The 44,689-nt window shown below is 54.4% G+C and carries 37 protein-coding genes, 1 tRNA gene and 1 pseudogene (1 of these 39 cut by a window edge); 19 read left to right on the forward strand and 20 right to left on the reverse strand.

Annotation, left to right across the window (positions count from 1 at the left end; translation table 11 throughout):
- Positions 1–1,073, forward strand: the 3' portion of a protein-coding gene (locus GOW98_RS06130) for a Ppx/GppA phosphatase family protein (protein ID WP_170330177.1). Its footprint begins 40 nt before the window's first position; only the last 1,073 of its 1,113 coding nucleotides appear in the window; the start codon falls outside the window, past its left edge; it ends in the stop codon at positions 1,071–1,073.
- Entirely contained in the window at positions 1,073–1,789 is a 717-nt protein-coding gene (locus GOW98_RS06135) for an RlmE family RNA methyltransferase (protein ID WP_170330178.1), read from the forward strand. The genes GOW98_RS06130 and GOW98_RS06135 overlap by 1 nt, the downstream gene beginning before the upstream one ends.
- Before the next feature lies 1 nt (position 1,790).
- Here GOW98_RS06135 and GOW98_RS06140 read toward each other — a convergent pair whose 3' ends face one another.
- The 3 genes from GOW98_RS06140 to GOW98_RS06150 all read right to left on the reverse strand — a co-directional run bounded on the left by GOW98_RS06140 (position 1,791) and on the right by GOW98_RS06150 (position 4,837).
- Entirely contained in the window at positions 1,791–1,979 is a 189-nt protein-coding gene (locus GOW98_RS06140; protein WP_170330179.1) for a hypothetical protein, read from the reverse strand.
- A 96-nt stretch (positions 1,980–2,075) separates the two neighbouring features.
- Positions 2,076–3,974, reverse strand: coding sequence for a multiheme c-type cytochrome (locus GOW98_RS06145; protein ID WP_170330180.1), 1,899 nt, complete (start codon positions 3,972–3,974; stop codon positions 2,076–2,078).
- On the reverse strand, positions 3,971–4,837 hold the full coding sequence (locus tag GOW98_RS06150; RefSeq protein WP_170330181.1) for a YihY/virulence factor BrkB family protein: 867 nt from the start codon (positions 4,835–4,837) through the stop codon (positions 3,971–3,973). The genes GOW98_RS06145 and GOW98_RS06150 overlap by 4 nt, the downstream gene beginning before the upstream one ends.
- 150 nt (positions 4,838–4,987) lie before the next feature.
- Between GOW98_RS06150 and GOW98_RS06155 the strand changes: the two genes are divergently transcribed.
- The 5 genes from GOW98_RS06155 (at position 4,988) to GOW98_RS06175 (ending at position 9,722) form a co-directional block, all read left to right on the forward strand.
- On the forward strand, positions 4,988–6,073 hold the full coding sequence (locus GOW98_RS06155; protein ID WP_170330182.1) for an AI-2E family transporter: 1,086 nt from the start codon (positions 4,988–4,990) through the stop codon (positions 6,071–6,073).
- Positions 6,074–6,076: 3 nt separating this feature from the next.
- Positions 6,077–7,186, forward strand: a complete 1,110-nt coding sequence (locus tag GOW98_RS06160) for an acetoin utilization protein AcuC (RefSeq protein ID WP_170330183.1) — start codon at positions 6,077–6,079, stop codon at positions 7,184–7,186.
- Between the two features lie 117 nt (positions 7,187–7,303).
- Complete coding sequence (locus GOW98_RS06165; protein ID WP_170330184.1) at positions 7,304–8,281, forward strand: AAA family ATPase; 978 nt, start codon at positions 7,304–7,306, stop codon at positions 8,279–8,281.
- Between the two features lie 20 nt (positions 8,282–8,301).
- A complete protein-coding gene (locus GOW98_RS06170; RefSeq protein ID WP_170330185.1) occupies positions 8,302–9,249 on the forward strand; it encodes a DUF58 domain-containing protein in 948 nt (315 codons plus the stop codon).
- The gene (locus tag GOW98_RS06175; RefSeq protein WP_170330186.1) at positions 9,246–9,722 is read left to right on the forward strand and encodes a DUF4381 domain-containing protein; all 477 of its coding nucleotides are present in this window, start codon (positions 9,246–9,248) and stop codon (positions 9,720–9,722) included. Before GOW98_RS06170 ends, GOW98_RS06175 begins: the two co-directional genes overlap by 4 nt.
- Here the strand turns inward: GOW98_RS06175 and GOW98_RS25685 are convergent.
- Complete coding sequence (locus tag GOW98_RS25685) at positions 9,715–9,882, reverse strand: hypothetical protein (protein WP_254437912.1); 168 nt, start codon at positions 9,880–9,882, stop codon at positions 9,715–9,717. The genes GOW98_RS06175 and GOW98_RS25685 overlap by 8 nt on opposite strands.
- Before the next feature lie 13 nt (positions 9,883–9,895).
- On the opposite strand from GOW98_RS25685, the gene GOW98_RS06180 reads away from it, so the two are divergent.
- The 3 genes from GOW98_RS06180 (at position 9,896) to GOW98_RS06190 (ending at position 13,433) form a co-directional block, all read left to right on the forward strand.
- Positions 9,896–10,702: a VWA domain-containing protein gene (locus GOW98_RS06180; protein ID WP_367646809.1), complete on the forward strand. Its 807-nt coding sequence runs from the start codon at positions 9,896–9,898 to the stop codon at positions 10,700–10,702.
- Positions 10,699–12,204, forward strand: coding sequence for a VWA domain-containing protein (locus tag GOW98_RS06185; RefSeq protein ID WP_170330188.1), 1,506 nt, complete (start codon positions 10,699–10,701; stop codon positions 12,202–12,204). The genes GOW98_RS06180 and GOW98_RS06185 overlap by 4 nt, the downstream gene beginning before the upstream one ends.
- A 104-nt stretch (positions 12,205–12,308) precedes the next feature.
- Positions 12,309–13,433: a hypothetical protein gene (locus GOW98_RS06190; protein WP_367646810.1), complete on the forward strand. Its 1,125-nt coding sequence runs from the start codon at positions 12,309–12,311 to the stop codon at positions 13,431–13,433.
- Between the two features lie 3 nt (positions 13,434–13,436).
- Here the strand turns inward: GOW98_RS06190 and GOW98_RS06195 are convergent, their stop codons facing one another.
- Positions 13,437–14,096, reverse strand: coding sequence for a Crp/Fnr family transcriptional regulator (locus GOW98_RS06195; protein ID WP_254437913.1), 660 nt, complete (start codon positions 14,094–14,096; stop codon positions 13,437–13,439).
- A 220-nt stretch (positions 14,097–14,316) separates the two neighbouring features.
- Here GOW98_RS06195 and GOW98_RS06200 point away from each other — a divergent pair, with 220 nt between their 5' ends.
- The 3 genes from GOW98_RS06200 (at position 14,317) to cls (ending at position 18,404) form a co-directional block, all read left to right on the forward strand.
- Positions 14,317–15,927 carry an arylsulfatase gene (locus tag GOW98_RS06200; RefSeq protein WP_217359387.1) on the forward strand — a complete coding sequence of 537 codons (1,611 nt, stop codon included), beginning with the start codon at positions 14,317–14,319 and terminating at the stop codon, positions 15,925–15,927.
- A 66-nt stretch (positions 15,928–15,993) separates the two neighbouring features.
- Positions 15,994–16,968, forward strand: coding sequence for an HAD family hydrolase (locus GOW98_RS06205; RefSeq protein WP_170330191.1), 975 nt, complete (start codon positions 15,994–15,996; stop codon positions 16,966–16,968).
- 23 nt (positions 16,969–16,991) lie between these two features.
- Positions 16,992–18,404: a cardiolipin synthase gene (gene cls, locus GOW98_RS06210; RefSeq protein WP_170330192.1), complete on the forward strand. Its 1,413-nt coding sequence runs from the start codon at positions 16,992–16,994 to the stop codon at positions 18,402–18,404.
- Here the strand turns inward: cls and GOW98_RS06215 are convergent.
- A complete protein-coding gene (locus tag GOW98_RS06215; protein WP_170330193.1) occupies positions 18,401–18,835 on the reverse strand; it encodes a two pore domain potassium channel family protein in 435 nt (144 codons plus the stop codon). The two genes, cls and GOW98_RS06215, sit on opposite strands and share 4 nt — an antisense overlap.
- Positions 18,836–18,993: 158 nt before the next feature.
- Between GOW98_RS06215 and GOW98_RS06220 the strand changes: the two genes are divergently transcribed.
- Genes GOW98_RS06220 through GOW98_RS06230 form a run of 3 tightly spaced genes read left to right on the forward strand, consistent with a single transcriptional unit; the run spans position 18,994 to position 23,082 of the window.
- Entirely contained in the window at positions 18,994–19,641 is a 648-nt protein-coding gene (locus GOW98_RS06220; RefSeq protein ID WP_170330194.1) for an ABC transporter ATP-binding protein, read from the forward strand.
- Positions 19,638–22,052: an ABC transporter permease gene (locus tag GOW98_RS06225; RefSeq protein WP_170330195.1), complete on the forward strand. Its 2,415-nt coding sequence runs from the start codon at positions 19,638–19,640 to the stop codon at positions 22,050–22,052. The genes GOW98_RS06220 and GOW98_RS06225 overlap by 4 nt, the downstream gene beginning before the upstream one ends.
- Positions 22,042–23,082, forward strand: coding sequence for a lipocalin-like domain-containing protein (locus tag GOW98_RS06230; protein ID WP_170330196.1), 1,041 nt, complete (start codon positions 22,042–22,044; stop codon positions 23,080–23,082). Before GOW98_RS06225 ends, GOW98_RS06230 begins: the two co-directional genes overlap by 11 nt.
- 2 nt (positions 23,083–23,084) lie before the next feature.
- Here the strand turns inward: GOW98_RS06230 and GOW98_RS06235 are convergent, their stop codons facing one another.
- The 3 genes from GOW98_RS06235 to GOW98_RS06245 form a co-directional block, all read right to left on the reverse strand.
- A complete protein-coding gene (locus tag GOW98_RS06235; RefSeq protein WP_170330197.1) occupies positions 23,085–23,516 on the reverse strand; it encodes a universal stress protein in 432 nt (143 codons plus the stop codon).
- Complete coding sequence (locus GOW98_RS06240) at positions 23,513–26,125, reverse strand: TRAP transporter permease (RefSeq protein ID WP_170330198.1); 2,613 nt, start codon at positions 26,123–26,125, stop codon at positions 23,513–23,515. The genes GOW98_RS06235 and GOW98_RS06240 overlap by 4 nt, the downstream gene beginning before the upstream one ends.
- Positions 26,126–26,229: 104 nt before the next feature.
- Positions 26,230–27,198 (reverse strand): TAXI family TRAP transporter solute-binding subunit, encoded by a 969-nt coding sequence (locus GOW98_RS06245; RefSeq protein WP_170330199.1) that lies wholly within the window; start codon positions 27,196–27,198, stop codon positions 26,230–26,232.
- Positions 27,199–27,605: 407 nt separating this feature from the next.
- Here GOW98_RS06245 and GOW98_RS06250 point away from each other — a divergent pair, with 407 nt between their 5' ends.
- On the forward strand, positions 27,606–29,099 hold the full coding sequence (locus GOW98_RS06250; protein ID WP_170330200.1) for a BCCT family transporter: 1,494 nt from the start codon (positions 27,606–27,608) through the stop codon (positions 29,097–29,099).
- A 120-nt stretch (positions 29,100–29,219) separates the two neighbouring features.
- On the opposite strand, the gene GOW98_RS06255 is transcribed toward GOW98_RS06250, so the two are convergent.
- The 7 genes from GOW98_RS06255 to GOW98_RS06285 form a co-directional block, all read right to left on the reverse strand.
- Positions 29,220–29,341: transfer RNA gene (locus tag GOW98_RS06255), tRNA-OTHER, on the reverse strand.
- Between the two features lie 440 nt (positions 29,342–29,781).
- Positions 29,782–30,711, reverse strand: coding sequence for a hypothetical protein (locus tag GOW98_RS06260; RefSeq protein ID WP_170330201.1), 930 nt, complete (start codon positions 30,709–30,711; stop codon positions 29,782–29,784).
- Between the two features lie 714 nt (positions 30,712–31,425).
- On the reverse strand, positions 31,426–32,853 hold the full coding sequence (locus GOW98_RS26185; protein WP_170330202.1) for a pentapeptide repeat-containing protein: 1,428 nt from the start codon (positions 32,851–32,853) through the stop codon (positions 31,426–31,428).
- A 145-nt stretch (positions 32,854–32,998) separates the two neighbouring features.
- The gene (locus GOW98_RS06270; RefSeq protein ID WP_170330203.1) at positions 32,999–33,241 is read right to left on the reverse strand and encodes a hypothetical protein; all 243 of its coding nucleotides are present in this window, start codon (positions 33,239–33,241) and stop codon (positions 32,999–33,001) included.
- Entirely contained in the window at positions 33,234–34,001 is a 768-nt protein-coding gene (locus tag GOW98_RS06275; protein ID WP_170330204.1) for a hypothetical protein, read from the reverse strand. The genes GOW98_RS06270 and GOW98_RS06275 overlap by 8 nt, the downstream gene beginning before the upstream one ends.
- Positions 34,001–34,507: a hypothetical protein gene (locus GOW98_RS25560; protein WP_217359389.1), complete on the reverse strand. Its 507-nt coding sequence runs from the start codon at positions 34,505–34,507 to the stop codon at positions 34,001–34,003. Before GOW98_RS25560 ends, GOW98_RS06275 begins: the two co-directional genes overlap by 1 nt.
- A 379-nt stretch (positions 34,508–34,886) precedes the next feature.
- A complete protein-coding gene (locus tag GOW98_RS06285; RefSeq protein WP_170330206.1) occupies positions 34,887–35,174 on the reverse strand; it encodes a hypothetical protein in 288 nt (95 codons plus the stop codon).
- Positions 35,175–37,248: 2,074 nt separating this feature from the next.
- Here GOW98_RS06285 and GOW98_RS06290 point away from each other — a divergent pair.
- Positions 37,249–38,958, forward strand: coding sequence for an ATP-dependent nuclease (locus GOW98_RS06290; RefSeq protein ID WP_170330207.1), 1,710 nt, complete (start codon positions 37,249–37,251; stop codon positions 38,956–38,958).
- 464 nt (positions 38,959–39,422) lie between these two features.
- On the opposite strand, the gene GOW98_RS06295 is transcribed toward GOW98_RS06290, so the two are convergent.
- A complete protein-coding gene (locus GOW98_RS06295) occupies positions 39,423–41,534 on the reverse strand; it encodes a P-loop NTPase fold protein (protein WP_170330208.1) in 2,112 nt (703 codons plus the stop codon).
- Positions 41,535–42,542: 1,008 nt separating this feature from the next.
- Here GOW98_RS06295 and GOW98_RS06300 point away from each other — a divergent pair.
- The gene (locus GOW98_RS06300; protein ID WP_170330209.1) at positions 42,543–42,941 is read left to right on the forward strand and encodes a MarR family winged helix-turn-helix transcriptional regulator; all 399 of its coding nucleotides are present in this window, start codon (positions 42,543–42,545) and stop codon (positions 42,939–42,941) included.
- Positions 42,942–43,004: 63 nt separating this feature from the next.
- Here GOW98_RS06300 and GOW98_RS06305 read toward each other — a convergent pair whose 3' ends face one another.
- From GOW98_RS06305 to GOW98_RS26190, 3 genes and pseudogenes are all read right to left on the reverse strand, one after another.
- Entirely contained in the window at positions 43,005–43,262 is a 258-nt protein-coding gene (locus GOW98_RS06305; RefSeq protein ID WP_170330210.1) for a hypothetical protein, read from the reverse strand.
- 42 nt (positions 43,263–43,304) lie between these two features.
- A complete protein-coding gene (locus tag GOW98_RS06310) occupies positions 43,305–44,051 on the reverse strand; it encodes a tyrosine-type recombinase/integrase (protein WP_170330211.1) in 747 nt (248 codons plus the stop codon).
- A 351-nt stretch (positions 44,052–44,402) separates the two neighbouring features.
- Positions 44,403–44,573, reverse strand: a pseudogene (locus GOW98_RS26190) (DUF6538 domain-containing protein); the annotation flags it as partial.
- Positions 44,574–44,689: the final 116 nt, after the last annotated feature.

Consider the following 44,689-nt stretch of genomic DNA (forward strand, 5'->3'; position numbering starts at 1 on the left):
AGGCGGTCGAAAGCCCCGCGCCGGCAAGACCCGATCCAGATGCGTTGTATGCGGCGCTGGATCTGGGAACAAATAGCTGTCGCATGTTGATAGCCCAGCCCAAGGGCAGCGGGTTCCATGTGGTTGATAGCTTCTCCAAATCCGTGCAATTGGGCGCGGGTCTGGAACGGACCGGACGGCTGTCCCGGTCCTCGATGGCGCGTACCATCCAAGCTTTGCGCATCTGCCAGCAAAAGTTGAAACGCAACAGGGTCAGACGGATGCGGCTGGTCGCTACCGAAGCCTGTCGTCGCGCGAAAAACTCACGCGATTTCATCCGGCAAGTGAAACGGGAAACCGGCCTGACATTGGAGATCATCCAACCCGAGGAAGAGGCGCGTCTGGCCGTGATCTCGTGCGCGCCACTTGTCTCGACCAAAACGGAACAGTTGTTGGTTGTTGATATCGGCGGTGGCTCGACCGAGTTGGTGTGGATCGACATCTCGTCCGTACCACGCCGCGACCGTCCTGCTGCGATCATGCGCCTGCACAACGGATTTCACACCACTGACAGTCCTTTTCCAGCGGCCAAGGTGGTGGACTGGATCAGTGTGCCGCTGGGCGTCGCGACCTTGCGCGACCAGTTCCACGATGTCGAGGACGACTCGGCTCGCTTTGCGCTGATGAGCTGGTTTTTTGAAGAGAACCTCGCTGATTTTGCCCCATACAAAGACGAACAGGCCCGCGAAGGGTTCCAGATCGTCGGCACCAGCGGCACTGTGACGACGGTGGCGGCCTCGCATCTGGGGCTGAAGCGTTATGACCGGACCAAGGTGGACGGTCTGCGCATGACCAGTGATCAGATTGACAAAGTCATACGAGGATATTTAGAACTCGGCCCACTGGGGCGACGGCGCGATCCGCGGATTGGTGATGACCGGCAGGCCCTGATTATGTCCGGCTCAGCCATATTGCAGGCATTGCTCCGCTGCTGGCCCACCGACCGCCTTTCAGTGGCGGACCGGGGGCTGCGCGAAGGACTGCTTTATGCGCAGATGAGCGCGGATGGCGTATTGGAAGACGGACCATTCTGATGGCGAAGACACCTAGTGGCAAAAACAACTCAGGCCGTGGACAGCGCGACCTGAAGGTCAAGGTCAAGACGGCGCGCGGACGCAAGCTCAGTTCGACCCGCTGGCTCGAGCGGCAATTGAACGACCCATATGTGAAACGCGCGCAGGCAGAAGGGTATCGCGGACGCGCGGCGTATAAAATCTTGGAACTTGACGATAAGTTTCGCTTCCTCGTTCCCGGTGCGCGCGTGGTCGATCTGGGCTGCGCGCCCGGCGGTTGGTGTCAGGTTGCGGTCAAACGCGTCAATGCGCTGGGCGAAAAGTCCGGCAAACGGATCGGCACCGTTCTGGGTGTCGATCTGCAAGAGGTCGAACCCGTTGCCGGTGCGAAAACGCACGTTTTGGACTTCATGGAAGACGACGCCGACCAGAAGGTCAAAGACTGGCTGGGCGGAAAAGCCGATGTGGTGATGTCAGACATGGCGGCAGCCTCCTCTGGGCATAAACAGACCGATCACCTGCGCATCATGGCCCTGTGTGAAACGGCGGCCTATTTTGCCTTTGACGTGTTGGAAGAAGGCGGCACGTTTGTCGCCAAGGTTCTGGCCGGGGGCGCCGAGGGCGATCTACAGAAGCTGTTAAAGCAAAAGTTCGAAAAGGTGGCCAACGTAAAACCGCCTGCGTCCCGTTCCGACAGTTCCGAGAAATTCGTGGTCGCCACTGGCTTTCGCGGCTGACTTAGTCGTCCAACCAGTTCCGGTCTCCAGTCAGAAACTGTTCGCGCAATGACGCGGCGGCGGTGCGTTGTAGCAAAAGCGCCTCGCCGTGATTGACGTATTCTGGCTTTCTGGCCTGCAAATCCGCAATTCTCTGCCCCACCGAAAGTGGGTTTTGCAACTGCGATGTATGGACCGGTTTATCCGTCATGGGTCACCTATGGGCGCGGCGGGAAATCTGCCTTACCCATGGTTAACGCCTAAATTTGCCGGGATCGTGACCTAAACCGGGCCAAGCGGTGCCGGTTCACGGGGCCAGCTGCGCCTTGATTTGCAGCAGTCCCGGGTCGTCCGGCAGAACCTCCAAACCCTCTTGCAGCACGTCCCGCGCGGCATCCGCGCCGCGGTTGATCTGCGCCAGTTGCACCAGCATGGGCCAGGCCTCAGCCCGTTGCGGATCCAGCGTGACGACCTCTCGAAAGGCCCGTTCGGCCGCCGGGGCGTTGCGGAAGGTCAGAGCCATACCGCCCAGAACAAGGTGGGTCTCGGGAAAGTCCAAACGGTTCGCGATCGCGCCCTGCCATTCTTCCATGCTCTGTGCCACCTGCACCTGCTGCTCCGGGGTAAGGGCTTCGCCGGGGATGTTCAGGAACTCTTTGGCGGCTGAGATGCGCACGTTAAGCAATGGGTCGGACAGCAGAGGTTCGAGCCGCTGAACTTGATCCGGCAAGGCGGACTGGCGTTGTAAAACCACCGCATTCGCGCGCACCAGCGGGTCAGTGTCAGACAACAAGGGGGCCGTTTGTTCCGCCAAATCTGCCGAACCGAAAGGTTGTAGCAGATAAGCTGCAGTGGCGCGGACGATGCCCAGTTGGGCAGGGTCTGTCGCAATCCCAAGCAACGCCTCCGGCCCATCAGCTCGCCCGTCCAGGGCCGCCTGAAACGCGGTCCCATAGTGCGGCATACGGTGGGGTGAGGCGGGAAACCAACCCTCGATCTGTTGAGCGGCCCATGCTTGGTCCTTAGTCTGGTGGCAATCGGTGCACGCATCTTGGCCCAGACCCAGATCGGGGCGTGGAACGCGAAAGCTGTGATCGCGCCGACGGTCGACACCCATATAGACGCGCTCGATCATGTGGCAGGATTTGCACTGCGCGCCCGCAGTGTCTTCCGGATGGTGATGATGCTCGGGTGTGTCGTATTCCTTCGCCGTCAAGGTCGGAAAGTCAGGATTGCCCGCCGGTGAGTGGCATTGCGTACACACACCGTTTCCATCGGCCTTCAGTTCAGCACTGTGTGGGTCATGACAGTTCATGCACCCGACGCCCTGCGCGTACATTTTGGATTGCAGGAACGAGCCGTAGACGTAGACCTCATCCAAAATTTGACCATCTGGGTGATAAAGACCGGGACGCAGCACCGCCAGATTATAGGCATCGTGATAAGGCGTTCCAGGGATCGGGTTGCCGTCGCCGTGCGCCTCTCGTCGGGAATGGCATCCCGCGCATTGTTGGATTTCAACCTCGGTCCGGCCCTTGCCCCAATTCACGGTGAAACCGAATTCGCTCAGATCGGCGGCGAGCGTCTGGCCCTGCGTCCAGTCGATATGAGCCGATCCAGGGCCGTGGCAGGCCTCGCACCCGACCCCGATCTCAGACTGTGTCGAGGCATAGCTGCGGGTCTGTGCGTCATAGTTTTTTTCAAACCCGGTCGCGTGACATTCCGCGCAGCGGGCGTTCCAGTTCTTGTAGGGGCCGGTCCAGTGCAGCCCGTCATCCGGGGGCAAATCCTGATCGGGATAAAGGTGGAACCAGCGCCGGTTATCGGTATCCCAGACGACGTCGAAACTTTGCAATCGGCCCGGTTCGGTTTCGAACAGGTATTGCTGTAGGGGCTCGATCCCCACAACCGAATGCACACCGTATTCAGTGGTGACGCCGTCCTTTTCGGTCACGTTGGCCCGCAGACCCTCGCCGGCCACGCTGAACTCGACCGCAATGCCATCATGGTCAAACCGGGTTCCGTCAAAATCCGCGACGACATGCCCACCCTCAGCCCCGGTCCAGGCCAAGGCGTGATGAGAGGTCGCCCATGCCTCGGCCTCGGTGGTGTGGCAATCTACGCATTGATCTGAGCCCACATAGTCCGGCGTTTGGGCACATGCGAAACCCGGCAGAAGCAGCCAGAGGAAAAGCGCCGTCCTCACGCGTCCGGCCCGTCGGGATCGTTCTGCAGGTCCATCAGCGCTCCGTTATATTCGGCCCCCAGGATCAGGATTGCCGCGCAGAGATACAGAAAGATCAGCGCGGCCATGGCACCTGCAAGCCCGGCATAGGTGGCGCTGTACGAGGCGAACTGAGCGATATAGACAGAAAACCCCCATCCTCCTGCCGCCCAAAGAGCCAGCGTCAGCAGCACGCCCGGCAGGATCTGCCGCAGCTTGTGACGCCCAGTCGGCAGGATCAGATGCGCCAGCACCACAACACCCGCCGGAACGGCTACGGTGAAGGTCCAGCGCAAGCGATCGACTGACAACCACTCGGATACGTTTACATCGGTCTTCTCGGAAACCAGCTTCGTGTAGACCGGCAGAATGACCTCGACCGCAGCGATGATCATAATTGTGACGCCACCGACGATCACCAATCCCAGGCAGAGCAACCGGGTTTTCCAGAACGGCCAGCTGTCATAGTCGTGATAGGCTTGGTTCATCGCCTTACGCACCGCCATTACCCCGTTAGAGGCAAAGAAGACCGCCAGCAAGCCACCCAACGTGATCACGCCAGAACCGGACTCGGCCAGAACGGAACGCAATTCAGCCACGATCGGTCCCGCCACATCTTTCGGCCATGCTCCAAAAATCAGCTCGATCAATTCATTCGTGACATAGTCCTGAGAAAGTGCACCGGCTAAGGCCACGGTAAACAGGGCAAAGGGAAACAAGGCCAGCATCAGCGACATGGCAACGTGGCTGCTCATGACAAAGCCGTTCTTGGCATCGAAACGGGTCACGGCCACCCAAAGTGCCTGTACAGGTCGACCAAAAAAGGGAATCACGCGGGCATTCATCCCCAAAGCCTAACCCGCCTTCCCCAGCCACTGAACCGGCAAAACCGTCTGCTGCGCAAATAATCTCTGACAAACATTTGGGCGCATTGCATAATCCAGCCCCGCTGTGCAGGATCAAACACAAGCGCAATTCTCAGGATGAGCCACCCGATGACACCGGACAAAGACAAAACCGCGACGCCGACAAAGCTCAAGCTGTCTGTTGTTCGGGATGTGTCGATTGTGACGACGCTTGTGGTGCTGGGGTTATATGCCGGGGCCGCGTTTCTGATCCCGCTGACGATGGCCCTGCTGATCAATGTCCTGATTATTGCACTCAGCGACAGGATCATCGCCCTGACCCGCATGCCGGTCTGGCTGGCCAATGTCGCAGGCGTTACCGTGGTTTTGGCTGGCTTGTTCGTGATCATGTATATTCTGGGCAGTCAGGCGACCCAGTTTGCCCGCACGATCGGTGACTACGAAAACCAGTTCGACGATGCGGTCAACCGCGTCACGGGTCTGGTGGGCAATGACGTGACCAAGTTTATCCGCGACAACCTGATCAACATCGACATGTCCTATGTCGCGCGCATTCTGCTGGGCAGCGCCACTTCACTGCTAAACCAGTTCTTTCTGATCAGCCTTTACGTCGCCTTCCTGATGGCCGAGCGACTGGCCTTCCGAAAAAAGATCCAACTGGCAGCTGGTGATCCAAAAACAGGTATCGAATTTGCCTCGATTCTGGATGCCATCACGTTCAGCCTGCAACGTTACGTCGGGGTTAAAACCATGATTAGCCTGATCACCGCAGGCATCAGCTATTCGGTGTTCAAGCTGCTGGGGCTGGAGTTTGCTGAGACTTGGGCCGTGTTGACCTTTGCACTGAACTTCATCCCGTCCATCGGGTCGATCATCGCGGTGATCTTCCCTTCTATGATTGCATTGGTTCAGTTCGAAAGCATCGGGCCTTTCCTTGTCATTGTACTGGGTTGCGGCACCATTCAATTCCTGATTGGCAATTTCCTGGACCCCGCCCTGTTGGGCCGGTCGCTGAACATGTCCACCTTTCTGGTCATTTTGGCGCTGATGTTCTGGACTACGATCTGGGGACTGATTGGCGCCTTCCTGAGCGTCCCGCTAACCGTCTGCATCCTGATCGTCTTCAGTCATATCCCCGCCCTTCGCCCGGTTGCGATCCTTATGTCGCTAGACGGCAGACTGGGCGAGGAAAACACCAAGCGCCCCGCAAGCTAGACGATGAAACAGCCTCTGTTCATCGGATCGGAGATTTATCGCAACTCAACCTATGGCTCGAAACATCCATTGGCCATTCCGCGTGTCTCCACCGTCATAGATCTGTGCCGCGCGCAGGGGTGGTTGTCATCCTCGAACTATCGCGTCAGCCCCTGCGCGAAGCCCTCGGCGCTTATGGCGTTTCACACGCCGGACTATATCGCCGCCCTGCAACAAGCCGAGCAGGATCAAGCAGTGTCCGACGAGGTCCGGCAGAAATACGCGCTGGGCACCCTGTCAAACCCCGTGTTCCCCGAGATGTACCGCCGCCCAGCCACAGCGGCCGGAGGGTCGATGCTGGGTGCCGAGTTGATCCGCGATGGTGGCATTGTCTTCAATCCCGCAGGTGGCACGCATCATGGGCTTGCAAACAGGGCAAACGGGTTCTGCTATCTGAACGATCCGGTGCTGGCGATCCTGACCCTGCTGAATGCCGGGCTCGATCGGATCGTCTATGTCGATATTGACGCACATCACTGCGACGGAGTCGAAGCGGCCTTTCGCGGATCCACCAAGGTTCGGATGATCTCGGTCCACGAAAACCGCAGATGGCCCTTCAGTGGCACCCTTGACGACAATGCCGGAGGGGCTGCGTTTAACATTCCCGTCCCACGAAACCTCAATGATGATGAGTGCTATGCAATCCTTGACGAATTAATCCTGCCAGCGACCACGTCTTTCACCCCCCAGGCTATCGTGTTGCAATGCGGTGCTGATGCCGTGGCCGAGGACCCTCTGTCGCGGCTGACCCTGTCCAATAACGCCCACTGGCGCACGGTTTCCAGTCTGCGCGACTTGGCTCCGCGACTGCTTGTTTTGGGTGGCGGAGGATACAATCCATGGTCTGTTGCTCGGCTTTGGAGCGGGGTTTGGGCGACACTGAACAAGCTTGAGATACCCAAGACCCTGAACGCAGAATCACAGAACATTCTCAGCGACCTGACCTGGAAACGCGCTGCCGGAAAACAACCACCCGTACACTGGTTCGATACGCTGCAGGACGTTCCGAACCATGGCGAAATTCGCGCTGAGGTAAGAGCTAATCTGAACCATATTGCGGAACGGATTTCCTAGTGGATCGGACGCAACAAGGCTGCTAGCCTCCGAACATTACTGCACATTCTTGAACATTGCGCTTCGGCTACCCTGCCATGTCAACTTCTGACGTTCGGCCACGATTGGACCAACCATATGAATGCACTTAATCAAATAAATGAACTCAAGACTCGGATGAGTCAGGCAATCATAGGGCAGACAGAAGTAATCGACCGGTTGCTTATCGGTCTGCTTGCCAACGGCAATCTTCTGATCGAGGGTTTGCCCGGTCTGGCAAAGACCCGAGCGGTCAAAGCCATGGCGCGCAATCTGGACGCCAGTTTCAGCCGGATACAGTTCACGCCCGACCTGTTACCCTCGGACGTCACCGGAACCGAAGTGTTTCAACAAACCGATGACGGTGGCACATTCCGGTTTGACCCCGGCCCGATCTTTGCCAACATCGTTCTGGCCGATGAAATCAACCGTGCCCCAGCCAAGGTGCAAGCCGCATTGCTGGAAGCGATGGAAGAACGTCAGGTCACTGTCTCTGGCACCACTCATAAAATGGAACCGCTGTTCATCGTGATGGCGACGCAGAACCCGATCGAACAAGAGGGCACGTACCCTTTGCCCGAAGCACAGATGGACCGGTTTCTAATGCATGTGCAGATCACCTATCCTCCGGTCGGAGACGAAGTAGAAGTGATCCGTCTGGTTCGCGGAGAAGAGATCGCCGCCGGGTCCGGTTCAACGGGTGGGATGCCAACTCCAATCCCGCAGGATGCGGTGTTTCAGGCGCGGTCCGCGATCGGGCAGATTCACGTCTCCGACGCCATGGACAGGTACATGGCCGATTTGGTTCAAGCGACCCGAACGCCGGAGAAATACAACGAAGAGCTTGCCAGTTGGATCGAATTTGGCGCCAGCCCGCGCGCATCTCTGGCGCTGGACAAATGCGGGCGAGCGCACGCCTGGATGAACGAGTGCGACTATGTGGACCCCGCCGACATACGCGCCATTGCCCACGACGTCTTTCGCCACCGCATCACGCTCAGCTTCGAAGCACTCGGAAACGCAAAAACGGCGGACGATGTGATCGCTGAAATCCTGCGCCTTGTCGCGCTGCCCTGAGTTTAAGGAAAGAGAAGCCCGTGGCCCGGATTGCCACATATCCCAATGATCCGCGCATCCATGTCGATGTGGATCATTTGCTGCGGCTGGGTGTCAAATCACGCGCGATCAGCTTGCTACCGCAACAACCTGCGCGCTCGATCCTCAATGGGCGTCACGCCTCGCGCCTGCGCGGGCGCGGTTTGAACTTTGAGGAACTGCGAAACTATCTGCCCGGAGATGACATCCGCACAATCGACTGGAAAGTGACCGCCCGAACCGGAAAACCCCATGTTAGGGTCTATACTGAAGAACGCGATCGCCCTGCCCTCTTGCTGGTAGATCAACGCGTTTCGATGTTTTTCGGAACCGAGGTCTACATGAAATCTGTTGTTGCCGCAGAAGCCGCCGCTATCGCCGCCCATCGCGTTCTGGGGCAAGGAGATCGCGTTGGCGGGATCGTATTTGGCGACTCCGAACTGGCCGAGCATCGCCCTCAACGCCGCCCCGCCGCCTTGAAACGGTTCCTATCCTCGGTCGCCGGGTTGAATTGCAGTCTGAATGCATCGCTGCGCCCCAAGCGGACCGTTTCGCTGAACGACATTCTGAAACAAGCCGCGCGGATTGCGCATACAAACGCACTGATATGTGTGTTTTCGGATTTTGACGGCCTGAATGGTGCATCGGAAAGCCTGCTGAGACGCCTGGCGCAGTCGAACGATTTAATTTTGTTCAACATATCCGATCCCAGCTCGCGCGATCCAGTCCCGGGGCTGCGTATGACCGTTTCGGATGGAGACGCGCAGATCGAACTCGACAGTTCCGAACCGGACTTGTCGGAGCGCATCAGAGCGGAACTGGAAAACAGACTGGCGCAGCTCCGGCAATGGTCGCGCCGTTATGGTTTTCCGATTATTCCGCTGACCACAGCGGAACCGGCCCTGGATCAATTGCTGCAACAGTTCGGTCATCGCGGAGGGCAACGATGAGCGTCGATGTCGAAGGCAAATCACTTGTCGAGTTGCTGGACATGCTCGAACCTGCCCCGGCCCCCGCGCCGATATCAATGGCGCCTCAAACTTTGGGTTGGGCGGTTTTGGCTTTGCTGTTGGTCGCGGCAATCGCTTGCGGTGTCCTCCTGTACCGACGGCACCGTAGGTTGAATGCCTACCGCCGTTCCGCGCTCACTGATTTGCAAGCCGCAGACAACGACGTCGCCAAGGTTGCGGAAATCCTTAGGCGTACTGCACTGGCCGCATTTCCGCGCGATCAGGTGGCCAGCCTTCACGGCAGGGATTGGATTACCTTTCTGTCGCAATCCGCTGATAATATATCGATTTCCACCTCCGAGGCCCAGGCTCTTGTTGAAGCGCCTTATAGAACCACCCCACCAAATCCAAATGTAACGGAATTCGCGCGCAAATGGATCAAGGCCCATAAGGTTCAGAGAGGGCTCAAATGATTTCATTCGCTGCACCTTGGGCCTTTTTGCTTTTACCACTGCCCTTGCTGGTCTTTTGGTTCGCGCCTCCGCACCGAGAAAAATCGAGTTCGATCCGCATTCCTTTCTTCCGCCATGTCGCCAAAGCGGCAGGTGTTGAGCCCAAGTCTGGATCGGTCATTGCACAACGTCCTGTGCTTCAAACATCCGTGGTCGTTTTGATCTGGCTGATGCTTGTGACAGCTCTGGCGCGTCCAGAAAAACTGGCGGACCCGATCGTGATTGAAAAGTCCGCCCGGGATGTGGTGCTCGCCCTCGACATCTCGGGATCAATGGACCAGCGCGACTTCCAGTCCACGGATGGCACCCTCAAACAACGGCTTGCGGCAGTGAAAGATGTGCTACGCAAGTTCATTGCCGAACGTCAGGGTGACCGGATGGCGCTGATCATCTTTGGAACCCGTGCTTTTGTACAGGCGCCATTTACCGAAGACCTCAACAGTTTGAATGGGTTCTTGGATCAAACTCAAGTGGGCATGGCTGGCCCGAACACCGCTCTGGGCGACGCGATCGGTTTGGGAATTCGCACCTTTGACTCCAGCGAGGTGGATCAACGCCTAATGATCGTTCTCAGCGACGGAGCCGATACTTCCAGCCGTATGACCCCCATCAACGCTGCTGCCATCGCCGCGGATAAGGGCGTTGTCATCTACACCATCGGCGTCGGCGATCCCAATGCCTCTGGCGAGGATCGCGTGGATTTGGACGCCCTGAAGGCCATCGCAGATCGAACCGGCGGGCAGTATTTCTTTGCAAACGATGAGGCCGCGCTTGCCGAGACCTACCAACGCATTGATGAGCAAAACCCCAGAATTGTTGAAACCCAAAGTTATCGGCCCCGAGAAAGCCTTGCGCACTATCCACTGTTAGTCGCCCTTTTGCTTATGCTGCTCAGTTCCGCTGTTCTGCATATCACGCAACGGCGAAGGAGTGTTTCATGATGGATACTCTGACGGAATTTCATTTCTTAAGAGCGGCTTATCTACTTTTCCTGATCCCGATCGCAGGTCTTTGGTGGGCGTCTCGCCCGAAGCGCTCGGGACAAACTAATCTGCCTTCCGGAGTAGCTCCGCACCTTGCGGCAGCTCTGCTATTGGGAGCCGAGGAAAAACGGCGTATCTATCCCATTGACGTGGCCATGTTTGCCACCGCTTTGGTCGCCATAGCCGCTGCGGGGCCAACGTGGTCAAGAGCACAAAACCCGCTGGTGGCGGATACGGCCCCTCTGGTGATCGTTCTGAAAGTTACCGACAGCATGGAGAACCCTGACCTAGCCCCATCCCGACTGGAGCGTGCAAAGTTCAAGATCACAGATATCATCAACGCCCGCGCAGGCGCACGAACGGCGCTGATCGCCTATGCCGGTTCACCGCACCGCGTTGCCCCCCTGACCGAAGACGCAAATATCCTGCGCCCATTGCTGGAGGGGCTGACCCCGGCTGTGATGCCTAAACAAGGTGATGCTGCGGGCGACGCTTTGACATTGGCGCAAAGCATACTGGACGAAAGCGAAACACCGGGCGCCGTCCTGTTTGTTTTGGACGATCTTGACCCATCACAGCTTGCCGAGTTTCAGAACTCAACGACACAGGTGTTCTTTTTGACCATGCTCCCCAACGGAAGTGAGATTGTTCAACTGAACAACCTGCAGAACGCTGTTGTGGTCCCATTTACCAATGATGACAGGGATATCGCACGGCTGCAGCGGCAAATCCAAACGGCTTATGTGGATGCGCTGGATGATGATGATCGACTGGACTGGCAGGATCGGGGATGGATGCTGGCATGGCCTGCGGCTCTGTTGTCGCTACTCTGGTTCCGGCGCGGCTGGGTGATCCGGTGGATCATTTTGGGGCTGTTCCTGCTGCAGCCTGCAGGCCCCGCTAGTGCAGAAGGTTGGCGGGATTGGTTCTTGGCGCCAGATCAGCAGGGTCAAATCGCAATGAACCAGAAACGTTATGCGGACGCCGCTGAGTTGTTCGAAGAACCCTATCATGAAGGCTACGCACGATTGAAAGCAGGCCAGTATCCGGAAGCAGCAGCCATCTTCGCTGAGCTGAATACGCCCGAAGCCGCTTTTTCTGAAGGTATGGCTCGTATTCGCAACCGGGAATACCGCCCCGCTATTGCCGCCTTTCAAGAAGCATTAGGGCGACGCCCTAACTGGCCGGAAGCACAGCATAATCTTGAAGTTGCACGAGCCATACTTGACTATGTCGAGACCACTCGGGAGCAATCCGACACCGGTGAAGAAGCCGGGATCGGAGCGGATGACACTGTGTTCGACAACGACTCCGGTCGCGGAGAGAACACAACCATTCAGGCGCAGACCGGTGACACCAAACCCCTGTCAGCAGACCAGTGGATCAGCGCGATTGATACGGACATGCAGGACTTTCTGCGCAACCGGTTCCTTCTGGAAAATCAAGAGCAGATACAATGAGGTACGCGCTCCTTCTCATAAGCTATTTGCTTCCATGTAGTGCTTTCGCGCAGACCTCAACTGCAATCCAACCCCAAGTCACGGTGGAAGCACCAAGCGAAGATGTGATAGTCGGACAACCCGCAATTCTGCGCATAAAGGTTCTGGTTCCGACCTTCATGCCGTCCCCTCCGATCTTTCCAACCCTGGAACAGGAAAACCTTCTCGTGCGTTTGCCCGAGCGTGCCTCGGGCCCTGTCAGCGAGTCCGTGAGCGGCGAAACATGGTCCGGCGTCCAGCGGAGCTATCGGATCTATCCTCTGGTGACAGGGACGATGGACTTTGGCCCGCAGGAAATGATGGTCACGTTCGCGGACCCGGAATCAAACAATCCAACCCAGGTTTCCGTTCCGCTGCCACCGATCACGATAAACGCCGTGGTCCCGGATGGCGCGCGCGACCTAAATCCTCTGATTATCGCGACGGGTTTTGAACTGACACAAGAGGTTGAAGGCGCAACCGAAATGCAGGCCGGCGATGCGATCACCCGGCGGCTGACTGCGCGCATTTCGGGCACTAGCCCGATCATGATACCGCAATTAATCCCTGAAAATCATGACCCTCTGCTGCGACCTTACCCCAAAGAGCCACGTTTCAACGAAACCGAAGATCGGGGCATCCTGTCAGGCCAACGTGCCGATGAAACGGTTTACCTTGCGCAGGACGGAGGTGAAACTCAATTGCCGTCGGTTTCGCTGCAATGGTTCAACCTGACCACGAACACCGTTGAAACCGTGGAGGTAGAGGCCGTGAACCTGAAACTGGCTGCGCCCAAACCCGGCTCACCATCTGGGGATACCATGATCAGATACCTGTTCTGGGCAGTTGTGGCCGTCGTAATCGTTTGGGCAATTCTGCGGTGGTCAATGCCACGGTATCGAAACTGGCAGGAAGCACGAGAAAAGGCGTATCGCGCGTCGCCCGATTTCGCACTCTCGCAATTGCGCCGTGCTCTGCGTGATCAGGATCTTTCGGCCGCTTACAGTGCTCTTGAAACATGGAAGCGGCGTTGTGAAGACCCGCAAGGCTATAGCGGGCTTGAAGTGTGTCTAGCTCGAATTGGCTCAACACGCTATGGAACTGACAAAAATCGCAAAAATCCAAACTGGTCTGGCGCAGTCGCCGCGCTTGACGCGCTCGTTTCAACGCCGAACAAGCACGCCCAGCCGCTGCCGCCATTGAACCCCTGACCCTTAGGTCTGACAACTGGCGATCAGCGCCTGCCTGTCCTTCAACCGCACACGCCCATAGCCGAGTTCGATCAGGTCCAGATCTGCCAAACGGTGCAGGCTGCGGTGCAATGTCGGTTGCGACACGGCGATCATCTCGGCCAGTTCGTCCTGAGACACCACGATCCAGCCATCGGATTTTGACGTACCCTCATCCAGATGAAGCAGTCGCAACACAAGCCGTTTCTCACTGCCGGTCACAGCGAGATTGGCCATAATCCGCAACGCTGTTTGCATATTCTCCTGCGTCAGCGCGTAAAAGTCGCGAACATAGTTGGGGTTGGCCTGAACCAATTTGGCGATGCGTGAGTGCGGAAAGAACAAGGCTTGCGTCTCTTGCGTGGTGACGACGCTGATCAGCCGTGGCGTGTCGGCGAAAAGGGCCAGATCCCCGATCCAGAAACCGGCACCCTCGCGGTGCAGCACGAACTCCTGCCCGTCATCCGCAGGCGCGGTGATTTGAACACCGCCGCTGAGGATGGCGAATATTCCGTTTGCCGGGTCTCCGTGGTGATACAGCGTTTCCCAAGGTTCAAAAGTTTTAGCCGATCCGCATTCGAGCAAATCGCGCCGAAACGCGTCCGAGCGGTTGCTGAACCACCCGGCCTGCTGCAAGAGCTTCAAATTATTCGCTTTGTCAAACATTAGAAATTTTCAATATCATCATATGATGAGTTTTCAATCCCTCTGATCGCCTAGTCTGAGCTTGTTCGATTCCCGGAAAGGTGAAGGTTTCGCCGTTCAGATTTCGACCATTTTTACGAGCCATATTGGCTGATTTGAACAGCCACCAAGCAAAACACACCTCCGGGTTGTACAGACCCTTTCAGATCAGGAGCATATCATGTCACCACCACGTTCGATTGCATACAGTTGGCGCACCAAGTTGCGCCGCATTGCTGTGGCTACCGTCGCCGTCGCGTTGGCACTTCCCGCTTGGGCACAGGATCAGAAACCTAACATTCTGGTCATCTGGGGTGACGATATCGGCCAATCCAATATCTCGGCCTATACGATGGGCCTGATGGGATATCAGACACCGAACATCGACCGCGTCGCCAAGGAAGGCATGATTTTCACCGACTATTATGGTGAGCAATCCTGTACCGCTGGTCGCTCGTCCTACATCATGGGACAGTCAGTGTTCCGGACTGGCCTGTCCAAGGTTGGTCTGCCCGGCGCTGATCTGGGGATGCAGGTCGAAGATCCAACCATTGCGGGCCTGCTGAAGGATCACGGCTATGTCACCGGTCAGTTCGGCAAGAACCACCTTGGCGACAAAGATGAACATCTTCCAACAAACCACGGATTTGATGAGTTTTTTGGAAATCTCTACCACCTGAATGCCGAGGAAGAGCCTGAAAACGAAGACTATCCGGGCGACGCTATTCTGGCGGATGGTCGCACCTTCCGCGAGGCCTACGGCCCACGCGGCGTTATCAAGTCCAAGGCCGACGGCACCATTGAGGACACCGGCCCCCTGACCCGCAAGCGCATGGAAACGGTGGACGAAGAAACCGTTGCAGCAGCGATCGACTTCATCAAGCGTGCCCACGAGCAAGGCCAGCCCTTCTATGTCTGGTGGAACGGCACCCGCATGCACTTCCGCACCCACGTCAAGGATGAAATGCGCGCGCAGGCCAACGAAATTTTCGGTGGCAGCGCGGACGAATACACGGCTGGTATGATCGAACATGACATGCATGTGGGTCAATTGCTGGACCTGCTGGATGAGCTTGGCATCGCCGACAACACCATCGTTCACTATTCCACCGACAACGGACCGCACATGAACACGTGGCCGGACGCTGCCGCGACACCGTTCTGGGGCGAGAAGAACACCAACTGGGAAGGCGGATGGCGCGTTCCGTCGATGGTACGCTGGCCCGGTCAGATCGAGGCCGGCTCGGTCACCAATGAGATCGTGCATCACATGGACTGGCTGCCGACATACCTTGCCGTTGCCGGTGACCCGGACATCAAGGAAAAGCTGAAAGCTGGCTATAGCTCTTCGGGTATGGGCCGCGATTACAAGGTGCATCTGGACGGTTACAACATCCTGCCTCTGCTGACCGGTGAGGCCACTGAAAGCCCACGTCGCGAGATTTTCTATTTCTCGGACGACGGGGACCTGACCGCACTGCGTTTCGACGACTGGAAGCTGATCTTCCTCGAGCAGAAGGCATGGGCCACCCTGCGTGCGTGGATCGAACCCTGGACAGAATTGCGCATTCCGCTGATCGTAAACCTGCGCCGCGATCCCTATGAGCGTGCGTACCGGACGTCCAACACCTACTACGATTGGTTGCTGGATCGGGCCTATTTCCTTGTGCCCGCTCAGCAATATGTCGGCAGTTTCCTTGAAACCTTCCAGGAATTCCCGCCGCGCCAAAAAGCGGCCAGCTTCAATCTGGATCAGGTGATGGAGAAACTGGCTTCACCGACCAACAATTAACCCCTCGAAAACAAAGGGTCGCCGCAATACGGCGGCCCTTTACCAATTGAAACAGGAACATTTCTTATGAAGAACGCAGTTCTTTCCGCCGTTGTACTTTTCGCTCCGATGGCATCGTTCGCCGACCCTCTGCCCAGCTGGGGCAACTCCGACTCCAAAAACAGGATCGTTGAATTCGTCGAGGCGGTCACAGACCCGAGTGGTTCTGACTATGTCACTCCGGCCGAACGGATTGCGGTGTTTGACAATGACGGCACACTTTGGGCTGAACAGCCCGTCTATTTTCAACTGACTTTCGCCATGGACCGCCTTGCCGAACTGGCCGAGGCCGATCCCGCGATCCTGACAACACCAACGCTAGAAGCTGCGGCAAAGGGTGACCTGCAAGCCGTTGCCGAGGGTGGTCACGACGCTCTGATCGAAGTTCTGAATGCCTCGCATTCCGGCCTGAGTGTCGAAGATTTCCAGGCATCCGTCGCCGACTGGCTGGACACCGCGCGCCATCCGGATACCGATCTGCCCTACGATCAGATGACCTATCAGCCGATGGTGGAACTGCTGCGCTATCTCAGGGATGAAGGGTTCAGCACCTATATCGTATCGGGCGGCGGTCTGCACTTTATGCGCGTTTTTGCCGAAGACGCCTATGGCATCCCGCCCGAGCAGGTTCTGGGCACCTACACAGCCACGACTTATGAAACTGGCGATGGCACACCCGCGATCGTCAAGGCCCCCGAAATTGCCTTTGTCGATGACAAAGAGGGCAAACCGATCAACATCGAACGCACGATTGGCAGGCGTCCTATTCTGGCAGGTGGAAACTCGGACGGGGATTTCGCCATGCTGGAGTGGACGACTGCGGGCGACGGTCCGCGTTTGGGTGTTCTGATCCACCACACCGATGCCGAACGCGAATGGGCCTATGACCGCGAAAGCCCGATCGGGAAACTGGTCGATGGGCTGGATAAAGGGCCGGATTTGGGTTGGGTCATTGTTGATATGGCGAATGACTGGAATCGCATCTACACTGGATCGGACTAAGACACTCAGAGACCGATAACCTCATGTGGACAATTCTTTTTTCCGCGTTCGTCTTCTTTCTGTACGTGACGGCAGCGGTTTTTTCGATACGGGCGGCGCAAACCGCCCGCACACCACAGGGGGCCGTCGGATGGGTGGTTCTTTTGATCTCGGCCCCGTTTGTCGGTGTGCCTCTATACTTGTTTCTGGGACACCATCGCTTCCGGGGCTACCGCATTGCCCGCAAGCACAGCGAAAAGGTTGTTGAAGGCATCAAGAGTTTTGCTGATTTCTCAAAACCAAATCTGGACTCAATGCCCGTCAACCCCCGCCCGTTCGAGACGCTGGCGCATCTGCCGGTTTCACGTGGAAACGGGGCTGAGTTATTGATTGACGGTCAAGCGACGTTTGACTCCATTTTCCAGGCAATCGATGCCGCGCAGAATTATGTTCTGATCCAGTTCTACATCGTCCGGGATGACGCGCTGGGGAAACAACTCAAAGACAAGCTGATCGCCGCAACGAAACGTGGTGTCTCGGTGCGCTTCATGACCGACGCGGTGGGCAGCTATGGCTTGCCGACGGCCTATCTGGACGAATTGCGGGCCGCTGGGATCGAGATCGCCAATCCGCGTGACCGTCGAGGACCTCAATACCGCTTTCAACTCAACTACCGAAATCACCGCAAAACCGTGATCATCGATGGAGAGACGGGATATATCGGCGGGCATAATGTGGGGGTGGAGTATCTGGGCCAAGACGCTCATTTCGGTCATTGGCGCGACACGCATATCAAGATGACGGGTCATGTCGTACGGCAGTTACAGCTGATTTTCACTGAGGACTGGCACTGGGCCCATGAAGAAGACCTGATCGAACAACTGGATTGGGCGGGGTCGGAATCCGAGCAGGACATGAACGCTCTGATCGTCGCAACTGGCCCCGGTGATGACACCGAGACAGGCGCGATGATGTTCTTTGCCGCCATCACCGAAGCAAAAGAAAGGTTGTGGATCGCCTCACCCTATTTTGTGCCTGACATCGACATCATGACCGCACTGCAACACGCCGCCCTGCGCGGTGTGGACGTGCGCATTCTGGTGCCCGAAGTGATCGACCACCGCCTGCCCTGGCTCGCCGCCTTCGCCTATTTCGATGAAATCACGGACTGCGGCGCGCGGGTGTTTAGATACACCGACGGCTTCATGCACCAGAAAGCCTTTGTGGTCGACGACACGCTGGCCGCTGTGGGAACGACCAATCTGGACAACCGCTCTTTCCGCCTGAACTTCGAAGCAATGGCCCTGTTCTTTGACCCAAGAGCGGCTCAGGCCGTAGACAAGATGCTGCGTTCCGATTTTGAGAAAAGCTATGAACTGACCAAAAAGCTGCCCGACCAACCGGCTTATATCCGGTTTGGGTCCCCCCTTGCCCGGCTGTTCGCACCGATCCTTTAGGACATCAGTTCTTCTTTGAAGACCTGGGTCATAAGCGCGACCATAAAGGCGGTGGACAACCCGAAGGCCAACAAGCCTGTAACCGATGCAAATGCGCCGAATATGCGCAGCGGCTCCCCAAGAACGATGTCGCCGTAGCCCAGTGTCGTAAACGTCACCAATGAGAAATACAGTGCCGAGTTCCAGTCGGGCAGCACGTCTCCCAGCACCCAGACAATCGCCCAAAGCCATACCTGAAACGTGTGGATCGCGACGATAAAGACGAGGGCTATACAGATCGGGGCAGCGATTGAAACGAACCTTTTGCTGTTTTCCAATCGCAGAGATGCGACCCTTACAACCTGCGTGCACCAGGTCAGAAAGATAATCTCGATCAAAAAACAGATGCCCAGATAGATGCTGCCCCAAAGGATCTGCTGCGTTAACGTCATCAATTCGCTTATCATGTTTTGGCCCGAAGAAGTTCCACCACAATGGCGACTTACCCGGCAAAGGACAAGGCTGCGACGAATGGAAACGAATGCGGCTCGGCGCTGGACTCTGCCACGCAGCGGCGCACATTGTTGCGGGCACAGTCAGAGGTTTTTGCATGTTGCTGATGATCGACAGGGTCCAGAAATCCTATCCGGGTGGACGTCCGGTTTTGCGGGACGTGTCGCTGAGCCTCGACCAGGGGCAGACGTTGGCCCTGACCGGGGAAAGCGGCAGCGGCAAGAGCACGCTGCTCAATCTGGCGGCGGCATTGGACAGTTTTGATGGCGGCGAGATCACGTTGGACGGCACCACCTTGTCACCGCTGGATGACGCCGGGCGTGCCGAGCTTCGCCGTCAAAGCGTTTCGCTGGTGTTTCAACAATTTAACCTGATCCCCTCGCTGACGGTCGCGCAGAACTTGTCTTTCCACGCCCGACTGGCAGGCCGTGAGGATGCTGATTGGACCGGGCAACTGGCCGATCGGTTGGGCCTGTCCGATTTGCTGGCTCGCTTCCCCGAGAGCCTCTCGGGCGGGCAGCAACAGCGCGTCGCCATCGGACGCGCCATGGCCGCACGGCCAAAACTGCTATTGGCGGATGAACCCACCGGCAATCTGGACGAAACCGCCAGCGCCAATGTACTGGACCTGATGCTGGCGCTGGTGGCCGATACCGGGGCCGCCCTTCTGCTGGTCACCCACTCGCGGGAGATAGCGCGGCGGCTGGACCAGCACGCGCATCTGGCCGGTGGCCACATTACATGACAGGCGCGGTCATACAGGCCCTGCTGTCGCATTGGCGGCGCCACAAACTACAACTGGTCACCATGCTGATCGGAATTGCTCTGGCCACGGGGTTGTGGTCAGCCGTACAGGCGATCAACGCCGAGGCGCGGGCCAGTTATCAGCGCGCCAACGATCAGCTTGCGCTGGGCCTGCATGACGAATTGCGCAACCCGTCCGGCCCGATCCCGATTGCGCGCTATGTCGATCTGCGCCGATCTGGGTGGCAGGTGGCGGCAATTCTTGAGGGGCCACTGCGCCTGAACGGGCGCACGGTGCAAGTGATGGGCGTCGATATGGTGGCCTACCCTGCCCTTCCCGCCGTGACGCAGATCGAACAATCCGAAACGCCCCCTGATCCGGCCGAAATACTGACCGCGCCCGGCCGTCTGCTGGTATCCCCCAAACTGGCCGAGGTGCTCAGAGCACAAGACAGCCTTCCCCCGATCTTGCAGTCAGACGCAGTGCCGCCCGACCTGATCCTTACCGATATCGGTGTGGCTGAGGTGCTGCTGGAGAAACCCGGCCAGATCTCGCGCCTGCTGGTGCTGCCCGATCAGCCGCGCGGCATCCCTCGGCTGGCAGACATCGCGCCAGAACTGGAACGTATTGAGGCCTCGTCCCGACTGGACACGGCCCAGTTGACGGACAGCTTTCACCTGAACCTGACGGCCTTTGGCCTGCTGTCCTTTGCCGTCGGGTTGTTCATCGTGCACGGCACCGTCGGGCTGGCCTTTGCCCAACGGCGGGCTATGGTCCGCACCTTGCGGGCGCTTGGTGTGTCGATGCGGCGGCTGGTCTGGATGATCATGGCTGAACTGACCCTGCTGGCCTTGGTCGGCGGCACGTTGGGGCTGATCCTTGGCTTCTTTCTGGCCGGAGCCTTGCTGCCAGATGTCGCCGCCACCCTGCGCGGGCTGTACGGTGCACCGGTCGACGGGCAGATGAACCTACAGCCGCAATGGGTTCTGGCTGGGCTGGCCATGGCATTGGCTGGCACTTTTCTGGCCAGCGGTCAGGCCCTGTTTCGCCTGTCGCGTATGCCTCTGCTGACGGGGGCTGGCCTGCAGGCATGGCGTGGCTCGGCAATCGGGCACCGCACTAGTGGGCTTTTCGGGCTGATCCTGATCGCAGGCGGCTTTACCGTCGGATACGCGTTCGATGGGTTAATCGCAGGATTTGCTATGGTGGGCGGCATCCTGACCGGAGCCGCTCTGATCCTGCCCTATCTTCTATCGCTGGCCCTTTCAGCGTTCCAGCGCGGCGCAAGCGGGCCGATTGCGCAATGGGTCTGGGCCGACATGCGCGCACAATTGCCCGGCCTGTCGCTGGCCCTAATGGCGTTGCTGCTGGCCTTGGCGGCAAATATCGGCGTCGGAACAATGGTGTCCAGCTTTCGGTTGACCTTCACCGGCTGGCTGGATCAGCGCCTAACCTCTGAGCTTTATTTGACGGCCGCCGACAACCAGCAAGGCCAACAGATAGCGCGATGGCTGAGCCCGCAAGTGGACGCAGTGCTGCCGATCCGCAGCGTTGAACTGGCACATGAAACGGGGCCGCTCTTTTTATACGGGATCGTGGACCACCAAACCTATCGCGATCACTGGCCGATCATCGCGTCGTCGGAAGGTGTATGGGATCGCCTTCACGCAGGAGAGGCCGCTCTGATCAACGAACAACTCGCCCGTCGTGCGAACCTGTGGCCCGGAGACGCGCTGACCCTCAGAGAGGATCATACCCTGACCATAGCGGGCGTCTATTCGGATTACGGAAACCCAACCGGTCAGGCAATCGTGTCGATGCCTCAATTGGACCAGATCGCGCCGGGGGCCGGCAATCGCCGGTTTGGTATCCGTATTGCACCTGAGCGCGCGACCGATATGGCACAAGCTCTGCGTGACCAATTTGACTTGCCCCGCCAGGCCGTTGTGCAGCAGGCGGCGATGAAAGCGCAATCTCTGGCAATCTTTGAAAAGACTTTTGTTGTAACATCGGCGTTGAACATCCTGACCCTGGGCGTCGCCGGGTTCGCCATCCTGACTAGCCTGCTGACTCTTTGGACTCAGCGCTTGCCGCAGATTGCGCCGGTCTGGGCGCTGGGGCTGACCCGAGCGCGACTCGCGCAGCTGGAGCTTTTGCGTAGTGTGCTGCTAGCCGCGCTGACCGCGGTACTGGCTTTGCCACTGGGTTTAGTTCTGGCCTGGGCTCTGTTGGCTGTGATCAATGTGCAGGCCTTTGGCTGGCGGCTGCCGATGTATCTGTTCCCTACAGATTGGGCCTATCTCTTCGCCCTGACCCTGCTGGCCGCCTTTGTCGCCGCCGCCCTGCCCGCGTTGCGCCTGTTGCGTCTGCCGCCTGCCGATTTGCTGAGGGTTTTTGCCAATGAACGTTAAAGCCTGGCTGTGTGCTCTGTTCCTACTGCTCCCCTACGCCCTGCACGCGCAGGGTTATGCCGGGCTTGGTGGCTCGGCTGACGGGTTTGACATCCCGCAAACCGGATATCAGTTTGAATTCCCCCGCGATCACGGCCCGCATCCCGGCTTTCGGATCGAATGGTGGTACCTGACGGCCAACTTGATCGGTGAGGATGGGCGCGAGTACGGTATTCAGTGGACCCTATTTCGATCCGCGCTGAAACCGTTTGAGGCCGAAGGCTGGCAAAGCCCGCAACTATGGATGGGTCACGCCGCCGTAACCACGCCTGAATCGCACTATTTCGCAGAACGTCTGTCGCGCGGCGGGATCGGTCAGGCCGGCGTAACTGCCTCCCCCTTCAAGGCCTGGATCGACGAATGGCACATGCGAGGAGCGGACCCTAGCACGGTGACTCTTTCGGCCAGCGGTGCAGAGTTTGGCTATGACCTAAGTCTGAACGCCCAAGGCCCGCTGGTATTTCATGGTGACGACGGATACTCGGTCAAATCCGCGGATGGACAAGCAAGCTATTATTATTCTCAGCCCTTCTACACGGTCGAAGGCGTGCTGCACCTACCCGAGGGCGATGTTGCCGTCACCGGTCAAGGCTGGCTGGACCGCGAGTGGTCCTCGCAACCACTGGCGTCAGATCAGAGCGGCTGGGATTGGTTCTCGCTCAGCTTTGATGACGGAGACAAGCTGATGGCCTTCCGCCTGCGCGGCGAACGCGGAGATTTCACGGCGGCCACATGGATCGCGCGGGACGGAACCGAGACGGCCCTGCCGGATGGATCGGTTTCCTTTACACCACTGGACACTGCGCGCGTAGCGGACCGGGACGTGCCCGTCCAATGGCAGGTGATCTTGCCGGACCGAGACTTGGACGTCGAAGTCTCGGCCATCACCCACGGCGCGTGGATGGGCACAAGCTTTGAGTATTGGGAAGGCCCCGTCATCGTCTCCGGTAGCCACCAAGGGCGCGGATACCTTGAGATGACGGGGTACTGACCCTAGCGTACGACGTAGACCGACACGGTCGAGTGGCGCACAACCCGCGCCGCGTTCGGCCCCAGCAGATAGTCCTTGAGGTCCGGCTTATGCGCGCCGATCACGATCAGATCACTGCCCGCACTTTCGGCGGTCTTCAGAATTTCCTGATACGCCGTCCCGGTTGCGACCACGTGGCGAATCTTGGCGTTCCGCTCGTCCCCAAGGGCCGAGATGCACAATTCAGACAGTTTGACCTGAGCCTCTTCTAACGCCTTTTCGTGGAAGTCGGCCTGAAAGAAACCCGACACCCAGCTTTCGCCAAAATCAGGCAGGACAGTCACCACATCCAGCTGGGCGTTGTCCTGATCGGCCAAAGCCGCCGCTGTTTTCAGGACGTTCACATCCAGATCGCCATTGCTGATATCGACGGCGCAGAGAACAGAGTTTGTCATGCGGTCACCTCTTCTTGTCTGGCAGCACGGCCGCGTTGCAGGAAGGCAATCAGACCCAGCAGAATCATTGCCGGGATATAGATCAGCTGTTTGGGAGGCTGACTGGACGGAAGGCTGACCGAGGACAGGCGCACGGCCTCGTCGCCGTAGTAATCGAACATATCCAGCTCATCCGCGACAGGCGTGCCGAACATCGGTTCTTCCAGTTTGATCAGACCGTCCTCTTCCAACAGCAACAAACCCATGGCATCGACCCGCGCTTCGCCACCCTCTTCATTACCAACGGTCACGACGACAGTCGTGTCCGTCATCTCGAGCGTGTCAAAATCCGGGCCGCTGACAACCAGACGCACCTCGGAGCCTGGTGGCGTTTGCCCAATGGTCTCAACAAAGGCTGCTGGCTCAACGGACGTGTATGGCGGCGCGATGCGATCCATGAAGTAGTCCGGTCGGAACAAGGCGAAAGCAACGGCGATCAGAGCGATGCTTTCATAGATACGGCTATGGGTTACGAAATAACCCATTGTTCCCGCTGTGAAGACAAGGATCGCTATTGTTGCAAATATCGCAACTATTATTCCCTCGACCCAGGTTACATCAATCAACAACAGGTCAGTGTTGAAGATGAACACAAACGGCAGAGCGACGGTCCGTAGGCTGTAGAAGAACGCTGTGAAACCGGTCTTGATCGCATCGCCGCCTGACACAGCCGCCGCAGCAAAACTTGCCAGCCCGACAGGTGGCGTCACATCCGCCATGATCCCAAAGTAGAAGACGAACAGGTGCACGGCGATCAACGGCACGATCAACCCACTCTGCGCGCCCAGTTCGACGACCACACCGGCCATCAGCGAGCTGACCACGATATAGTTCGCCGTAGTCGGCAGGCCCATACCGAGGATCAGGCTGAGCAGGCCAACCATCACCAGCATCAGGATCAGGTTGCCGCCCGACAGGAACTCGACCAGATCGGCCATGACCTGCCCGACACCGGTCAGGGTTACGGTGCCCACGATCACCCCCGCAGTGGCCGTGGCCAAAGCGATCCCGATCATGTTGCGCGCGCCATCAATCAGGCCCTGCCACAGGTCGGCGACCCCATCGATGAAGTTATCATTCAGATTGCTCTGCCCACGGAACAGCGCCTTGAGAGGCTTTTGCGTCAGCAGGATCACGAACAACAGCGCCGTTGCCCAGAAGGCCGACAGACCCGGCGACTTCTGCTCGATCATCAGGAAGTAGACCAGAACGATGATCGGCAGCAGATAGTGCAGACCCGCTTTGTAGATCTCTGCGATAACCGGCAGTTCCACCTCTTTGGCATTCGGGTCATCCGGCTCAAGATCCGGCACCTGCGCGGCCAGATACAGCAGCGCCACGTAGACCGCACAGACGATCAGGCTCAGGATCAGGCCCGCAGAGGATGGCGCCCAGCTGGTGACCGCCTCGACCGGGAATTGCGAGCCGTAGCACAGACCTGCGAACACGAGGAAGAATGACAGCATCCCAACAACGGTGCGCGCCAGATGTACCTCGCGGTTGCCGAGCGTCGGCATGTTCCGCTTCACGGCTTCAAGGTGCACGATATAGACCAGCGCGATGTAGGAAATCGCGGCTGGCAGGAAGGCGTGGGTAATCACCTCAACGTAAGAGATGCCCACATATTCCACCATCAGGAAGGCCGCAGCACCCATCACCGGCGGCATGATCTGACCGTTCACGGATGAGGCGACCTCGACCGATCCCGCCTGTTCACTGCTGAACCCGACGCGTTTCATCAGTGGAATGGTGAAGGTACCGGTGGTTACAACGTTGGCAATCGACGAGCCTGAGATCAGACCGGTCGCCGCCGAGCCGACAACCGCGGCCTTGGCCGGGCCACCCCGCAGGTGACCCAAAGCGCCAAAGGCCATCTTGATGAAGTAGTTCCCCGCCCCGGCCTTATCCAGCAACGCCCCGAACAGAACGAACAAGAATACGAATTTGGTTGAAACACCCAAGGCGATGCCGAACACACCCTCGGAAGTGATCCACATATGGCTCATGGCCTTTTTCAGGCTTGCGCCTTTCCAGCGGATCACCTCGGGCACCCATTCGGATGCACCGAAGAAGACATAAGCAAGGAAAATCGTTGCGATGATTGCCATGGCTGGGCCAAGCGCACGGCGCGCGGCCTCGAACAGCAACAGCAAACCACCCAGCGCGACCCATTTGTCGGTGTCGTCAGCCAGCCCCCCCGCGTTCACGATCTTGTCGTAGAAGAAATACCCGTACAGCGCCACAAAGGCGCCAAGCGCACCCATGATCCAGTCCTGAACGGGGATGTAATTCCGAGGGCTAGATTTCAGCGCAGGATACGCCGCAAAGGCCAGGAACATCGCAAAGGCCAAATGGATCTGGCGCGAGTTGTTCACGACGCTGCCCGGCAGCACAACGTTGGAGACCGGCGAGGCCAGCACCACCTGAAACACTGACCAGAGCGCGGCCACTACGGCTAGAAAAATCCCGACATTACCGACCGGGTTTCGCCCGCCCGCATCGGAGGAGGCTACAAGCTCCTGTAGCTCTTCTTCGGATAGCGGTCGGTTGGATTGTGTGTCGGAACTCATAAAGATGTCTCCCCGTCAGGCGGCCTTTTTTGGCCTTATTCACCGCCCGTTCAAACCGGGCTTGGGTGGCAGGGCGCCCGAAGGCACCCTGCTTCAGGTCAAGCTTACTGTAGCCAGCCTTTTTCTTTGTAGTACTTCTCGGCACCCGGATGCAGCGGTGCCGACAGGCCGTCCGCGATCATTTCTTCCGGCTTCAGATTTGCAAACGCAGGGTGCAGCTTTTTGAAGTCGTCGAAGTTTTCGAAGACCGAGCTGACAACCGCGTAAACCGCGTCTTCCGACACGTCCGCCGAGGTCACAAAGGTCGCGCCCACACCGAAGGTAGTGGTGTCGCCGTCAGACCCACGATACATGCCGCCCGGAATGGTCGCGGTGCGGTAGTACGAGTTGCCGTCGATCAGTCCGCTGATCGCGTCACCGGTCACGTTCACCAGAACCGAGTCACATGCGGTGGTGGCTTCCTGGATCGAACCCGACGGGTGACCCACAGTGTAGATCATCGCATCGATCTGGTTGTCGCACAGAGCAGCCGACTGCTCAGCCGCTTTCAGCTCGGACGCCAGTTCGAAATCATCGATGGTCCAACCCATCGCTTCCAGAACAACGTCCATGGTGCCGCGCTGACCGGAACCGGGGTTACCGATGTTCACGCGCTTGCCTTTGAGGTCCTCAAAGCTACTGATGCCGGAATCGGCACGGGCCACAACGGTGAACGGCTCGGGGTGTACCGAGAAGACCGCGCGCAGGTTTTCGAAAGGGCCGGCCTCTTCGAATTTCGAGGTACCGTTAAACGCATGGTACTGCCAGTCGGACTGCGCCACACCGAACTCCAGCTCGCCTTCGCGGATGGTGTTGATGTTGTAGACGGAACCGCCGGTCGACTCGACCGAACAGCGCACGCCGTGCTCTTTACGGCCCTTGTTAACCAGACGGCAGATCGCGCCACCGGTCGGATAGTACACACCGGTCACACCGCCGGTGCCGATGGTGATGAATTCCTCTGCATACGCTGCCGGAGCCATAAGGGCTGCGGTGACGACCGCGCCGAGGCTGAGCTTGCTGCTGTTTTTCATTTTTGAGAACTCCCAATTCTTTTTGTGGATGGGAAACCGCCCGGCGGCCCCACCCAGGGACCCTGCCGGTACGCCAAGCGCGCCCGTCATGCAACAGGCTCAAGCGTCTGAAATTCCAAAATCTCCCAACATCTTCGACGTTTCATTCAGACACTCAACTTGTCAACCCCCGGTCCGGGCTACAGCGCCCCAAGTCGCAAATCTGAGGGTTATTTTCAAAGTTTCCCCCTGAATCTCGAAGAGATCACCGGGAAATCCGCATTGTGTTGAAGGCCGGCGGACGGGTGACGCAACAATTCTTTTGAATGTTTGCACGTGGGCCATTAGTCTTGACCAAATTTTCACAACCACTGGTAACCGTCGGTCTACAAAGGGATTTGCGCCGACATCATCTAAAAGGACCCGTGATGAAGCGCCCGTCGCCCAGCCCGTTGCTTGTCATCGCCCTTGCGATAAGCGCAGCGATTGCGGCCTGGGGTATTGCCGACCCGCAGGGGTTGGGACGACTTGCATCAGAAGCCGTGGCAACACAGTTCAGCAGCCGCGGCTGGTTCATCATGTTAGAGGTCAGCGGCCTGCTTTTTGTGGCGCTGTACCTTGCCTTGTCACGCTTTGGCGACATCCGCCTTGGCCCGAATGACGCTGAGCCCGAATTCTCTACGCCCAGTTGGATTGCCATGCTGTTCGCCGCCGGGATGGGTGTCGGTTTGCTGTTCTATGGCGTGGCCGAACCTCTGACCCATTTCGAAGTTCTGCGCCAGTTTAACCCCGACGCTGAGGCTGCCAGCTACGGCCTGTTCGTTACCTATCTGAACTGGGGCTTCCACGCCTGGGCGATCTACGCAATCGTCGGGCTGGTCATCGCCTATTTCGCCTATCGCCGACACCGCACCTTGCTGCTGAGCGCCCCGCTGACCGAGGCGCTGGGCGAAGCGCGCTGGATCAAGGCCATGGGGTGGATGTTCGATCTGCTGTCTATCGTTGCTATTGCCGTGGGTCTGGCGGGATCGATGGCGATGGGCGTGTTTCAGATACAGACCGGACTGGCGGGTCTGATCGGGGTTGAAACGCCCGGAGTTCTGACGATGCCTGTGTTTGCTGCACTCTGCATTGCGTTCATCATCCCCCTGCGGCGGGACCTTGGTGAAGGGATGTCCCTTTTGTCCAATGCCGCCATGCTGATAGCCGTCGGGATGATGGTTTACCTCCTGATCCTCGGCCCAACCTCGTTTCTGATGAATGACATTGTCTCGGGTTTCGGGCGGTATCTGTTTGGCGTTCTGCCCGCCGGGTTTTCCACGGCAGAGTTTTTTGACGACATCCTCATCGACTGGTTTCACGGTTGGACACTGAATTACATGATCTGGTGGCTGGCCTGGTCTCCCTTTGTGGGCATCTTCATCGCACGCATCTCGCGCGGGCGTACCATCCGAGAGTTCCTGATCGGTGTCATCGTCGCCCCAACCCTGTTCTCGATCCTGTGGTTCGGTATCTTTGGTGGGTTGGGTTTCTTCGATGCGCTGCGGCAGGAAGGTGCCCTGTCCGCCGTCAATGCCGAGAATCTTGACGCAACAACCTTCGCCCTGCTTGCCAAGTTCCCACTTGGTGGTCTGACACAAACTGCAACAATTCTGGCTGCGTTTCTGTTTGTCGTAACCAGCGTCGTCAGCGCCGGGTTCACCCTGGCAATGATTGGAACGGGCGGCGACGACAATCCGTCCCCCAAGGTTCGAACGGTCTGGGGGGTGATTCTGGGCGCGTTGGGCTTAGCCATGATACTGGTGGGAGATATTTCATTGGTCAGGTCGATCATCGCACTGTCGGCCATGGCCTTCGTGTTCATCGTACCGGTCCTCGTGATCTGCCTGTTCAAAAGCCTTGCGCGAGAGGACAGAACATGAGTGGCGACTTCATCGACACCCTGCTGAACCTCAGCGTTTTTGCCTATATCGGGTTTCTGATCTGGCTGAGCCTTCGACGCAATCGGTAAACATACCGCGTCTGAACGTCATTTTTGGAGGTGGTGCCCAAGGAGAGACTCGAACTCTCACGATGTTGCCATCGGGGGATTTTGAATCTCTTTCTCTCGGTCGGGGTTAATTTTAGAGCTCGGGAAATATCTAGCGTTTCCAGTTTCTTACGCCTTAAACCCTAAGCCCAATCAACACCTTTTTCTGTCACCTTGCCACCTATTGTTACCTAGGGCGTCACTAAAGGAATTTTTATCCCCTTCGCCATGTAACTCATTGACAAAACTTGAGGAAACCAAATGGTCACTTCGCAAACCACCGAAGATGGTTCGAGTATCACCCTTACTGTAACAGAATCCGGGTGGTCAACCCGTACATGTAAGGGTGAGTCAGATTGACTCAGCTTGAGGAATGGCAAGTTGAACTGGAAGAAGCGTCGAACTACCGAGGCTACAACCGAACAGTGGACTTGAGTTTCCCTTTGGCCACTGTAGGTTTTGGGAGGGTTTGTGGAAGGACCCTCCTTGGTATCGAGCATCGAACAACTGAATAGAGCCCCATACCAAATGAACGAGCAGACATGTGAATTTGCGCAGGAGCTCACTCAATCGGGTCAGCCTGGACTCGGTGTGTCGAGTACCTGATGGCGATTAATATATGCTTGATATTTAGCAGTCAGTTTAGGCATTGGTGCTATGCGTTGAGCTCGTTGAGCACACGCCATGTAAGTTTTGTTTGAAATAGACTCTCGGAGCCAATTTGGGTTCTTGGCCTTTTCAGGAGTAAAGAGTCTCATAGCTTCCAAAACCTCCGGCGAAGTCATAATCTCTTTTTGGTATGCTTCGTTGAACTTATCGAGAGCTTCCCTCATCTGTTCCGCGTATTCGGGTTCTTGATCAATGAAGTAAACGGACTGAGAAAAGTCCTCTTTTGGTTGTCTTACATGACTTCCATCCCAGTAAGCTGCGGTTGAAAATTGAACGGAAAAAAGTTCAGAACCCTGTCCGGGGTCAAGCCTAACCGCACTATGATCATCTTCTAGGTCGATCACCTCATCTCGGTGGTAGAGGTTGAGGATGTACAAAGCAGCCATTCCAGCCAACAGATGACGCAAACTGGCAAAATGGAACGCTTCCTCTCGATTGTGTTTGAGATTTTGGTACGCGTTGTTCCATGAGAACGTTTTTGTTTGCTTTCCGGTTCTAATCGTATCCTTGACAAAAGGGAGGTAAAGTTTCTCGCTGCAAAAACAGTTGGGATGGGACAGAATTGCGACCTTCTTATCTAGTTTCCAATCTCTAACAAATCGCTTGATCGCTACATCATCAAATTTTGAATTGGCCGCCACGTGCTCATCGAAGTCCCTGCGGTATATAGACTTTGATATTGCCTCTATTTCAGCCCCAATGCGAATGATCAAATCGGCAATTTCGGACGAATATACGTCCAATTGATCATCACACACGTGGATGCTGTGGGTTAAGTTGTCTACACTTTGTTCAAGCCTTCGGTAGATAGGCCAGTATTGATTGACAGATGGCATGATTGTTTTTGTCTCTTCAAGATGAGTCAGCAGTATTGGACAAACTCCGCAAACCAAAAAGCAAAACCTGCTTTTGTTCGCAAGGTTGAACCTACCGATCAATTTGTCACCCCAGGTTACTCAAGGTATCCTCGTACAACTCCAAGTCCTCCCCCGGCACACTCGCCAAAAACTCTAAGACCCCACTCTCTAAACCATCCTCAAACGCTTGGCCCAATCGCCGCTTCTCCGCGTCCGTCTTAGAGCAAGGGTAAACCAGCCCGACAATGTTCTGATACATGTGCCGCGCCCTAATCTTCTCGTCGCGGTAGAAGAACCGCATGTAGCCATCAATGACGTTGCACAACATGCCGGATCGTTTGTTGGACTCTCGGTTCTGAGGCCACCTGTTCAGTTCCTTGTTGGCTTGGCCGAAAAGTTCAGGGCCAAGGATCGACAAAGCGTCATCTGGCAGTGCATCCAGAGAAGCCCTTAGAGACTCGCTGAGAGGGGTTAGGCGTTGAGTGATAGGTGGGGAGTCTGGTGTGGCTTTGGGTGGCTCTGATTCCGCTGAGGTGCACTCAGGCGTCAATTCAGTTTTCATTTTTTACCTAATTATTATTTTGGTATCAATCAGATGCAGCCGTGTAGACTGCAACCTAACTTGTTGAAAAATGTTGATCGCGCTCTGGCACAGAAGCAGAAACGAAGTATTACTCTTCACAATTAGTAGTTTTACAACGCCCCAAGTCTGTCGCAGATTGCCCCTGGCTTCATAATTTCCTGCCAATGATCTAATAGTTCGGTGCGCTGCGGATCTGGCAAACCTGAGAAGCTTAGAGAATAGATTTCATCGTGCCTTGCTTGAAACGCTTTGAGGTTAATCGGACAAGGATCAAATTTTTTCAGTTCCGCTATAGATAGCTGTTCAAAACGAATTCCGATTGCATTGTACCAATCGGAATGGCTGAAATCCACGTTCTTAAGGTTCGCGTCGTAAAAGGTGGCATAGCGGAGTCTTGCTTTAGAAAAATCTACAGAAGCCAATTCTGCATCATCAAAGTACGCACCTACTAAAAACGAATCTTCAAAGCTTATACTTCTGATGGTCAAATTAGAAAAATCCATGAATGGCAAGTCGAGACCTGAAAGAGAATGTTCACTGAAGTATTCTCTCAGCACTCCTGACGAATGGGCTTTCAGTACCTTAAGCACTTCTCGGTTGAGTAGACGCATGTCGTGGTAGTCAAAGCTACTCTTACCTCCAATTCGCAGAAATTGATCAGCTAGCCAGTAGTTTAACTTTTCCTTTTCTGGTTTTTCCTGAACCAACATCAGTGAATCCAACTCTTCCAGTCGCGCTTTCGCAGCCAAGTACTCACCGTTCCCAATCTCACTTGAGATTTTCTTCTGAAGCCTTTGTGCATCTCCATCGAAGTTAACTTGTTCCAAGGCAAGAAACCCCAAGGCTACGAAAGACAAGGCGATCAAGTACCGAATTGGAAACTGAAGGAGCTGAAACTTCACAGATACCGAAACTTCCTTGGCATCTGCAGGACCTGGTAAGATCACGTCGTCTTGTAAAAAACTGACCCAGAATCTTTCGACGAAGTCTGACTCAAAGAACTCACTGTGACCTATTCGATGGAAACGATCCGACACCTGCGCCGATCCAACGCCGAATGTTCCGGACGCGCCGTATCCCCATGTCATCGACTGAGCCATTACAGGCCACACGTCAAGTGTCCCGCATTCGTTAACGATGCCCTTGCGTGTTTCTGTGGCATCTATTTGCTGAGATATCCTTGGCCAGTCGAAGCTTTTTGGTACAACAGCTCCACAGAGAATTAAGCGGGATAGTCTGATATCTGGATTCTCAAGTAGTACTCGCGTGATTGCATACGTCCCGAAGCTATGTGCTATCAAAATAAGTGGCCGATCAGGATAGTCTGCAATTACCGATCTAATCTGCTTTTCTAAGTAACGCACGGGTTGGCCACGCAACCATGAAAGCGGAAGAAGAAACCTAATTAGGTCGAAATAACCATACTTTAATGGAATTACTGAGCATTCAAATTTCTCCGAAAATATCGAGGCAATTCTAGACTGCCAACGCGCTGCTGTGCGTATCCCATGAACCAACACAACAACGGGGTTTTCCACTAACTACCTCCCTCCCGGCGACCAAAGTAAGGTTATTTCGGTAAATTCAGTTTGCCAACTGTCGCTTTCATGGTTGCTCAGTTCACTCCAAACTGGACCCAAGTCCCTCCCCCAAAAAGGACCAAAGCTTTACCGGCATCGCTTCTTAACAATTTACGTCCACCGGATAGTCCAACTGCTCTTCCGGAATCTGGTGATGATAGGAAGTCGCCGGAACCCTAGGGTCAATAGGTTGGACCTTATGTTCCTTCATCAGTTTAGCCGCCGTTGAAAGGTCGGTACCGGTGGCGGTACCTTCCTTGATTTTTGCAATCAGTTCCCGAACGAGTAACCCGTTGAGTTCTTCGAGTTCACCTTGGGTGGCGTTCTTGATGCTGTCCTCAGCCATCATAGGGTTCCCACAGGCTATCAAATGCTTCGACAGCTTGATCTCGGGTCAATTGCCCCGTCGCTGCTTTGAACCAGATGTTCCGAACAGTGGCTTGTTGGTCGAGTGTTCCGGTCTCTGCAAGATCGACAAGGAAATCGATCCGCTCCATTTCCAGACCATCGCCGTTCTCAAGAAACTGCTGCATCACTTGACCGCCAACGTCTTGCATCTCGGAGTACGTCTCTTGGAAACGCTGAGGCGTCATGCCCATTTCTGAGTTCAGAAAGGAAAGCCCTCTTTCACTGAGTTCCCCATTCATAACGATATCATTGCCCAAAACATCCAGCACTTTTCCGCTATCTTCACCAAATGCCAGCTTAAGTTGGTCATCTAGCAAGATTGCCTCTGCGGGTCGGTCATCCACAGGCTCGGCCTCGGGTGTTTGCTCAGCGCCAGCACGGAAATCCTCTTGAGGTGAAGAGAATTCGGAGCCCTGAATCAGCCCTAGCGATTGAGCCATCTCATATGTGACTTCCATATTGCCGATCATAAGGATGTCATTCGGTTGATAGTCGCCTCCGGCATGAACTCGCGATCCATTGCGGGACACAATGTCAGGGTTGTTGTTGGCGACATTGTCAGGGATGTAGGTTGAAGCCTCATTAAAGTAGCCCTTGGCCCGGTTCTCAGCAGTCACATCCCGAACCGAAGTTCTCAGGTCATCCGAGTTCATCAGGTTAGATGTAGGTGCTACTTCGTTGTCAGTATTGAGTGTCATTAAGTATTTCTTTCGTTTGTAGAATTGTCTTTTGGTAGGCCAAGGGCCTCGTAAGCCTTCTCAAGAAGGCGGGTGTCGGACTGCCATGCTATGCCCATCGCATGATCGACAGCGGCATGGAGTTCCTGTCCAATGGCACGGACAATGGGTCCTGCCTTGAATGGATTGAGCGTGACCTTGGTGGTCACCCGTTCTGTGATAGGTCGGGGTCTGTTTTGGACAGGATCATCCGAGACATACCAAGGTTTCTCCCAACGGATGATTTTCTCTTCCGTCTTGCTCTTGGTGAAACCTGAATTGGCCAGCACGAATTTCCCTGCCCATGTATTTACAAAGTGGTTCCGCGCTTTGACTGCCCCGCCTTTACCGTTTGGCATCTGCCAGAGGAACTCTGACCAGAGACGACAAGCCATGTACCTGACCATCGCATCTGACAGGGAGTTCTTTTCCCGGTGGACGTAGTTGGAAAGTATCACCCAGGCTTTGGCCTTTTGAGTGTATCCCATGTCGCCCTCTAACCGAAAGAACGGCAGAGCAAATGCAGGGTTGTGTGTGATGATGCGCTGGGCTGAACCCCAAGAGGATTTGAAGGATCGCTTGGCAAAGTCGGTGGTGAGATGGTCGTCTTGCAGCCAAGCCTTGATTGCGCCTTCGATGGATCGGAGTTCACCTTGGGTCGGCAATCGTCCTGTTGGGTGACCATACCTTCGGTTTCGCTGATAGTGTCCCCGGCAATAGCAAGACACCATTAGTCGCTTGTGGTCACAGCCAGGTACCGCGCAGGTCTTGGCTTGGTTCTTCAACTGATAGGCTATTCGTCGTTGCCTAAGCGCTTCGCGTGAAGCCTTGCTCCGCTTCCCTGCCGGGATGGTAGACAGGGGTAGCTTAGCCACCCTCAGGCTCTTTCTTGAGAAATAACGAGTTGAGCAACAGTTTCCCATTGTCCAATCTCACGGCGCTTTCGGTCACCACAGAGACACCTACGCTCTCAAGAGCCTTTCGACCCTCGCTGCCCTCTGGGTAAACAAAGGCTTTCATACCGACGCGCCAAAAGGACTTCGACAATTTGAGGTCATTGCGAACTTGAAGTGGATGATAGGGACCGGCTTTGGCCAGAGAGAAGTAGTCGACCAAGACAGGGATGATTGACGAGAAGTTTGAAACGTATTCCATTACCATTCCGATCAACCCTTCTGGGCCTTAGCGGTAGTGATCTTGGCTGATAGGACGCTCTCATCAATGTTGCCCGAGAGATAGAGATCACGAGCTAGGTTCAAATCATTTAAGGTCTCAGGCTTGAGTTCATTCCCTCCGTTCGACAGTATTTCGTTGACCTGTTGGACAACATGGTCAGTTGATTTTGTCATAAAAATATTTCCAATTAGTTTGTACACTTAATTGGGCTCCACCTTGTAAGGATGGTCCATTTAAGTGATTGTATTTAATTATGTATTTTGAGTTTTGAGGCCCGAACCGAGCCTCAACTTTGAGCAACTAAAGGTGCTATCGGGTAACCTTGAGTTTTGTCACGCTTCGAAACAGCGCCATTTCAACCGTGGGTGGAGAGGTGTTTGTACCAATTTGGAGGCTCGACACCTAAAAAGGTATTTGTCGACTCTACCTCCGCACTCAACTGCTCTAGGGCGTGTCTGGCGTACTTTGGTAGGTTGAGAATGGCGCGAGCAACTGGTTCGTCTCTTTCGAGATTCAGCATCGTTTGCCATTCGCGGATCGCTGCATTGGCAGACGTACAAAAGTGCCGAGTGTTCCACTCAGGACCAGCCGCCTTGTTTATCCGCCTTTGTAGGAGGTACTGGATACTTTCACCACAGACAGCGACCCTATGCTTCCCCTCTGTGTGAAGCACGTACGCATAGTTCGGGTGTGTTTCTCGGGTTTCAACGTTTTGTAACGTTGGCGCAAAGGAAACCTGTTCAGGTTCCATAGGTTTAATTCTTTTTGTCATATGTCGTTTGATTTCAGAAATGGTATGACCCGCTAACTGGCGGGGAATGAGAGCCTTACGGATCAAAGGAATGATAGGTCAGAAGAGAGCGGCTCAGAGCGCAGGTGGAGGTAGGTATAGGTGTCAGTCGCCTCCATACTCAGGAAACGGGACAACTGGCTTCCACCTGCGGCCTCAGCGGCTCCTTGGTAGAAGCTTGTGTAGTTGGTGGGGTGCTTTTGGTAACTTCGTGAATACTGGTAGATACCTAGAGTTAAAACCTAGGTCAGTACTAATAATAAACAGTGATAGAAGAACTTAGGTTAGAACTAAGGGTAAGACCTATAGTATACTATAAGTTATATTTATCTAGGTACGATTTCCTAAATTTCAAGAGGTTGCTAGATATTTATTTTCTCTTCGATCCTCTATTAATATCGTTAAGGTTGTGTCGAAAGCTCTGCGCAACGGGTAATCATCCCTTAGGAATAGCGGTGTAATTGTCTGTGGTCTTGAGGTTACCCTGGGGTCCGTAAGCATCCTCGAAACAGAGTAGAGTTCAGAAAAAACTAAAGGACACCCAAGTAATCTCACTTGAGATTGTGGAGCCAGATTTTGATAGTACTCCATATGAAGGGTTTATTGTTCTATGGAAGAGACAGGCTCCAAGTGATCTCTGGGTCGACTTTGCTCTCTCAGAGCAGGCTAGTGTCAACGGCGCGTCACTCAAGACACCAAAGCTGCCATAGGACCACTGAGACCGCAGGTGGAGCAACCTAGAGCCTCTTCGGATGGACTGACACCCAACCAAGTATTAACCCGCTGTACCTCCACTTAGATCGGCTGAGGCGCGGCGACGATAGCAGCCGGATGGAGAGCCTGTCGTACTATATCCGTACACATCGCAGACAACATGCCGAGTAACCATCTGTAATCATTAGGATCACTACGAGTGACGATACCCGAAGCACCAAAGATCGGGTGAGTATGTTGTACCATATGAAGCTTTTATTCCCCCTGCCCTGCCTCACAGTGGATAGAAGGTTGGCGGTCGGTTGACCTGGGTGGCGGTCGGTTGGGCTGACGGTTTGCTGTGGGGGTACGGGGGGGTAGCCCGGAGCGGACCTACCGATAATACCGTCACAAATTTCTTCAAAAAAACTTGCCACTCGGTCTTCAAGAAACAGAAAACTTATGCGCCCTCCGGTCTTGCATCGGTATTTCATGGATGGCACCTTCGCGTCCACATTGCGCGAGATCGCACTGTAAATAATAAACTTTTTTACTATTCAGAGGTACGCCTTGGAACATCCGTTATCCGGTTTTGAAGTTAATGGGAAAGGTATCAAGTGTTTTGACAATACAGGTAGTGGCTTTTTTCATTTCTCACCTGTCAGTGTTATTATTGGTAAGAATAACTCAGGGAAGTCGTCAGTTGTAGATCTCATCGATATTTGCATCAGGCGGTCATCCGGTAATTTGGTCCCGGATTCGCAAGTTCGCTTTGAAGGAACTCCGGCGATCGAAATTAAGAAACCCCCTTCAACACAAGACTTAGACCAACATTTTCTAAGTCACAATGTCGGCTCGTTTGAACACGGAGTGAACGACCGCACTTATGCAACCAATTTCCTTAGTCGGCCTCCTATATGGCGGTATGTAGGTTCTGGTGCTCCGAAACTTGTAGGGGGACATGGGTACAACCGTGATTCACGCATCTTTACAGGCAGAATTGAACCCGTACTAAAAAGTATACATAAGTGGTCGTTATCGGAATTGACGCTCCTTCGTGTAGCGGCGGAACGTAGTGTTCGACCAGAAAAAAGTGGTGCCCCAGCCCCCAAACCGAATGGCGATGGGATCACAAACCTAATCCGCTATTTTATCAATAACGATTCTCAACCAAGAGACGTAGTGGAAGTTGACCTTTTAGAAGACTTGAATGTTCTTTATGCAGGTGACAGCGAGTTTACTTCGATAGTCTGCCAAGAAAATGATCAAACCGGGACATGGGAGATTTTTCTCAGGGAGCAAGGAAAAGGCGATATCAGGCTTTCCGAGTCCGGATCGAGCCTCCAATCAGTTTTCATAATTCTCTCGTACCTTCGCCTAGTACCGATGCTCGATCATATAGAATGGGATCGCATCGTTCTGGCGATTGAAGAACCAGAAAACAACCTCCACCCTGCTCTTCTTCGCAGACTAATTTCTTTCTTAGCAGAACGTCGAAGTGAGCTGAGTTTCTCGTTAGTCTTTACCACACATTCACCAATCTGCATCGATTGGTCGACGTCGCGAAACGACGCTGGAATTATTCATGTTACCCGCCACGGTAGCAACTCAAGATGCACAAATGTCTTGGATTTTAACAACCGGTACAACATCCTAGACGATTTAGATGTTCGAGGCTCCGATATTTTACAAGCGAACGGGGTCATATGGGTAGAAGGTCCAAGCGATCGCGTTTACATCAAACGTTGGATTGACTTGGTGACCAAAGGGGAACTGGTTGAGGGATCACACTATTCTTTCATGTATTACGGGGGAAAAATCCTGAGCCACTTTGAGGCCGTAGCTCCGACAGAAGTATCTAACTTAATATCCATGGTTACCCTGAACCGGAACATAGCGATCGTTATGGATAGCGACCGGAAGCGTAATTCCAACAGCAACCGGAAACCTCCAACTAGGTTGAACAAAACCAAACAAAGGCTTCGAAAGGAAGTCGCAGACAGGGGAGGGTTTTCTTGGATCACAGCGGGTAAAGAGATTGAAAACTATGTCCCAGAAAGTGTTTGGAAACGCATTGCAGGAGCAGATTTCTCTGTAGCAGATGAATTTGTGAATCTACCATCCCTAAGCGCTATTAAGGCCATCAAGTCGACCAAAGTGGAGCTTTCCCATATTGTCTGTGATAACATGGAGTTAGATGATCTTGACGGGCATCTTGACCTTCTAAAGAACGTTCAAGAATTGGTAGGCCACATTCGCAACTGGAACTCATCAAACTGATTTTGTGAATTTCGAAACCTAAAAGATACTGTGCGCTGGCGGTACATAATTTTCCTTTGACGCACCACCAGCGCCTGCATTTAGCGCAAACCAAGCACCTTTGCTGCCCCAGAGTTCTCACGGTTACCCTGAGCCTTCTCAAAGAACGCCTGACGCCCCTTGAGTATCGCAAAGCCTTTTTCAGTTCTTGTCCATCTATGTCTCTGTGGCTCGCTCATAGCCAGACATGATTATCATGAACAAACATGTCGCAGGAATTACAGCTCAAATTTTAGACATTGGTTTCGCAACTCAAAAAAGACATCACTTTCGCAATTTTTGATCGCGACAGCGCCGGTCGGCAAAATAGCCCCCAATCACAACGGCAAAAAAGAGCAAGTCTAGAATTCGAATTTTCTCTAAATTCAGTCACAAAATAGTAAATCGATTATAAGCACTCAAGCCAATCGTTGCTATGCCCAATCTTATACTGGTCCGTCTAAGCTGTCTTGAACAAACCTATATGCTTTCTGCAAGAGGTAAGGACGCTGTCCATCGAGATCGGAGTGCTTCCTAACGGCCCTCAATAGCCTAGGTTTATCGATGATGTCAAAAACATGCACTCCATCCACCAAGTTATCCTTGAGTGTTCGATATACTAAGCAAACAACTTGATCTACTTCTGAAGAAGTTTTCGGAGACGTCAGTGCTTCCCTCAACCTCTCGTAGGTTTCTTCATCCTTCTGGGCCATCCACAATGGGTACAAGCTCTTAATCACAGGAAGCTGCCCCTTCAACAACTTCCCCTTTAACTTTTCATTCGAAATTCCGATCAACTTGTAAAGATTCGGTGTGTCGACTATCGGTTCAGCGCCCGGGTTATGCTTAACGTCAAACAGGCCACGGCTCTCCGCGGAGAAATAAGCGACGCTTGCGCTGAGATGGATGAAACCACCTTCTGCGACCTGTATAAAAAAATCATCGTCCGGAGTATTTTTACTAATAAAACCTACTGAAACTGCCCTCGCCCATATGTGAGACAAATCAGAGAACTGGTGCCAAGCTTCAAGCCCTTGTTCGGAATAAGTCTGATCAAAATGCTCCGCCAAAGTAAGCCAGAACGCCTCAACATCATCTGCCGACTTAATTGCTTCGTCATACACAGTTCGCAGTTGCAGATGCATGTGCCTCAAGTTCTGTTCTTTTGCTGCCTTGGCTAGCGCTTCCCTAAGACTTTCCGGGTTCTTAAGGTATGAAATCGCTTCGTCTTTTTGCATCCAATCCGGTGTCGTTTGATAGCTAAGAACGCTCTTCAATGTACTCTCAAAACACACTCTGTTTATTGTGCGGGTAATCCGAGAAGATCCACGTGCCGATAATGATGGAAACATAATCTGAAGCATAGATTCCTCAGCATTCATGTCTCGGGCCTTACCGTTGTTTCCTTTGTGTTCCTCTAGGAGCTTTTCTAGGACCTCAGAACTTTCCAGAATTTTGACTTCTGGACGACGCATTAACTCTCTACAGCCGTCAATCGTACAATGATGGATGAGTTCCGACAGCTTTTGAGCAAGCAAAGGAAATCGAGCTTCCAACGCACATAAACGCAATAGATCATTTCCGTGAACTATTTCTGGCCCCAAAGCAGATCGACGAGCGTGCACTATATTACTGAACCGAATTATATCTCTTGGCGTCCCTATCACCCTTGGAATAAGATCATGCAGCAAGCGTCTCATTTCCGACCAACTCAAATCACGCCAAGGTTCTTCTTCTTTCGCTAGCAGTTCTTCCCGTGCAAATCTTCGAAGGTCCCTTGAAGCATACGCCGGTAGCCTCAGCTGCAATTGTACAATCTTTTCAAGATACTGAAGACCTTCTCCTATGTCCGCGTTCTCAGATAACGCCCGAGCAACACGCCTCGGATCGTAACTTAGGAGGTAAGATACATTTGGGATATTGCCCACAGACTTGACGAGCATAGCCACGTCTCGGATTTCACTGTCTGTAAGCCGATCAAGATCATCGATGATACAGACCACACCGAGTTTTGAGCCAGACAACTTCTTAGAAATATGACTGAACTTTCTTTCTATCGTGCCATCGAGCGCAAGCTGATATACGTCTCCTGCGCCATCTTTAACCACATTAAGACCTTTTTGAATGCCACCTTTGGTCTTCTGGAACCCTGTGACTACTAAGTTCTTCGCCCACCTAATGTTTTCCGGAGCGACACCTTTCCAAGTGTCGGCCTTACCCGACTTTCGGATTTCCTCTGCCAATTCTTCAATAAAAAAGACTAGTAAATCATCTCTCCCACTCGCCCTCCAAGGGTCAAATCTAACAAGCAATAGTTTTTCATCTTCGTCTTCTCTGATGGCTTTCTCGATCCAATCTAGAGCAAAAGTCTTACCACTCCCCCACGGCCCTGTTAAACCGACGACCGCACCTGTTGCTCGGGTAGTTTCACCTTCTTTTGGTTTCGCAACTTTTCCTTCGGAGACTTGATCAACCCTGCGAACTAAACTGTCCTTGATCACACTAATAAAGCTACTCATTTCAAAGGCGTCTTTGTCCTTAATATCTGAGAGTGACAAGTTTTGAGCGCTGGGTGTTCTGTCTTGGTGAATTAGCATCTGAAAAACCCCCAAAGAACTATCTAGGATGTGACAATTACTGTTCGACCGGCATAAAAAGCGCGTACAATAGGCTTGGCGAGCAACAAACAGATAACAGCTTTGAACTCCATCCGACTTTTTGCTGCAAGATAGTGTACGAGATTTTTAGACCCGCAACGTGTTTTTGAATTGTATCACGCTACTGCGCCCCTCAAGAGTACAGATTGCTGAACCACTCAGTCCACCCAGGATCAATTGAGTTAACTCCATGCTTTTCCCGGTGGCTAAGGTAATATCCGCTTGGACCGTAAGGTCATCCTCGGTCTTCTTGCGGATGCTCTCTACCTCATCGAAGGTAAACTGGCCGTACCATTTGTTAGTGCCCTTTCGCGTTGTTGTTGTCGTTCATACATGAATTACCCTTAAAATTTGGTCTTTTGAGCGGCGCATAAATCTTTCGCCACTTTGAGTTTTCCCGGGGCCAACGAAGGGAGGCTTTGTATAGCCTAACCTTCATCGGCGCAGAGAGTTAGCACCGCCTCCCCCAAAAATAGGGCGGTACCAAAGAAATCTAATGGTTGAGTTGCGGTCTCTGGAATTTGCTCTTAGGCTTCTGTGTGTCCCGTCGCAAGGCGCAATGAGAAAGCCCCCATGCCGCGATGGTTAGACACACGTCCCACATGAGATTACCCAGAAGTGGTGAGTTTGTAGATCATCATTCACGCATCATCGGAATAACGCGCTACGCGCTGGCGTCCTAGCTACCCCACCATGAGCCTTAGAAATCTCGTGCCACATATATCCCGTGCGACTGGTCAAGGGTGATGACCTTCATATTCAGTTGTCAAAGAGCGAGGCCACCTTTCAGCAACCAATCGGAGGAAGATAACAATCCCCAACCAACCGATTCAATTTCTATCCGCTATCGGATCATATGTAAATACCAATACACGTAGACCATTATTAATTAACAACTAAAAACCCTCTATGGGTCTTGATTATCATTCCGTTATCGCATTATTTTACCGTATGCACAGTGACCTACAGCCTGGAATCGATTTCTTTCAACGTTTTTCTCAGTACGATTTGAAGATGCAAATCAGTACTGCAATGACGTTGCTTTATATCGCAAGACATCAAGATCGCCCCGAAGGTGTGACTACAGCGGACATACAGAATTGGGTTGGATTGAAACCCGCCGCCGCCAGTCGAAACAGTAACTATTGGGGCGATGGCGCAGCGGACATGCCGAACTCCGGTTACGGACTAATAACCGTTACAGAAAACCCAAACGACAGACGCAAGCGCGAACTTAGATTAACCCCGAGAGGTGAGGCTTTCATAAACCAGCTAGAAGAAATCCTGACCGGCCCAAAGAGTAACTAGGTCCAAAAACAAACAAAGGGCCAGCAGATTGCTAGCCCTTACCTCAACCGTCCCTAATCTGAACTACCGAGTGAAGGCGTCAAATTCGGCATCGACTGGATGCTTCTCGCCCATGACCTCTTCATACGCATGCATGGCATCTATCAGCCGCTTCTTAAGGCTTTCTCGGTCATAGTGATTGGTCAGCCCCCAACCTGTTTCTAATTCCAAACCTGCGACCAGTTCGGCGTTCTTGTGATCCACAAGCATCAAGTAATGGAGCATCACCCGCTCATGGATGGCTTGGGCAACAGACAGTGTACCTAGGCTTTTCATTGTCATTGTATTTCCTTCTCTACTCGATTGGTTTCTTTGGGTTTGATTTCAGTTTGCCTTCGGTCGAACCGGGGGTGACACAAGACTTCCCCCGAGTTCACCATACAGTGCCTTGAAAGTTGATAGGATTACATCGTCCAACTCAGCCCTCTTGGCGTAGACGCTGATACCAATGTCGTCTTTGTTGGAGTGACCGACAGCTAGATTTCGGGCTTCACGAGCAACACCAGCATTCACCAGAGCCGATACAGCGGTCCTTCTGAACGAGTGCATGTCCCATTTGGAGTTGTCGGCCTCAAGGTTCTTTCTCGCCTTCTCCAAGGCTTTCCCGAGGTAGTGGCTAGGTTGTTTGTCGTAGCCACCCAAGTTGATCCGAGGGAACAAACGACCCTCATTTTCAGGACAAGACGGTTCGACTATGGCCGCTTTCTTCATAGCCTTTCGAAGCAAAGCACAATCATCATCACCAACGATCATAACCGACCGCTTCCCTGCTTCTGTCTTACTCTCAGGGATATTGATGCAGATGTATTCTCCCCTATCGTCAATGTCGGACAGGTAACGCCCACAGATTTCATTCAGTCGGCATCCCGTGACCCAGAGTAGACGCACTGTGACGAACATCTCGAGCTGGTATTTGAGTGCAGAGTTTGCGGCGATGTAAGTCAGAAGGCTTTCAGCTTCTTCTCGGGTTATTGGCCGTAGTTTCTTCTCTCTCGGGTCTGTCTTCTTTTTCTGTCCTGCGACACGCCTCAAGAGCGACGAAAAGGGATTGCGCACATCAGGATCGACCAATCCCCAATGATCCAAGACACGCCAGTAAGACGCGAGACAGCATTGGTAGGATTGCAAGGATCGAGCGGAGAGCGGCTGTCCTGTCCTCTCAGAGGGTGTACGCTTAAGGTGATCCATGAAGGCCAGAGCAAGCGTTCTGTTGATCTGAGTGACCTCTATGTTCCCTGTGTAGGTTTCGAGAGCCTCAAGGTGTTGCCGATACCTTGCCTTAGTCGAATTCTTGATTCCATCCGCTTCACCTAACCAACGGTGAGCGGTGTCGCGGACAGTGATTCCACTAAAAGACCTAGCCACCCTGCCCGTTCCAGAAGCCGTTTCTGGCAGATTGCCTTCAGACAACTCGGAAACAATCTGAGCGAGAACCTCCTTCCGTTTGGTCAACGCTTCTCCGAGGTCTTGGGTTCCTAATCCCCTGACAATCTCCTTTTTGCCGATGATCGCTTGATACTCAGTGGGAACAGCGACTCGCAGCGCGTAACCCTTACCTCGCTTAAACAGCCCTTTGGGTACCCGTACATCTATAGAAAAATGGCTCCATTACCGTTACATCCGGCGAAGGAACCCTTTGATTTTCAAGGAGGTGGTGCCCAAGGAGAGACTCGAACTCTCACGATGTTGCCATCGGGGGATTTTGAATC

This window comes from Ruegeria arenilitoris (genome assembly GCF_013032445.1).
In the GTDB taxonomy this organism is placed as follows: Bacteria; Pseudomonadota; Alphaproteobacteria; order Rhodobacterales; family Rhodobacteraceae; genus Ruegeria; species Ruegeria arenilitoris_F.

Excerpts from the sequence above, each read along its gene's own strand:
- GOW98_RS06135 (WP_170330178.1), top strand. The coding sequence starts at position 1,073 with ATGGCGAAGACACCTAGTGGCAAAAACAACTCAGGCCGTGGACAGCGC.
- GOW98_RS06140 (WP_170330179.1), bottom strand. The coding sequence starts at position 1,979 with ATGACGGATAAACCGGTCCATACATCGCAGTTGCAAAACCCACTTTCG.
- GOW98_RS06150 (WP_170330181.1), bottom strand. The coding sequence starts at position 4,837 with ATGAATGCCCGCGTGATTCCCTTTTTTGGTCGACCTGTACAGGCACTT.
- GOW98_RS06155 (WP_170330182.1), top strand. The coding sequence starts at position 4,988 with ATGACACCGGACAAAGACAAAACCGCGACGCCGACAAAGCTCAAGCTG.
- GOW98_RS06160 (WP_170330183.1), top strand. The coding sequence starts at position 6,077 with ATGAAACAGCCTCTGTTCATCGGATCGGAGATTTATCGCAACTCAACC.
- GOW98_RS06165 (WP_170330184.1), top strand. The coding sequence starts at position 7,304 with ATGAATGCACTTAATCAAATAAATGAACTCAAGACTCGGATGAGTCAG.
- GOW98_RS06175 (WP_170330186.1), top strand. The coding sequence starts at position 9,246 with ATGAGCGTCGATGTCGAAGGCAAATCACTTGTCGAGTTGCTGGACATG.
- GOW98_RS25685 (WP_254437912.1), bottom strand. The coding sequence starts at position 9,882 with ATGACCGATCCAGACTTGGGCTCAACACCTGCCGCTTTGGCGACATGG.
- GOW98_RS06185 (WP_170330188.1), top strand. The coding sequence starts at position 10,699 with ATGATGGATACTCTGACGGAATTTCATTTCTTAAGAGCGGCTTATCTA.
- GOW98_RS06200 (WP_217359387.1), top strand. The coding sequence starts at position 14,317 with ATGTCACCACCACGTTCGATTGCATACAGTTGGCGCACCAAGTTGCGC.
- GOW98_RS06205 (WP_170330191.1), top strand. The coding sequence starts at position 15,994 with ATGAAGAACGCAGTTCTTTCCGCCGTTGTACTTTTCGCTCCGATGGCA.
- cls (WP_170330192.1), top strand. The coding sequence starts at position 16,992 with ATGTGGACAATTCTTTTTTCCGCGTTCGTCTTCTTTCTGTACGTGACG.
- GOW98_RS06215 (WP_170330193.1), bottom strand. The coding sequence starts at position 18,835 with ATGACGTTAACGCAGCAGATCCTTTGGGGCAGCATCTATCTGGGCATC.
- GOW98_RS06220 (WP_170330194.1), top strand. The coding sequence starts at position 18,994 with ATGTTGCTGATGATCGACAGGGTCCAGAAATCCTATCCGGGTGGACGT.
- GOW98_RS06225 (WP_170330195.1), top strand. The coding sequence starts at position 19,638 with ATGACAGGCGCGGTCATACAGGCCCTGCTGTCGCATTGGCGGCGCCAC.
- GOW98_RS06230 (WP_170330196.1), top strand. The coding sequence starts at position 22,042 with ATGAACGTTAAAGCCTGGCTGTGTGCTCTGTTCCTACTGCTCCCCTAC.
- GOW98_RS06235 (WP_170330197.1), bottom strand. The coding sequence starts at position 23,516 with ATGACAAACTCTGTTCTCTGCGCCGTCGATATCAGCAATGGCGATCTG.
- GOW98_RS06240 (WP_170330198.1), bottom strand. The coding sequence starts at position 26,125 with ATGAGTTCCGACACACAATCCAACCGACCGCTATCCGAAGAAGAGCTA.
- GOW98_RS06245 (WP_170330199.1), bottom strand. The coding sequence starts at position 27,198 with ATGAAAAACAGCAGCAAGCTCAGCCTCGGCGCGGTCGTCACCGCAGCC.
- GOW98_RS06250 (WP_170330200.1), top strand. The coding sequence starts at position 27,606 with ATGAAGCGCCCGTCGCCCAGCCCGTTGCTTGTCATCGCCCTTGCGATA.
- GOW98_RS06260 (WP_170330201.1), bottom strand. The coding sequence starts at position 30,711 with ATGCCATCTGTCAATCAATACTGGCCTATCTACCGAAGGCTTGAACAA.
- GOW98_RS06270 (WP_170330203.1), bottom strand. The coding sequence starts at position 33,241 with ATGGCTGAGGACAGCATCAAGAACGCCACCCAAGGTGAACTCGAAGAA.
- GOW98_RS06275 (WP_170330204.1), bottom strand. The coding sequence starts at position 34,001 with ATGACACTCAATACTGACAACGAAGTAGCACCTACATCTAACCTGATG.
- GOW98_RS25560 (WP_217359389.1), bottom strand. The coding sequence starts at position 34,507 with ATGGGATACACTCAAAAGGCCAAAGCCTGGGTGATACTTTCCAACTAC.
- GOW98_RS06285 (WP_170330206.1), bottom strand. The coding sequence starts at position 35,174 with ATGGAATACGTTTCAAACTTCTCGTCAATCATCCCTGTCTTGGTCGAC.
- GOW98_RS06300 (WP_170330209.1), top strand. The coding sequence starts at position 42,543 with ATGGGTCTTGATTATCATTCCGTTATCGCATTATTTTACCGTATGCAC.
- GOW98_RS06305 (WP_170330210.1), bottom strand. The coding sequence starts at position 43,262 with ATGACAATGAAAAGCCTAGGTACACTGTCTGTTGCCCAAGCCATCCAT.